Raw genomic sequence first — 57,671 nt, 5'->3', positions numbered from 1 at the left:
TTGCAAATAAAGCCTGGTCAGTTTTCCAATGGAAAATCGGCCAGGCTTTGTTATTGGGTGGTGCCTCAACTGGTGCCGGGCTGACGTAGTTGGAGAACTTAGAGAAATTTTTCCTCGTTAAATGGAAAAATTTCTCTAAGTTCGTTCTGTCAAACACACACCGATGGCTACTGCTGCACACCACCCGAAAATAACGGCCGTTATGCCGGCGGCTTTGCGCAAGAAATGGGCGGCCTGGGGCCGGACCGGGCAGGATGCCTACGCCTTGGTGATGGAAGCCCGCAAGGGCGTACCGGCCGCCACGGCGTTTGAGGTGGCTGAGGCCTACCAGCTGCAGGCCCAGGAGCTGGAAGCCATTTACGAGCTATCCACCAAAACCCTGCGCACCTACTCCCAGGAAAAGAAAAACCTGAGCGCCGCCAGCAGCGAGAAAACCCTGAAAATCATCAGCCTCTACAACCTGGGGGTGGAAGTATTCGGGGAGGCCGCCGCGTTTCTGCGCTGGCTGGATAAACCCGCTCATGGCCTCGACGGGGAGATTCCACTGCGGCTGCTGGAAACCAGTGGGGGCATAGATCTGGTGGCCGAGGAGCTCACGCGCATTGCCTACGGCGACTTATCCTAGAGGTCCAGAGTATGCTGGTGTACCGCATCTGCCTGGCCAAATACGCCGACGACCTGTTTGCCTCCGGCTACCGGGCGCGCTGGAATTATAAGGATCAGTTTGTGATTTACACCGCCGCCAGCCGGGCCCTGGCCTGCCTGGAAAACGTGGTGCACCGCAGTGGAGAAGGCCTCACCGGCCAATTTCGGGTGCTGGTGATTGACGTGCCCGATGACCTGTTGGTGGAAGAGGTACCACTGAGCCAGCTGCCCCGGGACTGGGAGCAGGCCAGCCGCTACGCCGTGTGCCAGCCTCTCGGGGCCGAGTGGTACGCGCGCCGCAGCTCGGCCGTGTTGCGGGTGCCCTCGTCCATTGTGCCCCAGGAATTCAACTACGTGCTGCACAGCCGCCACCCCGATTTCAAGCGCATCCGGATTGTGAGCCGGGAGGAGTTTCGGTTTGATGCACGGATTAAGGCGGATGAAGTAGGGTGAATATGATTCAAAAACTGGGTATAATACTGTTGCTGATAGGCTTAACTTCTGCAAATGGTGTAGCACAATCACCACGGAAAGTAACCCGCTTGCGAATAGTCAAAACGGAGTTTTTGGGCTATCGGGAATATGTTATTACGGATAGCACTATCCGGGTTGAAATACATGATGTAGCAACCACAGATTCGTTGCTGGTAAGAGAAATTACTTCGGTTGAGCGAAATCAATTGTTGGCCCCGCTAGACCAAGTTTACCTATCTGGCCTTAAGAATAGTTACCAAGGGAAAAGCACAGACACAGATATGCCTGGTTATACTTTTATGGTAGTGAAAGGAAGCTTTGCCAAGCAAATCAATTTATACGAGTATCGGCTACGTTGCTTATATGACGTTTCTGTAAGACTGGATGCTTTGCTTCCTGAGGCTTTCCGTCTGAACTACGCAACCTACACAGCTAAGTAGTTCTGTGCCGCATACCGTTCATCTCTCCCAGCAACTCCCGGACCTGACGCTGCCTCAGCTGCTGCAACTGGCCCCCCGCGGCTTTGTGCCGGATACGCGCCAGTACCGGGCCGTGACGCCGCTGGAGCTGACTGTGGATACCGGGCAGTTTTCAGCCGGAACAGTAGTAGGAGGAATGACCGGGCCGGAAGTGGAAGTGAGTCAAACCAAAACCGGCCTGACGCTGAGCTGCACCTGCACGGCCGGCACGAACGACGAGCTGTGCGAAAACCAGGCCCTGACGCTGCTGGCCCTGCTGCACCGGCCGGAGCTGCGGGCGTTTTTCGACGGGGAGCTGCGCGGGCAGAAGCTGCGCGCTGTGGCCCGGGAATACGGCCTGGAACAGGCTCCCGACCTGGACGCGCACTTTCAACTGACATTTGCCAACGGGGCCACGGTCGTAATGCCGCGCCGGGCGGATCTGCTGCCCGTGACGCCGGCTTCCAAGCAGGAGCTGATGCGGCAGCTGCTGCCCGCGAAGCCGGAGCCGGTGGTGCCGGGAGCAAATGGGCAACGGCTGCTGGTGCTGGCCCGGCACCGCTACTACAGCCACCTTACGCTGCACCTGGTGGAGGCCAGCCTTACGGCGGCGGGCAAACCCAAGAACCCGCTGACGCTGCTGAACCCCCTGGACGGTATCTGGCAGCTGACCAACCCGGCGGAGCTGAAGTTCTACACCGGCCTGGCCCGCTTCCAGCACAACTACGACGAGGACCGCACTCCGGCGGCCGTGGAGGCCCTGCGTGCCGTGGTGCAGAACCCGTTTCGGCTGCCCGTTTTTTCGTACCGCGGCTCCCAGGGCGACAAGCTCACGGCCGCGGCACTGGTGCCGGTGCGCCTGCACAGCGCCCGCCTGCAGCTGCGTCTGCAGGTAACTCAGGAAGACGAATTCTACCAGATAACCGGCCAGCTGCTGCTCCACGACCAGGCCCTGGATCTGGAGCAGCTTACCCTGCACTACGACTACTTCGTAGCCCTGCACGATGATCTGTACCTGCTGGATGATCTGGACCTGTGGCGGGTGGTGGAGTTTTTCCGGCAGCGCAACAACGCCTTGCTGATTCACCAGTCGCAGTTTGCGGAGTTCCGGGAGGATGTGCTGACCAACCTGGAAAACCGCTTGCAGATTCACTACGCCTACCTGCGCCCGGCCACCCGGCAACAGCTAGCGGCTGCGGGCTTCGACGAGGCACCCGAGCCGGTGCTCTACCTCTCCGATGCCGGCCCCCACGTGGAGCTGCTGCCGGTGATGCGCTACGGGGAGCGGGAGGTGTCGGTGCTGAGCAAGCAGCAGCTCCAGGCCACCGACGCCCTAGGCCGGGCCTTCACCGTAAGTCGTAATGCCCTGGCTGAAGACCGGTTGGTGGCGGCCGTGCTGCGCCCCTGGCCGGAACTGGCCGGGCAGCAAACCCCCGATTCCTTTTACCTGGCCCGGCACGAGTTGCTGGACGCCGACCGAGTGCTGCCCGCCCTGGAACACTGGCGGCAGGAGGGCATCCGGGTGCTGGGCTTCCGGCAGCTCAAGGACAACCGGCTTAACCCGCACCCGGCCCGGGTGTCGGTGCAGGTGAGCAGTGAAACCAACTGGTTTGATACCCGGCTGGCGGTGCGGTTTGGCAAGCAGCACGCTACACTACCGCAACTCAGCCAGGCCCTGCGCAACCGCCGCCGCTACGTAGTGCTGGATGATGGTAGCCACGGCGTGCTGCCCCAGCAGTGGCTGGAGAAGTTTGCCCGCTACTTTGCCGCCGCCGAGCTCATCGACGGCCAGCTGCGCACCCCACATAGCCAGTTTGCGACGGTAGAGGAGCTGTACGCCGAGGATGAGCTGCTGCCCTCGGCCCGGCAGCGGCTAACCGAAACCCGCGCCGCCCTGGCCGATTTCACTGGTATTGCGCCCGTGGCGGTACCTGCCGGCCTGCAGGTCACCCTGCGCGACTACCAGCGGGAGGGCCTCAACTGGCTGAATTTCCTGGATACGTTCGGCTTCGGGGGCTGCCTGGCCGACGACATGGGCCTGGGCAAGACGCTGCAGGTGCTGGCCTTCGTGCTGCACCTGCGCGCGGGCGGCCGCACCGGACCCAGCCTGGTGGTGGTGCCCACGTCCCTGGTGTTCAACTGGCAGGCCGAAGCCGCCCGCTTCGCGCCGGGCCTGCGGGTGCTGACCTGGCACGGCGCGGGCCGCCAGCGCACCCAGCCGGATTTCGCCGACTACGATTTGGTGCTGACTACCTACGGCACGCTGGTGTCGGATTTGCGCCGACTGAAGGTCCAGGAGTTCGAGTACGTGTTTCTGGATGAGGCTCAGGCCATCAAGAACCCGGCTTCGTTGCGCTACCGGGCCGCTTGCCAGCTGCGGAGCCGGGGGCGGGTGGTGCTCACGGGCACGCCGCTGGAGAATAATACCTACGATATTTTCGCTCTGCTCTCGTTTGCCTGCCCGGGGCTGCTGGGCACGCTGCGGCAGTTTCGGGCGCAGTATGCCACGCGCATTGATAAGTTTGGGGATGAGCAGAAGGCCCGGGAGCTGCAGCAGAAAATCCGGCCCTTCGTGCTGCGCCGCACCAAGGCCCAGGTAGCCACCGAGTTGCCGGAAAAGACGGAAATGGTGCTCTACTGCGAGATGCCGCCCGAGCAGCGCCGCGTGTATGAGGCCTGCCGCCAGGATTTCCGGAATCTGCTGCTGGGCCAGCGCGAAGATGTAATGGCCCGCAACCACGCCTCGGTGCTGCGGGGCCTTACGCGCCTGCGCCAAATCTGCGACTCGCCCGCTTTGCTGCCCGATCTGGAGGATTACGGTTCCACCTCGGCCAAGCTGGCCGTGCTGCTGGAGGAAATTCAGAACCACGCCCCGGAGCACAAAATCCTGGTGTTTTCGCAGTTTGTGGGCATGTTGAACCTGGTGCGGCCCATGCTGGATGCCCACGATATTCCCTACGAGTACCTCACCGGCCAAACCCGGCAGCGCGGGGCCGCCGTGCAGGCATTCCAGGAGCGGCCCGAGGTGCGTGTGTTCCTTATCAGCCTGAAAGCCGGCGGTACCGGCCTCAACCTCACCGGCGCCGACTACGTGTACCTGCTGGACCCCTGGTGGAACCCCGCCGTAGAAAACCAGGCCATCGACCGGGCCTACCGCATCGGCCAGACCAAGCCCGTAGTGGCCGTGCGCCTCATCTGCCCCGATACGGTAGAGGAGAAAATCCAGCACTTGCAGCAGTCCAAGCGGGAGCTGGCCCAGGGTCTGATCCGCACCGACGCGGCCCTGCTCAAATCCCTCACGCCCCAGGAATTGCTGGCGCTGGTGGGTGAGGAGGTGGGAGGATGAGAACAACAGCCCGTCATTCCGAGCGAAGTCGGGGAATCTCGCGTGCTGAGGTTGGATTAGCACCACAACTTCAGCACGCGAGATTCCTCGGCTTCGCTCGGAATGACGTTCAAAAGGTCATTTCCCCGCAAAAATCCGCAGCTTTATACACTCATAACCTGCCCGCCATGTTCCAGACCTCGCCCGATATGCAAGTCGTTGATATTATCCAGATGTCGCCCAAGGAGGTGTTCATCGTTGGGTATCTGGCCGGGGAGGTGAAACCGGGGGCCTGGGAGCTGCGGCGCAACGGTGAGGCCGTGGCTACGGTGCAAGCCACCGGTGAGGTGCAGGTGGAGGCTGGCCGCAAGGGCAAGTTGGCCCCGCCCCGGGTAATCAGCTGCCAGGGCCAGGTAGATAAAAAGCAGTTCGATTTCACCCAGGATGAGGTGACGCTGGCGCCGCTTCCTCATAGGGATAATACGACCTCTCAGGCTGGCTCCTAACGGACAGTACCCTACCAGATACCGCCTTGTTCCGTCCTGTTCCGTTTCTCGCCGTATTTAGCAGGGGAAGGCGTAGTGTTTCGTGGTGTTCGACAGAAGCAGCGAAAGCCAGGCGAATAGTGAGGTTTGGGCTCACCGCAGCAGCTTGTAGTGAATAGGGGTGGGCCGGGCACCAGTGAGCTGCACGTAGTAAAGGCCGGTGCTCAGGGGGAGCTTGGTAAGATCCAGCTCGGCCTGGGTGGCGCCCACGGGTACGGGTAGCAGCCCCCGGCTCAGTACCCGGCCCAGCGGCGACACCAGCGCGTACGTGAGCGTGGCGCGTAGGGCCGGCGGAAACGTGAGGGTGTAACGGCCATTAGGCGAGGGGTTGGGGTAGATGGCAGAAGCCGGAGCTAGCAGGCTAGCCGTGGATGCCGCCAGCGGCCGGGCCGCCGGCGTACCGGAGGCCTGCCAGACTTCCAGGCCGGAGAGGTTGCAGGTGCCGCCCGAGGTGGTGAGCTGCAGCTGGCCGGTGGAAACTGTAACATCAAAGGGCCCGAGCTTGCGCCAGGTGCCGGCCGGGCCGCTGTTGTAATTGGTCTGCACGGTCTGCCCGTTCAGGGCCAGGCTGAAGATTTCCGCATTGTTGTCCTCCCACACGTAGGCCCACACCCGGTACGAACCAGCTGGTACACTGCTCATGGTGGCGGACAAGCTGGTCAGGCTGTAGGCCGAGCTACGGATCATGCTGGTGCGGGCCGCATCGGTGGCCGGCAGCAGGGGCACGTTGCTGTTGGAAAAGAACGTGCCGTTGGTGGTGAAGTTCGGGGCCGGTGTGCCGCTCCAGGCGTTGCCGTCCAGCGTCAGGGCCCCGCCGCCCAGATTCACGGCCCGGTAGAAGGCGTAGGTGCCAGTCGGGGGGGGGGGGCCTTGAGGATTCACCGTGATGCTCACCAAGTCAGCAGTGCTGCTGGCCCCAGCGTTGTCTTTCACGACGAGGCTGAACACATAGGAGCCGGCCACCAGCCCGCTCACCGTCGGGCCCGCAACGGTGGTGGAGCTGAATGCCGCCGTAGTGGGCCCGCTGGTCTGGCTCCAGGTGTAGCTGCTGATGGTACCATCAGGGTCGGTACCGGAGCCGGCCAGCGTGGCGGAACTGGTCGGTAGCGTGATGGTCTGGTCGGGGCCGGCGTTGGCCGTGGGCAGCTGGTTGGTGGGCGGCGGTGGGGGCGTACCGGAGGCCTGCCAGACTTCCAGGCCGGAGAGGTTGCAGGTGCCGCCCGAGGTGGTGAGCTGCAGCTGGCCGGTGGAAACTGTAACATCAAAGGGCCCGAGCTTGCGCCAGGTGCCGGCCGGGCCGCTGTTGTAGGTGGTCTGCACGGTCTGCCCGTTCAGGGCCAGGCTGAAGATTTCCGCGTTGTTGTCCTCCCACACGTAGGCCCACACCCGGTACTGGCCGTTGGGTACACTGCTCATGGTGGCGGACAAGCTGGTCAGGCTGTAGGCCGAGCTACGGATCATGCTGGTGCGCGTAGCATCGGTGGCCGGCAGCAGGGGCACGTTATTGTTGGAGAAGAACGTGCCGTTGGTGGTGAAGTTAGCCGCCGGCGTGCCGCTCCAGGCGTTGCCGTCCAGCGTCAGCGCCCCGCCGCCCAGATTCACGGCCCGGTAGAAGGTGTAAGCGGGGGCGGTGCTGCAATCCGGGTTCAGGCGGATTTCCTGGGTAGTAGCTAGGCCGGCGGCGTCCGTCACGGTCAATACCACGCGGTAGTAATACGTTTCGGCTCCGCAGCCCAGTGGGGAAGTTGTCAGGCTCCCGGTGGCCGTAGATTGTGTCGGCTCGGGGTGTTCGTGGTCGGCGTGGTGCAGGTAGCACTGCCACAGGTAGCTAAGCTGGCTGGAGGTGTGCTCCTGGTCGGTTACGGAGGCTGTGAGGGCAAACGTGGTGGCAGTCACAATAGAGTACAGCGCGTTGTTGGCGGGGCTGGTAATGGTAACCTGGGGCGGGGTGTTATTGGCCGAGATGAGCAAGGTAGCCTGACTACTGAGGCCCTGGTTGTCGGTTACCGTCAGCCGCACCGAGTAGGCCGCCGGAGCCGGGCCGGGGGCCGTGAAGGTGTGCGTGGGGTTAGCCGCAGTGCTGCTGGTACCGTCGCCGAAGTCCCAGGCGTAGCTTAGCGGTTGGCCCTCGGGGTCGGTGGAGGCACTGCCCGTAAACTGTACCGCCAGCGGACTGGCCCCGTATTTCTTATCTGACGACGCTACGGCGACGGGCGGCTGATTGGCCGCGTTGTAAGTGATTTTGCGAATCTCGTTGGGGAAGTTTGCATAATAAAGCCCCGGCTGCGAGGGATGGACTGCCAGCCCCACGGCAATGGCTCCGCTGGGAACAAAGTCGCGCACCACCGAGGGCACATTGCCGGCATCCACCGTCAGGCTACGCAGCCAGCCCCCCGAGTAGTCGCCGAAAAAGTAGGTGTTGCGGTAGGAAGCCGGAAAATCGGCGTGCGGATAAAACACCCCGCCCACGCTGGCACTGCCCCCAAACTGTGGCCCCGCTACCGGCGAGCCGGCCGCCCCCAGGTTGGCTACCGTGGCCGTACTCCCGCTAAAGGTGCCCGTGCGCGACGGCCCGGTGCCGTGCTTCCAGTCAATGAGCGGACGGGTGTGCACGAAGGTGGGTACCGAAGCCGCAATGGCCTGTCCCCCGCAGGGGTTCAGGAAGGTAGCCATGCCGCTAGGCGTGGCCTGGGCAATCAAATCCTGAAAATAGTAGTACTGCTGGGTGCAGCCATTTACGCCGTACTGCGGGTTGGGCTGGTAAAAATTGTAGCGCTTCTGGGCCACGAAGGCACTATTGGCTTCCAGACCCTCAAACAACGGCCACCCCATATTCTGGCCCGGCCGGCTCACCACGTCCACTTCCTCCCAGGTAAAAAAGCCCACGTCGCCGATATAGAGCGTGCCGGGGTTGCCGGCCGCCGCCGAGGTGCTGCCGGTGCCGGGGCGCAGCGTCATCCGGAAAGGGTTGCGGAAGCCCAGGGCCCATACCTTGGAGCGCGGGGCCTGCGGGTCGGCAGCGTTGTAGAAGGGGTTACTGGGCACGCCCGCGCCGGTTTCGGGGTCCAGGCGCAGAATCTTACCGTTGAGGCAGTCCACCATCTGCGCCCGGAACGCCCCCACGTTTTCCTTGCTGGTGATGATGCCATCGGCCAGGGCCTGGGTATAGTAGGTGCCGGGGTTGCTGCCGAAGTCGGCATCAGCCCCGTTGGCCCCGTCGCCGGTAGCCACCAGCAGCGTTCCGTCCGTCCCGAACACGAGGCTGCCCGTTACGTGGCTGCGCTCCAGTGAAGGTACCCCAGTGGCTTTGGTGGCCCCCAGCAGTACCCGGCGGCTGGCCGGGTTCACCGAGTACACGCCCCCGCTCAGGGTGGCCGTGTAGCGCGTGAGCCGGCCAATGGTGGCGCTGAAATAGTCGTTGGTGGCGGGGTTGTAGGCTGCCGTACCGTAGTTGAGCAGGTGGTGGCGGTCCACCAGGTAAAAGAGGTAGAAGTAGCCGTTGGTTTCAAACTGCGGGTGCAGCGCCAGCCCCAGCAGGCCGTGGTCGTGCCAGGCTCCTACTTCCTCGCTGATATCGAGCAGCAGGCGGCGCTGCCCGTTCTGCACCGTCCAGACCTTGCCGGGCCGCTCCCACACAAACATGTGCGAGCCGGAGGCCGTGAACGTCAGGCCCACGGCCTCATTCCACTGGTCCGAAACCAGGGTAGAGGTAAACCCGGTGGGGGGAGTCTGGGCTGGCAGTGCCAGCGGGCAGAGTAGTGTAAACAGTAGCCAGGTGAGGATACGGTAACGCATAGCCGAAAAGGGTTAAAATGAAACATGCCGCCTCCCGGCCAACTGCCGGGCAGGCAGCGGAACACAAATACCAGGAAACGAAGTGGAGTAGCAGGAAACGGCCCGTAGTCCGGGCGCAGCGGCCAGCCATGCAAAGCCCGCCGGCCGCCAGGGCCAATAGTTAAAAAAGAAATGACCGGACGCGGGACTATTCGCCGCCCGATGTACCCAATGCCCCCGGCATTGCACCGCAACCTGCCCAGCGGGCAGCATCATCTCTATACATCAGCCTGGCATCCGGCCAGGCCATCCAACGAGCCTACATCAGAACAGAACGGCGGTAGTAGCTGTGTAATTTACGGTAATTTTTAAATAAAATATATACTTTATTTAATACATAAAGATGTGATGCTTGCATTATTCAGTATGGGTTGTGTCTGAAAAGTTGTTGATAACCCGCAGAACGTCATGCTGAACCCATCGAAAGTATTTCTTCCGCTTCGCCTGAGCCATTCAACGAAGCGGGAGAGATGCTTCGACGAGCTCCGTACGACCATTGCGGAGTCTTCAGACACAGCTTAACCTACATAATCAGTTGCCGGAAAACACGCCATTCCTTGCTTGTAAGGATTCTTGCGTGCTGCTGTCAAGTTCGGCAGAGTATTACCAGCACACGGGAAACTTCGCGTTGCAACTGTAAGCCGCCTCACCCGGCACTGCCGCTTTTGAGGCTAGGGTTGATTCAGACAGAATGGCTAATACCGTTCCTCGTCTTTAACCGAACTCAAATCAATCAAATACTCGCAGGCTCGGCGGAATCCATCCTGTTCCTCTGGGCTTCGGCGCGCTACCTGATGGTAGCCGCTGGCCGAATGAGTTTCCAGCAGCCAATACGCACCATCAAGCTTCCCGGGACGCGGCTGGCAAGGACACATTTTGGGAAACTCAGTTTGAGCCAGCAGTTCCTGCAGATGCTCCCACTGCTCTGGTGTCACCGGTACAGTTGTTTCTTCCGCCTTTACCTGCGCTGCCCGGCGCTTGCCTTCCGCTACTTCGCGTTGAAACTGCGGGTCAGCCATTGTTTCCTTGTAATACTTCCAAGCCTGAGCCCGTCTCCGAGCCGAAGCAGTTGCAGGTAAGCTGTTGGGATGTAAAACGGTCAGGGTATGAAAACCAGGATGCTTGTCTAAAAGCTGCGTGTGAAGAGTTGAGCCAGCAGCATCATGACGCAACGTAAGCAGCACAGGCCGGTGGAAAGAACGTTCCCAGAGAAAACGCACAATATCAGCCCCCAGGTAATAGTTGGAGAGAACAGGTGCCTCAAAATAGGTGAGCGTGTAGGAGGCACCTTCTAAAGCACCCGCGCAGTTGGCAAAACGGATGTCCGTATTCCAAACAACAGAAGGCCGTTTGCTCTTCGGAAGGTAAGCAGGGTGCAGCGAATCTGCCGCCGGGAAGTAAAACGTGCTGGAATCCCGCGGCTGGCCCCTGGCATCCGAAATGGCCGGGTTTTGCGGGTAAGAATGAGCTGAATCGTAGGGCGAGGAGCAGGCACCCAATAGCAGCGGGAGTAGTACAAGGATACGGCGCATAGATGGAAGGATAGGTGATAAACCAGTCAGCCGCAAGGTAGCCAACGGCCCTACTCCACACCAAACCCACCTTACTGCGCGTTAAAACCCGCAGAAAGGCCCATTCCGGGGCAACCCCGCCCGAACTTTTCGCTACTTTTGGCTACCCCCGTTGCGGCTTCCCGCCGCGGCTCCTCTTCCGCGTAACGCTTTCTGATGAAACTATTCCCCCGCCTGGCGCTGGCCGCCTCCCTTTCCGCTGCCGCCCCTCTGGCAGCTTCGGCCCAGCAAACGCAGGTGTTCACCTCCGATGAACGCCACTTCCAGGAAGGCCTCGAACTCTTTGACCGTGGCAAGTACGGCGCGGCCCAGCAGGCCTTCCAACGCTACCTCGACCTCACCCAGCGCCGCACCGGCGAGCTGGCCCCCGGCCGCACCCAGGATGCCGAGTACTACTACGCCGTAGCCGGCCTCTACCTGTTCCACCCGGACGCCGAGGACCGCATCCTGGCCTTCGCCACCCAGAACCCGGCCCACCCCAAAGCCGCCCAGGCCTATTTCGAGCTGGGCAAGTTCTACTTCGATAAGAAGGACTACGTGCGGGCCATCGACTACCTGCAGAAGGTAGGCCCCGATAACCTTACCGACGACCAGCGGGCTGAATCCGAATTCAAGCTCGGTTACGCCTACTTCGCCCAAAAGGAGTTCGACAAGGCCAAGCTGCAGTTCGACCGCAACAAAGCCGGCAACCACCAGTACCGCTTCGCCAGCTCCTACTACGCCGGTTACCTGGCCTACCGCGCCGGCGACTACGCCGGGGCCCGCAAGGACCTGGCCGTGGCCGAGCAGAACGACGCCTACAAGCCCGTGGTGCCGGCCGTTATGAGCCAAATCTACTACAAGGAAGGCGACTACGACGGGCTGATTGCCTACGCCACGCCGGCCCTGCAGCAAACCCCGCCGCCCCAGAGCGCCGACGAAATTCAGCTGCTGGTGGGCGACGCCTACTACCAGAAGGAGGACTTCAAACAGGCCGCCGAGTACTTCGACAAGTACGCCGCCGGCCGCAAGAAAATTGAGCCCGAGGTGCAGTACAAAATCGGGTACGCCAACTTCAAGCAGGGCGACTTCAAAGGGGCCATCGGCAACCTGAAGGGCGTGGCCGCCCGCCGCGACTCGCTGGGCCAGAACGCGGCTTACCACTTGGGGCTGAGCTATCTGAAAACCAACCAGAAGCCGCTGGCCCTGAACTCGTTTGACGCGGCCCGTAAGCTCGCCTTCGATAAGGTGATTACCGAAAACGCCACGCTGAAGTACGCCCAGGTGAGCTACGAGCTGGGCAACACCCAGGAAGTCATCAACGCCCTGCGCGACTTTGGCAAGCGCTACCCCCGCTCCAAGAACCGCGCCGCCGCCGACGACATCCTGAGCCAGAGCTTCCTCAACTCCTCCGACTACGCCCAGGCCCTCAACTACCTCGACAACCTCGACGACCGGAGCCAGAAGCTCAACGCCACCTATCAGCGCGTGGCCTACCTGCAGGCGGCCACCCTCTACAACGACAACCGCTACCAGGACGCCCTGCCGGTGCTGGATAAGAGCCTGAAATACCCCGAAGACGAGGCCCTGCGCGCCGCCGCCCAGGTGCTGAAGGGCGAAATCTACAGCATCGGGCAGCAGTACCAGCCCGCCATTACGGCCTACACCGCCGCCGCCCGCACGGCCCGCAGCGGCTCGGCCTCCGAAACCGACTTCGACCAGAAGGCCCGCTACGGCCTGGGCTACGCCTACTACAACACCAAGCAGTACGACCGGGCCCGGCAGCAGTTCCAGGCCTGGCTGCAGGACCCCGTGGCCAAGCCCGCCGACGCGAACTACTACGACGTGACCCTGCGCCTGGGCGACACCTACTACATCGGCAAGCAATACCAACAGGCCCTGGAGCAGTACAACAAAGTCATTCAGGCCAACGCCGCCGACAAGGACTACGCCTACTACCAGAAAAGCGTGGTATTGGGCTTATTGGGCAAGCGGGAGGAAGCCGGCGCCACGCTGAGCACCCTGCTCAAAACCTCGCCCAACTCGCGCTACGCCGACGACGCGGTGTACCAGCAGGCCCAGCTCGATTACGAGGCCGGCTCCTTCCAGCCCGCCGTGGACGGCTTCACCAAGCTCATCAACAACCGCCCCAACTCGGCCCTGATTCCGCAGGCGTTGCAGAAGCGCGGCGTGGCCTACCAGAACCTGGACCAGCACGACAAGGCCGCCGAGGACTTCAAGCGGGTGCTCACCCAGTTTCCCCGCACCAAGGCCGCCAGCAGCGCCATCTACAGCCTGCAGGAAAGCCTGAGCGCCCAGGGCAAGACGGAGGAATTTGACCAGTACCTGGCCCAGTTCAAGCAGCAGAACCCCGACAGCAAGGCCACCGAAAGCGTGGAGTTTGAGGCTGCCAAGTCGCTGTACCTGGCCGAGAAATACGCCCAGGCCATTCCGCGCCTGGAAGGCTACCTGCAACAGTACCCCAGCACCACCCTGGCCGCCGACGGCCGCTACTTCCTGGCCGACTCCTACCTGCGCACCGGCCGCAAAACCGACGCGCTGCCCCGCCTGAAAGCGGTGGTGGAGGAAGGCAAAAGCGAGTTCGTGAACCGGGCCGTGGGCCGGGTGGCCGACCTGGAGTTTGAAAACAAGAACTACACCGAGGCCGCCAAGTACTACGGCCGCCTGCGCGAAGTGTCGCAGAACAAGCGCGAGGTGGCCAACGCCGGCATCGGGCTGATGAAGAGCTACTACGAGGCCGGCGACCTGGAAGGTACCCGCCGGGTCGCCCAGGAGCTACAGGCTCAGGGCGGCGCTTCGCTGAACGCCACCAACCTGGCGCTGCTGTACCTGGGCAAGGCCAGCTACAAAGCCGGCAGCCTGGAGCAGGCCATCGGGGAGCTGACCACGGCCGCCGCCACTGCCAAGGATGAAAGCGGGGCCGAGGCGCAGTACCTCATTGCCAGCGCCCTTTACCAGCAGAAGAAGTACCCCGAAGCCCTGGACGCGGCCTACAAAAGCAATTCCGACTTCGCCAACTACGACCTGTGGCTGGGCCGCGCCTTCCTGCTGATTTCCGACATCTACGTAGCCCAGAACGAAATCTTCCAGGCCCGGGCTACGCTCAATTCCATCATCGACAACAAATTTCCGGTAGCCGAAATTGTGGCCGGAGCCAAAGAGCGCCTCGCCGCCCTGCCCGCCGACCCCGCCGCGCCGGCCCCGGCCCCGCCCAAAACCACGCCCAAGTCGGCCCCGACCACCCCACCCAAATCAACCACCAAACCCGGTACTACCACCAAGCCCACCGGCAAAACGACTCCGGGCAAAACGCCGGTGCGCAACTCCCTGGCCCCCTCGGAGGTGCAACCCGCCGACACGACAACCAACCCCGGGCCCACGCCAGTTGAGAACTAACGGCGCAACATCAAGCAGCTGTAAGCACTGCTTGATGTTGCACGTAGTAATTGGTTGATAATAAGAAATAAATCCTGAGTAGTAGGGGAGAAGTGACAAGCTTCTAACGGGCCTGAATCCTGACTTTCCTACTCACTTGAGTTTCCCAGATAGAATGACACATTCGTCGAAACTGCTGGCCGCTGCGGCCCTGCTGACTGCCACCGCCCACGGTACCGATGCCTGGGCGCAGAAGACGCGCGGCAAGATTGAGGATGCCGAAATTGAGATTGTGAAGGAGCGGGTGAACGAGCTGCCCGAGGCCACCCGCAATTTTGAGAAGGTAAAAATTGAGGCTCCTGCCAAATCCACGGAGCCCGTCAATTATTCCTTTTCCGATTTCCGCCTCCCTGCTGATAAGCTCAACCCCTCGGTGCGGGTGCTTACCATCCGGCAGGAGGAGTTGGCCCCGCTTACCGGCAACTACCTCAAGGCGGCCCTGGGCAACTACGGTACCGCCTACGGTCGGGCCTACCTGCACAACACCCGCTCCGAAGCTGGCAGCTACGGCCTCGATTTCAAACACCTCTCGTCCTCGCGCGGGGCTGTTGACAAGCAGAACTCCCGCCAGAGCCAGACCAGCCTGGGCCTGAACGGCGAAACCTACCAGGGCCCGCTGGTGCTGGGTGCTAAAATTGATGTGGGACGGGAGCGGTACAACTTCTACGGCTACAACCGTAATGTGCCTCAACTACCCAAGGAAGACAGCATCAAGCAGGTATTCAAGCGCGCCGCCATCAAGGTGTACGCCCGCAACCGGGCCAAAGACGCCGCTTTTCAGTACGACTTCGGCCTGGGCTTTAACTATTGGTCAGACTTCTACAACGCCCGGGAAAGCAACGTGTACGCTACCCTGCGCTCGGGCTACACGCTGGGCGAAACCAGCCGGGTGAGCGTCAACGGCGACGTGTCGTTTATCTCCCACAAGGACTCGCTCACTGTGAGCCGGCCCTTCGTGCAGGTTACGCCCGCTTACGAGCTGACCCTGGACCGGCTGGCCCTGTCGGTAGGAGCCACGCTGGGCTACACCGGCGACACCATCGGCAACGCCCGGCAGTTCAACGCCTACCCGGCCATCCGGGCGGCTTACACTGTAACGGAGGATAAATTCGTGGCCTACGCGGGCCTGGGCGGCGCCATCCAGCGCGTGACGCTCTACGACCTGACCACCGAAAACCCCTGGCTGGCCCCCAACGTGCGCGTGGCCGACACCCGCCGCGGGCCCACGCTCTACTTCGGCTTCCAAGCCACGCCGGCCCGGGCCCTGGAAGTAAATGCCCGCGTGACGCTCAGCAACGACCGGAACCTGTACTTCTACAACAACTCCCGCCGCGACTCCAGCAAGTTTGATCTGGTGTACGATAAGAAAGCCACCCAGCTGGTAAACGTGCACGGCGAAATCATTTACAACGCCGCCGAGCAGTTCCGCCTGGGCTTTAAGGCCGACTACAACGGCTACAACGTGAAGACGCTGGCCGAAGCTTTCCACCGCCCGGCCTTCCAGTCGGTGCTTTTTGGGTCGTATAATTTCTACGACAAGCTGCTGGTGGGCGGCGAGCTGTACACCTACAGCTCCAGCTACGGCACGGGCCTGCTGCGCCCCACCGGCGCGGGCCTGCCGTACCGCGAATCCGTGCGCCCCACCGACAGTGTAATCGACCTGAATCTGCGGGCTGATTACCGCATTATGGAAAATCTGTCCATCTTTGCTTTGGGCAACAACCTCATTGGCCGCAAGTACGAGCGGTTCCTGAACTACCCGGTGAAGGGAATTAACGTGCTGGCCGGTGTCACCTATGACTTTTAATCTGGCGCTGATGTAATGCGGCACTACCTGACTAACCTTCTGTCATCCTGAGCGAAGCGCAGGACATTACCCCGGTAGAACAGCTGTAGCAATGCGGCTTTCCCACTGGGCAAGGTCCTGCGCTTCGCTCAGCATGACTGGGGGTTGCTTTCGTTTCCGTCCGGCGTTTTCTTCTTACCAGTACCCGCAACCGAATGCTTTCTGACCATATCCGCACCTTGCTCCGGAACCATGACTGCGTCATTATTCCTGATTTTGGGGGCCTGATTGCTGACTATGCGCCCGCCCAGATTCATCCGGTGCGGCATACGCTGGCACCTCCGGCCAAGCGTGTGGCGTTTAACCAGTCGCTTACCCGCAACGATGGGCTACTGGTAGATGCCTTGAGCGCCCAGCTCAACATCAGCACGGCCCAGGCCCGGCAGCTGGTGCGCGAGGCCGTGCTGCGGATGGAGCAGGAACTGGAAAGCGGCCTCCGGACCGAGCTAAGTGGGGTGGGCGTATTCCGCCGTGCCCCCGGCCGGGGGCTGGAATTTGAATATACCGGCGCGCAAAATCTGTTGAATGCCAGCTTCGGCCTGCCCGAGCTGGTGTCGCGGCCGGTACGCGCCACCGATGCCCTGCTGGCCCGGGAGCGGCCCTCCGCAGCACCTATGCTGGCCGCCTCCCGCTCCAAAAAAGTGGCGCGTGCTTTTCGCGCAGTAAGCACAGTGGCAATTGCCGGGCTGGTGCTGTCGGCCAATTACTTTTTTGCCGACATGTTCGGCTATCTGCCCGAGCAGCTGCGCCTGCCGATTACGTCCGGGGCAGCTGCCGCCGCGGCCACTGCGCCGGTTGCTGCGCCGGTGCTAAGCCAGCAGGCGGCACTGGGCAATCCTGCTTCGGAACTGGCTGCCACGCCTACGCCCCGTGTTGCAACGCCAGCCAAGGCGGTGGCGGAAGTGACCAAAACGCCCGCTACCCAGCCCGTGGTGGTAGCCCGTCCGGCAGTAGTGGCCACCGTGGTAGCCAAACCGGCTGCTAAGCCCGCAGTGCAAACCGTGAAAAGCAAAGCTGCTGCCAAGCCGGCCCCTAAAGCGCCGGGCTGGGAAAAAGCAGCGGCCACCAATGCAACCAACGGGGCCGCTTCCTCGACAATTAAAAGCCGTACGGGTCGTTACTTCATCGTGGCAGGCTCCTACACCAGCCTCGCCAACGCCGAAAAAGGCCGCCAGGCGCTGGTGCGGCTGGGCCATCCGGCCCGCGTGATTCTGCCCGCGCCCGGCAGCCGCCAGTATATGCTCTCGGTAGCTGACTACCCGGACCGGGCTTCGGCTGACCGGCAGGCCAGTATCCTGCGCAAGCGCATGGGCGACCTGTGGATCAAAAATTACTAGTCTCCCACTTGACTTACTTGTACGCATTGGTGAAAAGCTAGAACGCTCAGGGTTACCTACTTAGGGCCTTGGTGTTTTAGCTTTTCTTTTGCTTTATCCTTTCTCTCCCGCATGACGCACCTGCTTTCCTTGCTGCTGCAACTTCAGGTTGGCGACGCGGCACCCGCCGCTACGCCTGCCGCCGCTGCCGACTCCGCGGCTACGGCCGCCAACGCCGCTGCCGCCGCCGCCCCCGGCCTCTCGCTCATCGACCTGATTCTGGCCGGAGGCTGGATTATGGTGCCGCTGTTTCTGCTCTCCTTCGTTTCTATTTACATCATCCTGGAGCGCTACATCACCATCCGTAAGGCGGGGGCCGTGCCCGAGTCGTTTATGCCCGGCATCCGGAACCTGATGGTGAAAGGGGACCTGCAGGGGGCCAAAATGCTCTGCGCCCAAAACTCCACGCCCCTGGCCCGCATGATTGAGAAAGGTATCCGCCGGATTGGCCTGCCGCTTAAGGAAATCGAAACCAGCGTGGAAAACGTGGGCAAAATTGAAATTGCCCGCCTCGAGAAGAATATCAACGTGCTGGGCATTATTGCGGGCGTGGCCCCCATGCTCGGCTTCGTGGGTACCATCATCGGGGTTATCAAAATCTTCTACGCCATCAGCTCCACCGGCGACTTTGGCATTGCCCAGATTTCGGGTGGTCTGTACACGAAGATGGTGACCTCCGCGGCCGGCCTCATCGTGGGTATCATTGCCCACGTAGGCTACCACTGGCTCAGCATCATGGTGGAGCGCATGGTTTTTCGCATGGAAAACTCGGCCATCGAATTCATGGACATTCTTCAGGACAACTAGAGGTGAAATGGTGAAAGGTGAAGTTGTGAATTGACTACTAACTCATTTTACGCTTTTCTCTTTCACAACTTCACCTTTCACAATTTCACCGCATGGACCTCAGCCGGCGTCGTAAGCTTTCCTCCCACGTCGAGACGGGCTCGATGAACGACATCATGTTCTTTTTGATGCTGTTCTTCCTGATTGTGTCGACGATGGTGAACCCCAACATCATCAAGCTCATGCTGCCCAGCGCCAAAAGCAGCAAGCAGATGATGAAGCAGCCCATTACCGTGTCGGTGGATGCCAGCGGGGCGTATTTTATTGACCGCCAGCCCACCAGCGCCCAGCAGCTGGAGGGGGAATTGCAGCGCCGCATTCAGGGCCTGGAGAGCCCTACGGCCGTGCTGCGCGTAGATGCTTCCCTGAACGTGCAGAAGCTGGTGGACATCCTCGAAATCGGCAACCGCCTCAAGATTAAGATGGTGATGGCCACGCAGGCTCAGCAGGGGAAGTAGCGCAGTCATTGGACGTAAATGATAGCCCGTCATTCCGAGCGAAGGCGGAGCCGGAGCCGAGGAATCTCGCTCGTTAGTAATCTGATTACTTTGGCAACGTCAGCACGCGAGATTCCTCGGCTCCGGCTCCGCCTTCGCTCGGAATGACGTTCAGCAACCAACGAAAATCAACCATGGAATACCGGGAAGAACATCGGCGGGAGGCCCTGATTGGCACCGTGGTCCTGCACGCGGCCCTGGCGGCGCTGTTCATCTTCACCGTCTTCAAAGGCCCCGATCCGCCGCTGGAAGCCCTGGGTGGCGACGGGGTGGAACTAAACTACGGCGTGGACGAAGTCGGCTCGGGCGACATCCAGAGCCAGGCCCCGGCCAACGAGTCGCAGAACCGGGAGGACAGCCGCCCGCCCGCTGCCCAGCCCGACCCCACGCCCCCGCAGCCCACCGCCCAGCCCGACCCGACCCCACCCAGCGAGGCCCGGGTGGTGACCAGTGAGGCCGAGGAAAGCCCCGTAACGGCCCCTCCCGTTGAAAAACCCGCTCCGCCGCGCGAGGAAGTGAAGCCCGAACCACCCCGTCCCAAAGTGGACCAGCGGGCCGTGTTCACGCCCCGCGCTAACCGCGCCGAGGGCGGGGGCAACGGCGTGAACGGCACCAGCAACGCGCCCACCGGCAACAACAACGGCGACAACCCCGGTACCTTGGGCGACAAGGGCGACCCGCGCGGCACCTACGGCGGCACGGCCTACTCCGGCGAGCCGGGCAGCGGCGGCCGCGGCACCAGCCCCGGCAGCGGGGGGCTGGAAATGGCCGGCTGGGCCATCGTCAGCAAGCCCAGTGTGGCCGCGCTGGACAACAACTCGGGCTCCGTCCGCTTCAAAATCAAGATCAACGCTGATGGGGAAGTCGAGTCCGTGACGAAGGTATCCGGCACGGTATCGGCGGCCCAGGAACGGGCTTGCCGGGACGAGTTGCTGAAGCTGGAATTCCGCCGGACCAGCTCGGCGGAGGGTGGGGCTACCGGCTTCTACACCTTCCGCTTCACGGTGCGCTAGGGCGCGGCCAGGCCCATAGTGTGAAGCGCCGCTCCGGCAACGGGGTGGCGCTTTTGCGTTGCCAGGACTGCCGGGGAGTGGTGGAGTCGGCTACCTTTGCAGTCCACCCGCGTGTTTTCCCCGATGACTTACCAGCAAACCCTCGACTTTCTGTATCAGCAGCTGCCCATGTTCCAGCGGGTGGGCGAGGCGGGGTACAAGCCGGGGCTGGAACGCACCGAGGCGCTGGCCGCGGCCATGGGCAACCCCGAGCGGCGGCTGCGCTGCGTGCACGTGGCCGGCACTAACGGCAAAGGCAGCTCCAGTAACCTGCTGGCCGCCATTCTGCAGGCTGCCGGCTACAAGGTAGGCCTCTACACTTCGCCCCACCTCAAGGAATTCACGGAACGCATTAAAGTAAACGGCCAGGACCTGAACCCCGACTACTTGGTGCAGTGGGTAGCGCGCTGGCGGGGGCTGTTTGATGAGGTGCAGCCCTCGTTTTTTGAAATGTGCGTGGCCTTGTGTTTTGCCTATTTTGCCGAGCAGCAGGTGGACGTGGCTGTGGTGGAAGTGGGCCTGGGCGGGCGGCTTGACTCCACCAACATCATCCGGCCGCTGGTGTCGCTCATCACCAACATCAGCCTCGACCACCAGAACCTGCTGGGCGAAACGCTGCCGCTCATTGCGGCCGAAAAAGCCGGCATCATCAAGCCTGGCGTGCCCGCCATCATCAGCCAGACCCAGCTCGAGGTAGCCGACGTGTTCCGCCAAAAAGCCGCCGCCGAAGCAGCCCAGCTGCAGTTTGCCGACGAGCAGTTCCGGGTAGAGCTGACCCAGGAACCGGCCCCCGACGAGCCTACCCAGCGCCTTCAGGTGCTGCGCAACGAAGCGCCGTACCTTACTGACCTAGAGCTGGCCCTCGTGGGCGACTACCAGCGCCTGAACCTGCCTGGCGTACTGGCCGTGGTGGAGGAGTTGCGCGAACAGGGCTTTGCCATTCCGGAAGCGGCCGTGCGGGAGGGCCTGCGGGAAGTGCGGCAGTTAACTGGTTTTAAGGGCCGCTGGACCATTTTGGGGCGGCAGCCGCTGGTCGTGTGTGATACGGGCCACAACGAGGCGGGTATCCGCTTCATTACCGGGCAGCTGGCCCGGCTGCCGTACCGGCGCCTGCACATGGTGCTGGGCATGGTGAACGACAAGGACGTGAGCAAGATGCTGGCCCTGCTGCCCCGGGAGGCCACCTACTACTTCTGCCAGGCCAGCATTCCGCGGGCGTTGCCGGCCGACGAGCTGGCAGGGCGGGCCGCCGCATTGGGCCTGCGGGGCCGCGCGTATGGCCCGGTGCCGGCCGCCGTGGCCGCCGCCCGCGCCGCTGCCGCCCCGGATGATGTGGTCTTCATCGGGGGCAGTACCTTTGTGGTAGCGGAAATCGAGGAGCTGTAAAGTCGTTTTTCGTTTTTGGTTATTCGTTTTTCGTGGGCTGCAAGGCGCATCCACGGTTTACAACTACCAAAATCGAATGACGACCAACGAAAAACAAACAACCAAAAACGAATAGAGTGAGTCGAGTAAAACTGAAGCGCTTTGCCGATAATGCCGAACGGCCCGATGTAGTGGAACCCGGCAAGGCCACCTACCAGCAGTTGGGCGGCTGCTGGCAGCAGGCGTTCTTTCACAACCCGCATCCCATTACCCTGGAAGTGGGCTGTGGCAAGGGCGAGTACACTGTGGGCCTGGCCGAGCGGTACCCGGAGCGCAACTTCCTGGGGCTCGATATTAAGGGGGAAAGAATCTGGCGGGGCAGCACCCGGGCCGCGGCCCTGGGCCTGACAAACGTGGGCTTTATCCGCACCCGCGCCCACGACCTGCTCACGCATTTTGCCCCCGGCGAGCTGCATGAAATCTGGATTACCTTTCCTGACCCGCGCCCCCGCGACCGGGACATCAAACGTCGCCTCACCGCCCCGCGCTTCCTGGACTTGTACCAGCAGATTCTGCGCCCCGGCGGCCTGATTCACCTCAAAACCGACAACGAGGACCTGTTCGACTACTCCCTGGAAACCGTGCAGCAGCGCCCCGGTACTACCGTGGTAGCCCACACCAAGGACCTGTACGCCACGCCCGAGCTGCTCCCGCACGCCGAGGATATCCAAACTACCTTCGAGCGCAAATACCGCTCGGTAGGAGTGCCCATCAAGTATCTGCAGTTCCGGGTAAGCTAGGCTGTGCTTCGGCTCGCGTGCAAAGGGTACTGCTCTTTGGTTGCGGCTTGATTACCCGCTGGCGCGAGCCGAAGCACCGCTTCTGGGTACACGTTCTGGCGGTGGCCCGCCCCGCAGTGCGTGGCCTTTCCGTTTTTTACCAGCTGACTATTTATGCGCCCAGTTTCTATCCCCGATACCCTGCCGCTGTTCCCGGAGCTGGACCGCCTGCTGCTGGAGGTGCTGCGCAGCCTTGCCCCCGCTGATTGGCAGCGGCCCACGCTGGCCCCCGGTTGGACGGTGCAGGACGTGGCGCTGCACCTGCTGGATGGTAGCCTGCGCAGCCTCTCTTTGCTGCGGGATGGACACTTTGCCGGACCCGGTCCGGCCAGTGGAGCCTATGCCGATGTGGTGAGCTACCTGAACCACCTCAACCACTCCTGGGTGCAGGCGGGGCAGCGGCTGAGTCCGGTCGTGCTGCTGGGGTTGCTGGAATATAGCGGGCCCCAGTACACGGCCTTCCTGCAGCAGCTGAATCCCACTGCGCCGGCGGCGTTTTCAGTGGCCTGGGCAGGAGAGGAGCACTCCACCAATCATTTCCATATTGCCCGCGAGTACACCGAAAAGTGGCACCACCAGCAGCAGATCCGGCAGGCAGTGGGGCAGGAGGAGGCCTTGCTGCAGCCCAAGCTCTACCGGCCCTTTCTGGAAACCTGCCTGCAGGCCCTGCCGCACCATTACCGGGCGGTGGCGGCCCCCGCGGGTACTGTGGTGCAGGTGCAGCTGACGGGTACCGTGCCCATTACCTGGTTTTTGCACCGCACTTCCGCCGATTGGGAGCTGGGGCAGGGGTATACCGGTCCGGTAACGGGCCGCATTGAGCTGGCTGGGGCCGTGGCCTGGCGGCTGTTTACCAAAAGTCTGCCCCCGGCCGAGGCCGTACAATACCTGCAGCTGTATGGCCCGCCTGCTCTCACGCAGCCCATCTACTCGCTGCTCACGGTTATGGCCTAGCCCAAGCCCGACTGAAAAAAGTTGTACCCCGAACCAGGGCCCCAGCCCGCGTAAGCAGGGTATTGCCCTCCAGCGCAGGCCGAAGTCCAGCTTCAGGGTGCAGGCTCTTGCGGCTTGTGCTACTCCGTCTCTAACTGCTCAAATACGGCCTCCATTTCGTCGAAGTCGCGCAGGCCGGGCTTGATTTCGTCGCCGCCCTGCAGTACGATGCCCGCGGGCCGGACGGTATCGGCCAGCGTCCGCAGGGTATCGGGCGCAAAGCCGGCCCCAAGCCAGATGGTATACGTGCGGGCCTGCTCGGTGAGGCGCAGCATGGCGGCCGCATTGGGCAGGGGGAAGGGCGGGGTGGCCAGCACAAAGCCCTGGTAGTGCGGGGCCTGCTCCCGGAAGCGCAGGTCCACGTCTTCGGGCATCATATCGGGAATCCAGGAGGTCAGCTTGAGGGCCGGAACGGTCAGCTGGGCCAACTCGTCGGCGGGGCGGCGGCGGTGTAGCAGCACCGCCTGCAAGCCACATTGCTGAACCAGGGCGTTGATTTCAGCCACAGGCAGGGTGTCGAACTCGCCAATGAGCTGCACACCGGCCACCCAGCCGCTGAGCTCCTGCATGGCCTCGGGAGTCAGGTAGTCAGCAAAAGCCGGGTCGAGCCGAAACGTAAGCGAATCGGCCCCCATGCCGGCACAGTACCGGGCATCCGACAGGTTATTGATGCCGCGCACCATCACGGGAACTAGCAAAGCCATAAGCAAAACAAATAAGAAGGGTCTGAGGAAAGCAAGCCGGCCTGCCGGCATTGCGCCTGCAATATTCGGGGAAATGAGTTGATAGTTGTCGTCCGCGCAACTCTCTGCGAACCTATACCGGAACAGCCTAACGCAAACCGGCTCTTTGCGAGCAGACGACAGCTGAAGGATGACCGCACCTCCAGCCCAACAACCAGCAACTAACAACTACCAACCGAGTATCTTTGCATATTCGGCCGGAACCTTTCACGCTTCGGGCGCAATTTGATTCACGTATGAATACAACGAAAGGACGGGTGCTCGTCGCCATGAGCGGCGGCATCGACAGCTCCGTGGCAGCCGTAATGCTGCACGAGCAAGGGTATGAGGTGGTCGGGATGACCATGAAAACCTGGGATTACGCCTCGGCGGGCGGCAGCAAGAAGGAAACCGGCTGCTGCTCCCTCGACAGCATCAACGATGCCCGGCAGATTGCCGTGGAACTGGGCTTCCCACACTACATCATCGACATCCGCGACGAATTCGGCGACTTTGTTATCAGCAACTTCACCGAGGAATACCTGGCCGGGCGCACGCCCAACCCCTGCGTGCTTTGTAACACTCACATCAAGTGGGATGCCCTGCTGCGCCGCGCTGACCAGCTGGGCTGCGAGTTCATTGCCACCGGCCACTACGCCCAGGTGCGCCACGAAAATGGCCGCTACGTCATCAGCAAGGGCCTCGATGATAATAAGGACCAAAGCTACGCTCTCTGGGGCGTAACCCAGGAGAGCCTGGCCCGCACGTTGTTCCCGCTGGGCCAGCTGCGCAAAACGGCCATCTACGACTTCGCCCGGGAACGGGGCTTTACCGAGCTGGTGAACAAGCCCGAGAGCTACGAAATCTGCTTTATTCCGGATAACGACTACCGCGGCTTTCTGCGCCGCCGGGTGCCGGGCCTGGAGGAGCGCGTGGCCGGGGGCGAGTTTGTGCTGCGCGACGGCACAGTGGTAGGCAAGCACGAGGGCTACCCGTTTTACACTATCGGGCAGCGCAAGGGGCTGGGTGTGGCGCTGGGCTTTCCGGCCTACGTAACGGCCATTGACCCCGAAACCAACCGGGTGGTGCTCGGCAACTTCGATGATCTGGCCAGCACCCGCACGGTGGTGGGCAAGCTCAATATGGGCAAATACGCTTCCCTGGAAGGCCGCGGCCTGGTGCCCAGCACCACCAAAATCCGCTACAACCACGACGGCTCCCCGGCCTTCCTGGAACAGAAGGGAGACAAAATCTTCGTGTACTTCGAGGAGGCTGTGCACGCCGTGACGCCCGGCCAGGCCGCCGTGTTCTACGACGGGCAGGATGTACTGGGCGGCGGCTGGATTGAGCGCCACACCATCGGCGAAATTCCTGAGCCCTCCGTGGCGGTGGTGGCCGGCTAACTCAGCTTGCCGTGTGTATTTACACAATACAAGGTGGCCCCGACGTTAACCGGGGCCGCCTTGTATTAGCGGAGTAACCCTGCAGATAGGTGGAACGGAGGAGGGTGAGCGTCCGTTTAAAATCTATCAGTTAACGTTCCGCAAACCGTTGCTACTTTCAGACTATTAATTGACCCCGATGAAAAAGAAATATACTGGTTATACCCGACGGGCTGCCCGTTGGCTGCTTTCAGGCACTTTGCTGGCCGCCATGCTGGTTGGCTGTCAGAATGAGACAGAGATACTACCTAATCCGGGCCCCGAATATTACCCCTTGGAGGTGGGTACCTACCGTATTTACGAGGTAGCGGACACCAGTTGGAACAATAATGTGCCGAAGGCGAGTCGCTTTCAATTCCGGGAGCAGGTAGCCGCCGAGCTTAGTCCTGATGCCACGGGACGGCCGGTGTATCAGGTTGTACGCTCCCGCCGGGCCACAGCCACGGATGCCTGGGCAGTTGACTCAATTCTGACCGTAACGGTTGCCCCCCAATACATTGCGGAGCAGCGTAACAACCGAGGCTCGGTAGAGCTGGTGTTTCCGGTGGCGGAGGGCAAGGCGTGGAATACCAATGCTTTCTACTCTCCTGATACTTCCCGGACGGTCAACCGGGAGCCTAATCGTTTTTACACGCAGGTAGATCAGCCATTCAGCATCACGCGGGCTGGCAAAACGTACGCCTACGAATCAACCATTACGACGCTCAACGACGTTAAATTTGATGTTAACATCTTTTACTATACAGTTAAGCGCACCACGTTTGCCAAAAATGTCGGGCCGGTTTATCGGGTTCGGCGGCGACTAATCTATTGCGGAAGCGGCAACTGCACGCCTAATCCTGCTTTCATCTACCAAGGCCAGTCGCGCAGTGAGGTATTGATTGAAAGCGGCAGGTAGGCGCTACCGCCCTTAGCCTCAGCCCGAAGCCCCGCTGGATATAGTAATTTCAGCGGGGCTTCGGGTTTTGTTACCCACCCCGCCACCTGGCAAAACGTGCCGGAGCCTGTGAATTCCCCGGATTCGTTTGTATCTTCCGGCACGTCAATTCGTGCTCCGAATGGTTCTATCCCGTTTTCTGCTTGCTGCTGGTCTGAGCGTACCAGCTTTTGTTGCGCTGGCCGCTGGCCCTGGTCCTCAGCTACCGGCGGGCACTCCCGCCAAAACGGCTGGTACCGTGCGCAAACACTTAGTCTACTTCAAGGACAAAGCCGGTACTCCCTACACGGTTTCTCAGCCCCAGGCGTTTCTCTCGGCCCGGGCCATTCAGCGGCGCCAACGCCAGAACATTGCCGTGCTACCGCGCGACTTGCCGGTGTCGCCGGCGTATGTACAGCAGGTGAAGGCGGTGGCCGGGGCACAGCTCTGGTACACGTCGCGCTGGTTTAACGCCGCCATTGTGGCCTGCGACTCGGCCACGCTCCAGCAGGTGCAGGCCCTGCCCTGCGTACGCTCGGCCCAAACCCTCAACCGCGGGGTAGCGGGTACCCGCAAGCCGAAAGGCGACGATGCCGATGAGCCCTTAGCCCTGGAGCGCGGCACCCGCAGCCAATATGGCAAAGCTTTCACCCAGGCCCAGATGCTGGGCGCAGTGCAAATGCACGATGCCGGTTTCCGGGGCGAAGGCATGCAGATTGCCGTATTCGATGCCGGTTTTCCGGGGGTGAACACGGCGTCCCAGTTTGCTGGTATTTTCCAGGACCAGCGGCTGGCCAGTACCTTTAATGTAGTGGAGAAAACCACGCAGGTATTCCAGCGCGACAGTCATGGTACGCACTGTTTATCCACGATAGGGGGTAACCAGTCGGGCCTGTATATCGGTACGGCCCCCAAAGCTACTTTCCGCCTGTTTATTACGGAGGATATTTTCTCGGAGCATCCGGTAGAGGAAGCAAACTGGCTGATTGCCGCCGAAAAAGCCGACTCGGCCGGAGTAGATATCATCAGCTCCTCACTGGGCTACAGCACCTTTGATTATCCTTCCGTTGACTACACTTACGCCAACATGAACGGCCGTACGGCGCTATCTACGCGGGCGGCCACTGTGGCCGCGCGGGTGGGCATGGTAGTGGTGAGCTCAGCAGGCAACGAAGGCAACAACAACTGGCGCTACATCACCGCCCCGGCCGATGCTGATTCTATTCTGACGGTAGGGGCTACCGATTCTCTATCCGTGGTGGCCGGGTTCAGCTCCCGGGGGCCTACCGCCGATGGCCGCATCAAGCCGAACCTGGCGGCAATGGGTGTGCAAACGGCCATAGTTACGCCTAGCGGGGTGGTGGCCCGGGGCAACGGTACCTCGTATTCCTGCCCGGTGCTGGCCGGAATGGTTGCCGGCTTCTGGCAGGCTAACCCTACGCTCACGGCCCAGCAGGTAATTGGCTTCCTGCAGCGTTCCGGCACCCGTGCCCTCACCCCCAACGACGACATTGGCTACGGCATTCCCAACTTTGTGCGGGCCTATAACCTGGCCAACCCCGGGGCCCCGCTGGCCGCCGCTCCGCCCGCACCCCGCCAGGATTTGCTTATCTACCCCAATCCCAGCAAAGACGATGAGCTGTACTTGCAGCTCGCCGTTGATTTTCAGTCGACGCCCCTGCAGGTGCGCATCTTTGATGCCCGCGGCGCTCTGGTAGCGGAGCAGCGAATTGCTCCCACCTCGGCCGCCGCCGTGCGCCTGCAGCCTGGCGTGCTGACGAAGGGCGTATATACCTGCCGCGTCAGCAATGGCCGCGAGCAACGCACGGTACGATTCGTAAAGCTGTAACGGCCTAGCTCACATCTTTTCACCCAAAAAAAGCAGGCTGCGTCGGCCTGCTTTTTTTGGGTGAAAAGATATTTTACTAAATTATTTAGCTTGGTTTATGAAGGCAAATATTTTTAGTAAATTGGCAATGATTTACCAGTTGCCTATGTTGTCAGGCAGTACCTCACTCTCCCAATTTCATTTCTAACTTTCTCTCCCATGCTTCAAATGATGGTCACCAAGCGCTTGGGTAAGCGCCAGTTTCATTTTACCGTACAAGGTGCCAACTTTCATGAAGTAGTAGCCGAGTACGACCGGCTGAGCTTCCCGGACGTGGCCAAATGCGGCCTCTGCGGCTCCGATAATCTGGATTTGACTGCCCGCGTGGCCCAGGATAAGTTTAAGTACACCTCCCTTAAATGCTTAGACTGCCGCGGCGACGTCACGTTTGGGAAGCGGCAGGACGACGACCAGACGGTATTTCTGCGCAAAACCGAAGACGGCAAGCTCGACTGGCGCGTGTGGGACAAAGAGCCGGCTACCAAGTAGGCAGCGGGTCCCGGCCCGGCCTTGTGTCGGATCAGATAATTTTTTGGAGCCTCTGTACGGGTTCAGGCAGTGCATACGTTCAGGAGCAGGGGCTCCGCAGCGTAGCCAGGGGCCTCCGTACGGAGGCTCCGGCTTTGGTAGGCGGCTGCCCTGCTCGTACTCATCATTTCCAGGCCGGTTTCAGTTATGCGCGGTTATTCAGTTACTTTCGCGCTATGAACTCAACCCGTCGTATGGCGCCGTTGCTGGCGCCCTCGCTTCTTGCCGCCGACTTTGGTAATCTGCAATTTGAAACAGAGCGCCTGGCCGCCTCCGCCGCCGACTGGTTGCACTTCGATGTAATGGACGGCCGGTTTGTACCAAACATCTCGTTCGGGATTCCGGTGCTACAGGCCGTACATCGCCATGCCAAGCAACCCATCGATGTGCACCTGATGATTGAGGAGCCTCAGCACTATCTCAGTGCCTTCCGCGACGCCGGGGCTGCCAACATTACGGTCCATTACGAAGCCTGCCCCCACCTGCACCGGGTTGTGCAGCAAATCAGGCAGCTGGGCTGCCGCGCCGGGGTAGCCCTCAATCCACACACGCCGGTGAGCGTGCTGGAAGACATTGCCCCCGACCTGGATCTGGTACTGATTATGTCGGTGAATCCCGGTTTTGGCGGGCAGGCCTTTATTCCGAACACACTCCGGAAGGTAGCGGCGCTGAAAGAGCTGCTGGTCGATTGTGGCTCGGAGGCGTTAATTGAAATTGACGGGGGCGTAACCCTGGACAATGCCCAGGCCCTGGTGGATGCCGGCGCCGATGCGCTGGTGGCTGGCTCGTTCGTGTTCAGCTCACCCGACCCCGTGGCCACCCTGGCCCAGATGCGGCAGCAGCTGACCGCCTCTGCCGAACAGCAGGATTTTCGTTAACCCACTGCGGATGCCACAATTTTTCCGCGCTCAATCGGCCCTCTGGCTCCGGTTGCTGTTCTCGCCCCGGCCGGTTGCCCTGGCCGTTGTGCTGACTGCTGGCCTCAGCTCGGCCACCGTACGGGCCCAGCAAACTGCCCGGGTGCTGGTAACAGGTACCGTGCGCGACGCGGCTGGGCAGCCGCTGGAGCAGGTAGCCGTGGGGGTGGAGGGTATGCCCGGCGGGAGCAGCACCGACGACCGGGGCCGCTTTGCCCTGAATGTAGTGCGGCCGCTCGGCGGCAAAGCCCCCGTCCTGGTGATCCGGCGGCTGGGCTACCGTACCGAGCGGGTGGTGCTGGACCTGGGTAGCCAGCGGGAATTGGCCCTGACCATGCAGGAAGACAGCCGGGCCCTGGGCAACGTGACGGTTCGGGGGCGCTCCGATGCAACGGATACCCGCGAGCAGGTAAGCATTCTGCAGCTGGAGCCACGAACGGCCAAGGAAATTCCCTCTCCGTTCGGCGACTTTTCGGCCGTACTGAAAACCCTGCCGGGTGTAGCCAGCACCAACGAGCTGACCAGTACCTATTCGGTGCGGGGCGGTAACTACGAAGAAAACCTGGTGTACGTAAATGGGTTTGAGGTGTACCGCCCGTTTCTGGTAACGGCGGCAGCGCAGGAAGGCCTCAGCTTCATCAACCCCGACCTGGTGAGCAGGGTAGAGTTTTCCACTGGGGGCTGGCAGCCGAAATATGGGGACAAGCTTTCCTCGGTGCTCAATATCGAGTACAAGCAGCCCCTGCAATTTGAGGGTTCGGCTACGGCCAGCCTGGTAGGCGGAACGGTGCACGCCGGGGCGGCTTCGGCCAATAAGCGGGTAAGCTACCTGGCCGGGGTGCGCTACAAAAATGCCACCTACGTGTTCAACTCTCTGCAGCAGCAGCAAGGGCGCTACAACCCCACATTCTACGATGGGCAAAGCCTGATTACCGTGAATCTGGGTCCTAAGGATAACCTGGAGCGTACCTCGCTGGGCGTGTTCACGACCCTATCCCATAACGACTTTCGCTTTAATCCGGAAAGTGGTCAGAGCACATTCAGTACGGCCACCAATCAGCTTTCCCGCCTCTACATTGGCTACGCTGGCCAGGAGCGGATGCAGTATGATATGTATCAGGGCGGGCTCAACCTGCGCCACAACGTGGGGCGCAACCTGCGGCTGGAGTTGCTGGCGGGGCTGCTGTACTCGCGCGAGTTTGAGTACCGCGACGTAGAGGCCGCCTACAGCATTGCCGAAATCAACCGGGACCAGAATTCCCCCGATTTTGGCTCCGATATCAACCGCCGGGGCATTGGCTCCCGGTTCCAGCACTCGCGCAACAACCTCACGGCGCGGATTGGCACCCTAGAAACCCGCGGCACCTGGACGCCCGGGGAGCGAAGCACCGTGCGCTGGGGTGCGAAAGTAGGCCGGGAGCGAATTCAGGATGCGCTGAACGAGTACAGCTTCACGGATTCTGCCGATTTTGTGCCCGACTCCCGCCGGACCCGGCTACTCTCGGAGTTGAACCTGGAAAGTACCCGCACCCAGGGCTACCTGCAGCATACCCTCCGCTTCGACTCGCTGCGTACCCTCACGTACGGGGCTCGCATGAGTTACTGGACCGTAAACGGACAAGTTACCTGGAGTCCGCGGGTGCAATATGCTTTCACCAGCGCCCGCAACCCCCGCATATCGTGGAAGGCTGCCGCGGGCGTGTACCATCAGCCGCCCTTCTACCGGGAGCTGCGTTACCAGACCGGGGCTCCACAAAGCCAGGAGGGCGCCCTGAACCTGAACCTGCGGGCCCAACGCTCCCTGCACGTAATTGTGGGCAATGAGCTGCGCTTTACCCAGTGGGGGCGCCCGTTTCGTTTTACCAGCGAGGCCTACTACAAATACCTCACCGATGTGGTACCCTATGACATCGACAACGTGCGGCTGCGCTATTCCGCCAAAAACGAAGCCCGGGCCTATGCCGCCGGCCTCGATGCCCGGGTAAGCGGGGAATTTATTCCCGGTACCGAGTCGTGGTTTAGTCTGGGGGTACTGACTACCCGCGAAAACCTCGCTGCTGACTCGCTCAACATCTTCGATGAAAACGGCAATGTTACCGGCCGTACGCCCAAAGGCTACATCCGCCGGCCCTCCGACCAACGGCTGAATCTGGGAGTGTTCCTGCAGGATAATCTGCCCGGCAATCCTTCGGTGAAGGGCTACGTGAATCTGGTATTTGGCACAGGCCTGCCATTCAGCCCGCCCGATGCACCCGATCTGCGTGGTACCAGCAAGCTCACCCGCTCCTACAAGCGCGCCGATTTGGGTTTCACTAAGGTACTCAGCCTGCGTACTGCGGTGGAGCAGGCCAACGGACCGGCGGTACAGCTACAATCCCTCTGGATGAGCCTGGAAGTGCTGAATGTACTGGGGGCTGATAACCTGGCTGGCTATAACTACATCCAGGATCTGAACGGTCGCCTGTATTCGGTGCCAAACTTCCTGTCGCGCCGCCTGGTGAACCTGCGCGTTATTGCCCGTTTCTAAGCCGCAGCAGATGACTTCGTTTTGCTGCTGGTAATGCGGCGGAATGTAGTTTCCAGTCGAATCATCAATAGGCCTTAGCCTGCCACTCGGTAAGGGCAATGCGCATGTTGGGCAGCTGCGACTTAAAGGCGGCATCTTCTTTGTCTCCCAATTTAATAGCCTTGCGAGCATACACAATAGCCGTCCCGAAATCCTGCTGCTGAGCCAGCAAACGGGCTTTAATCCAGTTGTTGGAAGCGGTATCCTGTAGCTTCAGCGACTCGTTGATCCAGGTGAGGGCGCGCTCTGGCTGAATGTTGTTTTGGACCAGATAATCGGCCGCCTGGGCCAGCAGCTGCCAGTCGTTGGGCTGTTGCTCCAGCACCTGCTCGATGCCGGCCAGCACCTGTTTATGCACCTCCGTTTCAATGGGCAGGGTGAGGGTGCGCTTTTCCCAGGTCAGGTTTAAGTGAGCTCCCGTAGGTTTCACATCCGAAAACCAGTACAGCAGATTCTCGTGAAACGCGGTCGTTTCGGGCATTACCGGCACCCGAATTATATCGTCGCGCTGGTCGTACCCTTCGGCACCCCAGTGCGTGGTAACGCGGTTCAGAATCAACTCCCAATCCCGATCCTGGTGGGGCACTACGTAGAAGGAATACTGCCCGGCCGGAACTAGCTGTTCGCGTAGGAGCACGGGCGTTGAGAAGCGGATGAGTGTGTTTTCGTTGGCTCCGGCCCGCCATACCTGTTCGTAGGGGACCAGTGTGCCCCACACGTTGCGGCCCCGTACGGCCGGGGCATGGTATTCAACCGTAGCCTCAGTCAGGCCAAATGTTTGGGAAACCACAGCCCGTGGGCTTGCCTGGGGCAAGGGCAACTGTAGTGTGGGGGCCAGAGTGCCAGCAGCCGGAGCAACCGGTTGAACAGGAACCGAAGTGGTAGCAGGCAAGTTACCCGGCGCGGCTGGGGAAGAGGTAGCCGGAACAGGTGGGTTGGATGGGGCGGGAGTAACCGGAGCCGCAGAGCTGGGTGCCCCGGTCTGGGCTTGCGCCAGGATGGCCCAACCGCTGAGGCATAACCCAATACCCAAGCGGGCAGCCAGCAAGCGGATAGAATACATAGGCAATGGCAATAGGAATGAGCAAAACAACGGCCGGCACTACTCCGGAAGTCAGGTCATCCGTAACAATAGTGCCAGAAAATCGGTAACAGGAAGCAGAAACCACAAAGGTCCGGCTTTCAGGTAAAATTTTGATGAAAAAGTTTTCATCCTGCCAGTCTCCCCGTACATTTGCCTCGCTACTCTCCAGCCCCGTATGGATTTCTCCGCGCTGATATTCACCTCTACGAGCCTCCCGGCCGCTTTTGCGGGCCGCCAGGCTGAGGTACGCGCGTCTGAGACCCAGCATCATCACCATCACGGGCATCATTCCTCTTTCTAGAGGAATGTACGCATCATATTGACCCCGTTGGGCGAGCTGCAACCAGCTCCCCGGTCCCCAAAACATGGTGACCCAGCCGCAATATGGCCTTTTCCAACGCCAGGGTCCACTTCCCCGTTTCCCCAAGACTTAGTTTTGAATTACGATTACGTTCTGGCTAAAATGGCCAATTCATAACTCCTAATTCATAATTCCTAATTCAAAGAATATGCTCCGTCTGGCCATCCAGAAATCGGGCCGCTTAAGCGAAGATTCCCTGAACCTGATTCGGGAATGCGGCATTAGCTTCCTCTCGGCTTCCTACAAGCTCAAAACCGAAGCCACCAACTTTCCCCTCGAAATCCTCTACCTGCGCGACGACGACATTCCCGGCTACGTGCAGGATGGCGTGGCCGACCTGGGCATTGTGGGACAGAACGTGCTGGTAGAAGCCGGCTTTCCCACCCTGGAAGTAGAAGGCCTGGGCTTCAGCAAGTGCCGCCTGAGCCTGGCCGTGCCCCGCGCCGCAACTTACAATTCCATTGAGGATTTGCAGGGCGTGAACATTGCCACCTCGTACCCCCAGATTCTGGGCCAGTACCTCACGGAGCGCGGGGTGAAAGCCAATCTGCACACCATCAGCGGCTCGGTGGAAATTGCCCCCAGCATCGGGCTGGCCGAAGCCATCTGCGACATTGTGAGCAGCGGCTCCACGCTGCTCGGCAACGGCCTGCGCGAGGTGGAAACCGTGTTCCGCTCGGAAGCTGTGCTCATTGCCAACCAGAGCCTGAGCGCCGAAAAGCGGGAGCTGTTGGAGCAGCTGCAGTTCCGGATGCAGGCCGTGCGCCGCGCCCGCCGCAACAAGTACATCCTGCTCAACGCCCCCGTGGCCTCGCTGGATGCGGTAAAGTCCCTGCTGCCCGGCATCAAGTCGCCCACCGTGACGCCCCTGGCCGAGGAAGGCTGGGTGTCGGTGCAGTCGGTGGTGAACGAGGACGATTTCTGGCACATCACCAGCCAGCTCAAAGCCGTCGGCGCCGAAGGCATCCTGGTACTCCCAATTGAGAAAATGATTTCCTGATTAGTGCTCAGTTGTTAGTGCTTAGTGCCTAGTAAATGGGTTTTGAAATACTAAGCACTAACAACTAAGCACCAAGCACTATTCCAGATGAACATCTTCCAATATCCATCCCAGCCGGAGTGGGCGGCGCTGCAGCAGCGGGCGGCCCAGCAGCAGGCCCAGAACGTGGAGCAGCGCGTGCAGCAGATTTTCGAGGACGTGCGCCAGCGCGGCGACGCGGCCCTGCTCGACTACGCCCGGCAGTTCGACGGGGCCGACCTCGCGGGCGGTTTGCGCGTGGGGCACGAGGAGCTGGCTGCCGCCGCGGCCCAGGTGCCTTCGGAGCTGCAAACGGCCATCCGGCAGGCGCACGCCAATATTCTGCGCTTCCACAAAGCGCAAATCCCGCAGGAGGAGCGGGTAGAAACCATGCCGGGCGTGACGTGCTGGCGGCGGGCGGTGCCCGTGCAGCGCGTGGGCCTCTACATTCCGGGCGGCACCGCGCCGCTGTTCAGCACCCTACTGATGCTAGGCGTACCGGCCCGCCTGGCCGGCTGCCCCGAAATCGTGCTGTGCACCCCGCCCCAGAAGGACGGCTCGGTGAACCCCATCATCCTGTTCACGGCGCAGCTGCTGGGCATTACTACCATCGTGAAAGCCGGTGGGGCCCAGGCCGTGGCCGCCCTGAGCGGCGGTACCGACTCGGTGCCGGCCGTGGACAAGATTTTCGGGCCCGGTAACCGCTACGTGACGGCCGCCAAGCAGTTGGCCACCCGTTACGGCGTGGCCATTGATATGCCGGCCGGCCCCTCGGAAGTATTGGTTATTGCCGACGAATCGGCCACGCCGGCCTTCGTGGCCGCCGACCTGCTCAGCCAGGCCGAGCACGGCCCCGACTCGCAGGTTATCCTGCTGTCCGACTCCCTATCGATGCTGGAGCAAACCAAAACCGAGGTGGAGCGCCAGCTACGGGAGCTGCCCCGGGCTGAGGTGGCCGCCCAAGCCCTCACCGAAAGCCGCGCCATTCTGCTGCGCACGCCGGAGGAAATGCTGTACTTCTCGAACCAATACGCGCCCGAGCACCTGATTCTGGCCGTAAAAAATCCAGAGCAGCTTGCCGAAGGCGTGACCAACGCCGGCTCCGTGTTCCTGGGCCACCTCACCCCGGAAGCCGTGGGCGACTATGCCTCGGGCACTAACCACACGCTGCCCACCAACGGCTACGCCCGCAACTACAGCGGCGTGTCGCTGGATTCGTTCCTGAAGAAAATCACCTTCCAGCGCCTCACGCCTGAAGGCCTGCTAAACGTGGGTCCCGTAGTAGAAACCATGGCCGAAGCCGAAGGCCTCCGTGCCCACGCCCGCGCCGTAACCCTCCGCCTGGAAGCACTGGCCGGCGGGGAGGAATAAGTATAGGATAACAGTAGAACGTCATGCTAAGCTTGTCGAAGCATCTCTACCGGAGGTACTCCTATTGCATTGCAACGAAGCGGTAGAGATGCTTCGACAAGCTCAGCATGACACTTTACAAAATCCGTGAAATCCGAATAATCCGTTTAAATCCGTGATTCATGTTCAACCTCGATAGCCTCGTACGCCCCAACCTGCGGGATATGAAGCCCTACTCGTCGGCCCGCGACGAATTTCAGGGCGAGGCCCAGGTCATGCTCGACGCCAACGAGAACAGCCTCGGCAGCGCCGGCCCCGACCAGTTCAACCGCTACCCCGACCCGCTGCAGCGCGCTGTGAAGCAGGAGCTGGCCCAACTTAAAGGCGTGCGCCCCGAGCAGATTTTCCTCGGCAACGGCTCCGATGAAGCCATCGACCTGCTGGTGCGCCTCACCTGCGTGCCTGGCCAGGATAGCCTGCTGATCCTGCCCCCCACCTACGGCATGTACGAGGTGGCCGCCAACCTGAATGATGTGCGCGTAGAGCGCCTGCAACTGACGCCCAATTTCCAGCTCTCGCCCGAAATCGTGGCCGGCGTGCTGGCTTCGGATGCCAAAATCGTGTGGCTCTGCTCGCCCAACAACCCCACCGGCAACTTACTCCACGCGGAATACATGGAGGAAATTCTGCGCGGTTTCCGCGGGCTGGTAGTGGTAGATGAGGCCTACGCCGATTTCGCTGCCGCCCCCAGCTGGACCACCCGCCTGGCCGAATTCCCTAACTTGGTGGTGTTGCAAACCTTCTCTAAAGCCTGGGGCTTGGCCGGTCTGCGCCTGGGTATGGCTTTTGCCTCGCCGGAAATCATCGGCTACCTCAACAAAATCAAGCCGCCTTACAACGTGTCGGAAGCCACGCAGCGTTTCGCCCTGCAGGCCCTGCGCGACGCTGACCGGTTTGAGGCGCTGCGTGAGCAGTTGCTCCAGGGCCGCGACTGGCTGCAGGAGCGCCTGCCCGCGCTGCCCATCGTGACAGAGGTGTTTCCCTCGGATGCCAACTTCCTGCTGGTTCGTTTCCACCCCGATGCCACGGCTGTGTATGATTTCCTTGTAGCCCGGGGCATCATTGTGCGCAACCGCACCACCCAGCCCGGCTGCGCCGGCACGCTCCGCCTCACCGTGGGCACCCCCGCCGAGAACGAGCTGCTGCTCCAGGCCTTACGGGAGTTTGTGTAACACCAAGCTCCAGCTTGGTGACGGTAAGAACATTCACCAGTTGGAACTTGCCACTGTAATTGTTCAACGACCTGCCAAGCTGGAGCTTGGCATTACAACCCATGAAAAAAGTACTCTTCATTGACCGCGACGGGACCATCCTCATCGAGCCGCCGACGGATTTCCAGGTGGACGCGCTGACGCGGGAAAAATTTCAGTTTGTGCCCGGGGCCATCACCGGCCTCTCGCGCATTGCCCGCGAGCTTGATTACGAGCTGGTACTGGTGAGCAACCAGGATGGCCTCGGCACCGAGAGCTTCCCAGAAGATACCTTCTGGCCGGCCCACACGATGATGCTCGACGTGCTGCGCTCGGAAGGAGTGGAGTTCGTGCGTGAGCACATCGACCGGAGCTTTCCTCACGAGAACCTGCCCACCCGCAAGCCCGGCACCGGCATGCTCACTCAGTACCTGGGCGAGGGCAGCGGCTATGACCTCAAAAATTCCTTTGTCATCGGCGACCGGCTGACCGACGTGGAGCTGGCTCAGAACCTGGGCTGCCAGTCCATCCTGCTGAAGCCGGAAGGGGAGGCAGACGAGCGCGCCGCGCTGACCACCATGAGCTGGGAAAAAATATACCAGTTTCTGCGGCTGCCTGCCCGCACCGCCGTGGTACAACGCGACACGAACGAAACCAAAATCAGCATCGAGCTGAACCTCGACGGCAACGGCCGCCCCGAGATGCACACCGGTCTGGGCTTCTTCGACCACATGCTCGACCAGCTCAGCAAGCACTCGGGCGTGGACATGAAAATCACCGTGCAGGGCGACCTGCACATCGACGAGCACCACACCATCGAGGACACGGCTATTGCCCTGGGTGAAGCTTTCACCCAGGCCCTGGGCGACAAGCGCGGCCTGGCCCGCTACGGTTTCCTGCTGCCCATGGACGACGTGCTGGCTCAGGCCGCCATCGACTTCTCGGGACGCCCCTGGATTGTGTGGGATGCCGAGTTTAAGCGCGAAAAAGTAGGGGATATGCCCTGTGAAATGTTTTACCATTTCTTCAAGAGCTTCTCCGACGCCGCCCGCTGCAACCTCAACATCAAAGCCGAGGGCCAGAACGAGCATCACAAGATTGAAGCCATTTTCAAGGCTGTAGCCAAGTCCATCAAAATGGCTCTGGTGCGCGACGCCGGCCGCATGGAAATCCCCAGCACGAAAGGCATTTTGTAGCTTATCCATTTGTTTAAACAAATGGATAAAGAGTTGGTTTTGCGTGATTTGTACGCATAACTGTCATCCTGGCTGAAGCGAAGATCCTTACACCTTGCACCGATTCGTGCTACCGTAACAAGGCTCTGGGTTCCAGCCAGGATGACGATTTATAAGCAGAACTCATTTAAACATCTGTTTAAACAAAAGGGTAAACGACGTCCTTCACTCTATATGTTCAAATGAAAATAGCCATCATTGATTACAAAGGCGGCAACGTGCAGTCGGTGCTGTTTGCGCTGGAACGGCTGGGTGTGCAGGCCACGCTCACGGCCGACCACGACGTGATTCGCCGTGCTGATAAGGTGCTGTTCCCGGGCGAGGGCGAGGCTGCCTCCGCCATGCGGGAGCTGCGGGCCCAGGGCTTGCACGAACTGCTGCCCACGCTCACGCAGCCGTTCCTGGGCATCTGCCTGGGCATGCAGCTGCTGGGCCGCCACACTCAGGAGGGCGGCGGCACCGAGCTGCTCGGGATTCTCCCGTTCGACGTGGTGCGGTTCCCAGCCACGCCGGAGTATAAAGTGCCGCACATGGGCTGGAACAACCTGCAGGCGTTGCGCGGTCCGCTGTTCGAAGGCTTGAGCGCCGAAGACTACGTGTACTTCGTGCACAGCTACTATGCCCCGGTGGGTGAGTACACCATTGCCGAGGCCGCGTATCCCGCGCCGTTCAGCGCCGCCGTGCAGCACGAGAACTTCTACGCCGTGCAGTTCCACACCGAAAAGAGCGGCCCCGTTGGCACCCGCATCCTGGAAAACTTTCTCAAGCTGTAAGCCCTGTCTGTCATCCTGAGCGGAGCGAAGGACCTTATTACGTTGTAACGATTAGTTCTGGTGTGATAGGGCCCTTCGCTCCGCTCAGGATGACAGGTGACTGTCCTTAAACCTAACATGGAAATCATTCCCGCTATTGACCTCATCAACGGCCAGTGCGTGCGCCTGACGGAGGGCGATTTTGCCCAGCAGACCACCTACGATGCCGACCCGCTGGCCGTGGCCCAACGCTTCGAGGCCGCCGGCGTGAAGCGCCTGCACCTGGTGGACCTCGACGGCGCCCGCGCCAAGCGCCCCGTGAACCTGCCTGTACTGGAGCGTATTGCCCGCCACACCAGCCTGCACATCGACTTCGGGGGTGGGCTGCAGAGCGAGGACGCCGTGCGCCAGGCCTTCGACGCCGGTGCCCGGCAGATTACCGCCGGCAGCATTGCCGTGCGCGAGCCTGAAACCGTGAACGGCTGGCTTCATACGTTCGGGGCCGACCGTATCATCATTGGGGCTGATTACCGCGACAACCACATTTCCATCAACGCCTGGGCCGAGCAGAGCGAGCGGACCCTGCGCGAGTTTGTGGAAGGCTACCTGGCCAGCGGAGCCACCACCTTCATCTGCACCGACGTGAGCAAGGACGGCAAGCTCCAGGGCCCGTCGCTAGCTACGTACACTGAGCTGCGCGAGCAACTGCCCGCCGCCCGCCTCATTGCCAGCGGCGGCGTAACCACCCTAGCCGACGTGGAGGCCCTGGCCGCCGTGGGCATGCACGGGGCTATCATCGGCAAAGCCATCTACGAAGGTACCATCACGCTGGAGCAGCTGCAGCCCTGGCTATGATTTCGTTTATAGTTGTCAGTTGTTTGTTGCTTGTCCACTCTCGATGTAGTCAGCCGGCAATCAACCATACAATCACTGACAACTGATAACGAACAACTGACAACTAAAAACCAAGCATGCTAACCAAACGAATCATACCCTGCCTCGACGTGAAGGACGGGCGCACCGTGAAAGGGGTGCGCTTCGAGGGCCTGCGCGACGCGGGCGACCCGGTGGCCCTGGCCGCCCGCTACGCCCGCGAGGGGGCCGACGAACTGGTGTTCCTCGATATCACCGCCACCAACCAGAAGCGCGCCACGCTGGTAGCTCTGGTGCGCGACGTGGCCCGGGAGCTGGACATTCCGTTCACCGTGGGCGGCGGCATCGGCACCGTATCCGATGTGGAAGCCCTGCTGATGAACGGAGCCGACAAAGTGAGCATCAACTCGGCCGCTCTGGCGCGCCCCGAGCTGATTGACGAGCTGGCCGCCCGCTTCGGCTCCCAGTGCATTGTGGTGGCCGCCGATGCCCGTTACCACGACGCCGACGGCTGGCAGATCTATACCCGGGCCGGCACCCACAACACCGGCCGCGACGCGGTGCAGTGGTGCCGGGAAGCCGCCGAGCGGGGCGCAGGCGAAATCCTGCTGACTTCCATGAGCAACGACGGCACCAAGGACGGCTTCGCGCTGGACATCACCGGGGCCGTGAGCCGGGCTGTATCGGTGCCGGTGGTGGCCAGTGGGGGGGCGGGTTCCAAACAGGACTTCACGAACGTGTTCCAGCAGGCCCACGCCGACGCCGGCCTTGCCGCCAGCATCTTCCACTTCGGCGAAATCGGCATCCGCGAGCTGAAAGAACATCTGCGCCAGGACGGCATTGCCGTACGGCTGTAATTTTAGTTGTCAGTTGGTAGTTGTCCGTTGTCAGTGTATTGACTGCTTGAACCTGTACTAACAACTGACAACTACCAACTAACAACCAGAACCAATGGATTTTGCCAAAATGCCCGATGGGCTGATTCCGGTGATTGTGCAGGATGCCCACACGGGGCAGGTGCTGATGCTGGGCTACCAGAATGAGGAAGCGCAGCGTGTCACCCGCCAGACGGGCCGCGTGACGTTCTTCTCCCGCTCCAAGCAGCGCCTCTGGACCAAGGGCGAAACGTCCGGTAACTACCTCACTGTGGTGAGTGAGCACGAGGACTGCGACCAGGACGCCCTGCTCATCCTGGCCCGCCCCGACGGCCCCACCTGCCACCGGGGTACCACCAGCTGCTTCGAGCAGCCCCAACAGACGCGCTACCCGGCCCCGGCCGTTAGCTTCGTGGCGGAACTGGAGCGCCTGGTGCAGCGCCGCCACCAGCACCCCGACGAAGACCCCAAGTCATACACCGCCTCCTTGTTCCGCAAGGGTATGCCCATAATCGCCCAGAAAGTGGGAGAGGAGGCCGTGGAAACCGTCATCGACGCGGTGGGCGGTAACCTGGAAGGCCTCAAAGGCGAGGCCGCTGACCTGCTCTATCATTTGTTGGTACTGCTGACAGCTTCTGGTTTGTCCCTGGAGGACGTGGTGGGTGTGCTCAAGCAGCGCCACACTACCATTTCCGGCGGGGTGCGGCGGGAGTAGCGGCTGTTACTTTCCTTGTAGATACACGCAAAACGCTGCCAGTGCCTTATCAGGTGCGGGCAGCGTTCTTCCATTTCTTCAACCGAGGGAATGCTTGCCTATGCATTTGGGTTTAAGGCTGCTTGTCATCCAAAAAAGCAGGTAGGCGAATGCCATCAATGAACCTTGAAATCCTAGAAGCCATAACAAGGCAATAAGCATAAGTATAGCAAGCAGCCACACTATTATACGTTCCATATTTCCAGCGGCCTGCGGGCCATATCCCTGATCAATAATCTTACCCCTCCTGACTTTGACTTTAAAGATCTATAACCTGATAGAGTAGCTGTTGAACCCATCTGTTCGGCCGCTTTTGCGTATGGGCTGATACCGTGCCCAAAACCTTGCGTACCTTGCGCCCCGTTTTACCCCTCTGTTTCTATGCCTGCTGCTCCCGACCGCGCCGCTTATCTCGCCTCCCAAAGTCTGACGGTACTGGTACCCGTGTATAATGAAGAAGAAAGTCTGGGGCAGTTTGTGGTGGAGATGGATAAGTTCCTGGCCCAAACGCCCGTGCCGACCACCGTACTGTTCGTGAACGACGGCTCCACCGACGGTTCCCTGGCCATTCTGCGTGAGGTGTGCCGCCTGAAGCCTCAGTACGAGTTCATCAGCCTGAGCCAGAACCGGGGCCTGAGCACCGCCGTGAAAGCCGGCATCGACCACGCCCGCACCACGCTCATTGGCTACATCGACTCCGACATCCAGACGACCCCGCTTGATTTCCTGACCTTCTTCGAGTTCTTTCCGGAGTTCGACATGGTGAACGGCATCCGGGCCAAGCGTCAGGATACGTTTGTCAAGAAGATGTCGTCGCTGGTAGCCAACACCGTGCGTCGCACACTCATCAACGACGGAATTCAGGACACGGGCTGCCCGCTCAAAATTATCAAAACTGAGTACGCCCGCCGGATTCCGCTGTTCCACGGAATGCACCGCTTTTTGGGGGCGCTGGTGCAGCTGCAGGGTGGTAAGGTAAAGCAGCTGCCGGTGCGTCACTTCCCGCGGTTTGCGGGCACGGCCAAGTACAACCTCTGGAACCGGGCCTGGAAGCCGCTGGTAGATACCTTCGGGTTCCGCTGGATCCGGAGCCGCTGGAAGAACTACGAAATCGGGGAGGCCCACCGCCAGGACGCCGGTGTGGCTGCCGCCCAGTAACCCCGAGGCGCTATGACGACGCAAACCGTTGCCCTGGGCATTGGGCTGGTGTCGCAGCTGCTGTTTTCCAGCCGCATTGTGCTGCAGTGGATTCAGAGCGAGCGGGCCAAGCGGGTACTGGTACCCACCTTGTTCTGGCAAATCAGCCTGGTGTCTTCGTTTCTGATGATTGTGTACGGCATCCTGCGCCACGACCCCGTCATCCTGGGGGCGCAGCTCATCAGCTACGCCATCTACATCCGCAACCTACAGCTGCTTAAGGAGTGGGGCAAGCTGAATCCCTGGTTCCGGGCCGGGGCCTACGTGTTTCCGGTAGCTATGCTGGCGTGGTTTGTAACTGGCAACCAGCACTTCAGTCTGCGGGCTATGCTGGGCAGCCGGATTCCGGCGGGTTTGCTGGCGCTGGGGGCCGTAGGACAGGTGATTTTCCTGCTCCGCTTCGTGTATCAGTGGATTTATTCCGAGCGAAAAGGGGAATCCTCTCTGCCTCTGAGTTTCTGGGTGATTAGCTTCGTGGGCTCGGTGTTGATTCTGGTGTATGCATTTCTGCGCTGGGATGCGGTACTCATTATCGGCAATGTGTTCGGGACGGTAGTGTACGCCCGCAACATTGTGCTGCTGCGCCGGGAGCAGCGGGGTGGGGCAGCCGCTGAGTCAGCTGCCGGAGCAAATCAATAGGGTAGGATAACCCTGATCAGCTGCCCGCGTGTGGAGGGGCTTAACGTGCAGTGCCTTGCTGTGTGGCCTGTGGCGGGCAGATAAACGTTTACTCTCCGGATCAGCTGTCACACCGGCCGGCTACGTAGCTGGCGTATACGCAACTTTGTTTAACCACTCAACAAATTCGGCCAGCCCCTCGGCCAGACTGGTCTGGGGGGCGTAGCCGAGTAGGCGCCGGGCCTTGCTGATGTCAGCGTAGGTTATGTCTACGTCGCCGGCCTGCATGGGCTGAAATGCCAGCTCTGGCTCCACGCCCACGGCCGTCCCTACGGCCGCAATCAGGTCCAGCAGGGATATGGGTTGGCTGTTACCCAGGTTAAGCGTTTCGTATACTCCCGAGTGCTCCAGCAGGTACTGTACGCCCCGGGCAATGCCATCCACCGTATCCGAAACAAAGGTATAGTCACGGGCCGTGGTGCCGTTGCCGAAAACGGGGATGGGCTGCCCGTCCTGCAACAAGCGCACGAACTTATGGATGGCCAGATCGGGGCGCTGCCGGGGGCCGTATACGGTAAAAAACCGGGCATTCAGCACATCCAGCCCGTACAGGTGATGATAGGTGTAGGTGAGTTGCTCGCCGCTCAGTTTGGAAGCCGCGTACGGGGAGATGCACGTGGCCAGCAAGTTCATGTCTTCCCGAAAGGGGTGCGCCGGGGTGTTGCCGTATACCGAGGAGGAAGAAGCGAAGAACAGCTTCTGAATATCCCGGTGGCGCATCCATTCCAGCAGCGTTGTGGTACCCAGCACGTTATTTTCCAGGTAGCCCATGGGGTCTTTCACTGAGGGACCTACCCCGGCCTTGGCGGCCAGGTGTACTACCACCTCAACCGGATCGGCGGGGAGAGCATCAACCACCGCATCCAGGCCGTGGCGTAGGTCAGCTTCGTGGAAGCTGAACCGGGGGTGGGCCAGGCACAGGGCCAGGTTTTGCTGCTTGTAGGCCCGGTCGTAGAACGGGTCAAAATTATCGAGGCCCACTACGCGGTGCCCGTCGTGAAGCAGCCGCTCAGCCAGATGCGAGCCAATAAAGCCCGCGCAGCCCGTTACCAGAATGGATGCCATGCGTAAGATGCAGGGAGGGGAGAAAAGTGAAATGCCCCCCGAAGGGAGGCCGCAAAGGTAAACGGAATTACCCGGCGCCGGTTATCCTGCGTATAGCCTGCCTACCGGGCCTGCAGGTGTGTTCTTAGCCGGGCTACTTCTTTCGGTCTTATCTGGTTTCGTCAGCTGCCTCGTATATGCATCCGCTGCTCTCTACCCGACTTTGGTCTTGTCTCCTGCTCCTGGGCGGGCTGATGGGGGGAATCGTTCCTTTGGCGTATGCGGCCAGGCCTGCGGGGGCGGAACCCGCCCCCCGTAGCCGCTCCCCCCTGGTTATCGGTCACGCAGGCTCGGGCTTTTTCCGGCCACTGTTCAACCCGCTTCCGCCCAGCAGCCTACGCAGTATTGCCCGGGCCTTGCACCGTGGAGCCGATGGGGTGGAAGTGGATATCCGCCTCAGCCAGGATAGCATTCCGGTGCTTTACCACGATAATACCCTGGAATCCATGACCACAGGGCAGGGGTGTGTGAGCCAGACGCCGGCAGCCTCCCTTCGTCAGCTCCGGTACCGTGGCGGCTGGCCCTACGACTGGTTTCAGCACGAAAAGCTGGTGACCTTTGAAACCCTGCTCCGGTATTTAAGCCAGCAGCCCCGGTTTCCTTACCTCCACCTGGATTTGCACGAAGATGATGCCTGTAACGGGGGGGATGTGGCTCGTAGCCGGGCGCTGGCCCGGCGTCTGCAGGAATTGCTGGTCCGCTACCGGGTGCCTGCCGGGCGGGTGCTGATTCTGACCAACCGGGCCAGTACCCTAACATATCTGGGGCAACTGTTGCCTGCCGTCTCGCTGGGATTTGAAATGAACAACGAGTTTGCCACCGACCTGGCCACGCTGCGTGAGCTGCCCGGAGTGGGGGTAGCCGTCATGCACAAAGACAAAATTACGCCTGAGCGCTCCGCTCAGCTGCACGCTATGGGTCGGGAGGTGGTGGTATTCGGCGGCCGTTCGCTCCGGGCCGTTAGCCGCGTTGTGGCCACTCAGCCCGATGCCTATCAGGTGGATAACATCCGTCACCTGCAGGCCGCGTTGCGGCGCTAGGTGCTGTATGGTGCTGTATTGGGTACGCCGCGTGTAGTTTAGCCCATCATATCCCCAACACAGCCCAAACAGACGAGACCCGGGCCCATGCCAGGTTGTTTGTTAGACTCTTACCTTCTTGTATGTTACTACCACAACTGGTGGCGTCCCGGTGGGGGCGTTTAGCCGTCGTGCTGCTGGTGTGTGCCAGCAGCTTCTTTGTTCATGCTGATGCGCCGGCGGTCAGTCTGATGGAGGCCCGGAACTTTGTGGCCGCCCGGGAGATGGTGGCCGGGGGCTCCTGGCTGATTCCAACCATGAACGGAGAGCTGCGCTTGGCTAAGCCCCCGCTGCCCACCTGGGCCGTGGCCACTCTGCAACAACTTACTGGTCCTACCACCCAGCTAGGTCTTCTGCGTCTGCCGGCGGCGTTGGCTGCCACCCTGTTGGTCCTTTTTTTCTGGGGGCTGGCCCTGGAGCTTACCCGCACCCAGGCCGCCGAAGTCTCTGCGCCGGGCCGAACAGCCTGGTTGGCGGCGTTGGTGCTGGCCAGTAGCCTGCTGGTCATTACCACCGGACGGGAAGGACAGTGGGATATTTTTGCCAACAGCCTGATGGTAGGAGGGGTATGGCTGCTGGTACGGGGCTGGCAGCGCCCACAAGGCTTTGGCTCATGTATAGGAGCTGGCGTGCTCATGGGGCTAGCCATCCTGAGTAAGGGGCCTGTGCCCGTGTACGGGGTCTTGCTGCCGTTTCTGGGGGCTTATCTGATCAGGCAGCCCCATAACCGCCAACTGGTGGCCCGGCGCGCCAAGGCTACGGCGGCTGCCGCACTGCTGGCGCTAGGCATCGGCGGCAGTTGGCCGGTCTACATCTGGATGCACGTAGCCCCCGTAGCCCGGCAGGTAGCACATACCGAAATGTCGTCCTGGGCCGACCGCCATGTCCAACCCTTCTGGTACTACTGGTCCTTCTTTGCCTTTACCGGACTGTGGGCTTTGGTCGCCTTAGCATCGTTGGTTGTGCCGTATGCCCGTCCTCGCCTACGCGCCTTCATCCCGTATCTACTGATCTTTGCCTGGGTAATGGGGGGGCTGCTGCTGCTGAGTATCGTGCCCGAAAAGAAAGAGCGTTATATGCTGCCGTTGATGCCGCCGCTGGCTTTGCTGGTAGCCGGACTTCTGCGCTATTGGGAAGCGAAGCCAACCACCTCTCTCTCATCACCCGACGGGTGGTTGCTGCGGGGGTGGGGGTGGCTATTGGCCACTCTGTGCGTTGCCCTGCCCGTAGCAGTACTCCTGGTACACCTACCGGGGTTTGAGCCCAGCGGACTACGCTTTTTGAGCGTAAGCATCGTATTTGTGGCCCTGGCGGTGGGGGTAGTACTGCAACTGTTGCGGGGGGTACGGCCGGGGGGACTTATCGTAGCAACGTTGCTGATAACGAGTGCTGTGCTAGTGCTGTTAATGCCTGTTTACCCGGCCTGGGAATCCCGCCACGCCACAGCTGGGCTGCGTCATATGGAAGAGGTAGCAGACCGTCCGGCGTTTGCTCAGGTCCGGCAATGGCGCAGCCTGGATACCTTACACGTAAAGCAGGTCTGGCTGGCTGGTAGGGCAGTGCCGGTTTGGCATCCTACCAGTGCTGCGCTGCAGCAGCTAAAAGCTCCGGTAGTCGTTGTGGCGGGCTCTGCAATACACAAGAAGTTGCCGCCAGAATGGGCCCGTTGGGTCCGCATCAGCCAGCAAGATAGTTTTTGGCTTGGCCGAGATACAAAATCCGGCTACTGGTTGATAAGTCGATTAGATCCAATTTGATAATTAGCAGCATAGCTGATAATGATTTGTATTTCAAGTAATTAACTAAAACCCAGCTTAACATAATATATCAATGACATAGGATAGATTAAGATAACAAAAAGAGTCCGTCATTACCACGGCAGGAGAGTACCGTGGTAATGACGGACTCTTTTTGTTGGTAAGGCATCAATCAGATGGTTAAGCGTCGCCGTATCTGCCTTAACAGAACTTCTACTACGTCCAGGTCTTCCGCTTCCTGAATAGTAAGGTGGGTATCAATTCCTGGCCCTTGGATGCGGATTGAGAAAGGAACCTCTGTTTCCGGTGCTGCTTCCCGGTTTCCACCGTTAGCGCTACTTGGTATAGGAGCAACCGAGGGACGTAGTGAATTCACTGGTGCTGAATTGGTAGCAGAGCCTGCAATGTGGTTGGAATTGCTGCCCGCGGTTGTGCCCTGCGGTATAAAGACAGCCTCAGGACCCTGATGATAGGAAAGTTCCTCTGCTCCAAGCGAAGAATCATCTTCCTCCAGATCATCGGTATCTAAACCAAACAGGTTAGAAATAGCATCCTGAGTACGCGGGGGGGCTGGTACGGTTGGTATATAAGTACCCTGTGAAGATATACTTGACGCGGTTGGCGGTGGAACAGAAGCAGGTGTTGATGCTGCGGGTGTCACTGCTGGGCTAGATATTATCGAATTGCCCCGGAACAAATTTGGTGGCATCTCTCCAGGGCTCAGCTCCTTTCTGGGAGTCTGTTGGGCTGCCAGCTGGTCAATGTCGGCAATGAAATTGTTTTCATCCAGAATCCCGGCCATACGTGCTCCGTCAATAAATGCTTTGGCTACTCCCTGGGCATTGATTTCTTCTACGCCAAATTCACGGATTAGCATTACATCAAACATATGGACCGGCAGTTCACGGTTCCGGAACTTACGGCATATCTGATTGAACATAGGAGGGTGCAGAAAGGCCTCACGATGGTAAATCCGCTCTTCCTGTTTGTCGTAGGCATGCTTAATGCGGCGGAACAGGTTTGTAGTTGTCAGGAACTCTCGTTTACTGGTGAGCAGACCGAACTTGACGGCCGACCCAATAATTGCTTTAAAAGAGCCACTTACTTTTCGGTTGAGCTTGCGAGCAGCTGTTTCAATGGCGCATTTACCTCCGGTATCATCAACTACTTCAGCTACTTCCCAAGCACCTTGGTAAGAGGTCCGAGGGTAGTCTATGGTCTTCGGCATAAACGGGTTGTTAGGTGTAGATGGCTAGTGTAAATATACGATATAGGTAAGCATGAAAACAAGTATAAGAGCATATAATAGTAGTACAAAGTATTAAAAAGTTCAACTATTATATACCTTTTGTACTTAAATATACTTTTTAAGACATTAATATGCTATGACTTTAAATATTATATAATAATACCCTCTATCGTAGGGGGCCTGGGGTGATAGGGGGGTGGTTGACCCGTCGATTAGTCTATTTTAATTAGCTACAGGCTTATATCCTCTTGTATTTGATTGCTAGCTCCTCATTTAACCTGCGTCTGATAGACCCACTGCTATGACTGTTATTTCGTCAATCATTCAATCCTAGTATTCTTAATCAATGGGATTTATCATAATCCATCGATTAAGTAAACCAGCGCACCGATATTCACTGTAGATGAGAAGGGTAGGAGCTTCCTTCAACCTTGTCATTACCAAACAACATATTCCCAACCTATGACCCTGACGCATCTCAATTAACAACTACGCTGTTATCAGTTAGCTTTCTGATGCAATCCAAACCGACTGTTTCATTCCCGTTCAAGCTCACTATCTACTATGCTCGGTTACTTGCTTCTCATAATGCAACCTGAGGCAAAAACTGATGCTACCTAAGCTACTTCTGAAATCTCAGGTGTGGACTAGTTGACGTTGACGAAATCAAACAAGGAATTGTCTGTGACAGCTTAAACTGTACTTGGCAAAGTTTGTGCACCGGCAAGATTTCGGAATTATATTTCGCTTACTTTTTATAAGTTATTGTCAGGCCAAGCTTCCGGATTCCATATATCCTATTAGCAACTGATGGCTTAACATATAAGTATTAGAGTTACTAAACCTTGAATACAACGTCAAATTCTTCAGATTTGCCTGGAACAAATGCCGCCGTACAAATCATTAGTACCCTCCATCAGTAGTTATTTTGGTTGGCACAACACGACCTATCAGCCAAATAGTAGATACACTGACAAACGCCAGAAAAACATATCCTCTGATTAATCTGCTCGTATATATTTATGTCTTATAATTTATATTATGTTAAGTAATGTATTCAAAAAACAGCCAGATCATATGACCCGGCTGCTTTTACTAACTCCCCCACTATATGGGAAGCATTGTTGCTTTCTATTTTTTTAGTCCTTCAAGCTTGGCATTCATTCGCTCTGAATCAGCAGTGCGACCTACGCGCAGATACGCTTTTTGCAAAGACGATATCGTTGACCGATCATCGGGTTGAATCTGCAGTGCTTTTTCAAAGTACGGAATCGATTCTTGGAAGAATTTCTTTCCGTCCGCCTCATACTTCTTGCCACTCTTCTGATACTCCGCCAGGCTCATTTTACTGGCCTTAGTGAATAGATCAGCACCTTTATTATAATTATACACGCCCAGGTTGAAGTTAGCGTCGAAGTTGCTCGGATCTACTTCTACTGCTTTCCGGTACGCTTCCAGTGCTTTAGCAGGCTGCTTGTCCTGGTCCAGAATCGACCCTTTTACTGCGTATAGATTGGAATTGGTGGGGTCAGCGGCAATGGCGCGGTCAATTTTATCGAGAGCTTCTTTACCGCGGCCGGCACTGATGTACATGTTCAGCTCCTCCAGCATAAAGCCCTTGTTGGTTGGGTAGGCAGCCAGCGCATCCTGTACCGCTTTCATAGCGGCATCATTGTCTTTTTCCTGGCGGGCAATCTGAAGCAGACGGCCGTACATCTGGGGCGACTTATAGCCGATACCCTGAAGCTTGCTGTACATCTCTTTGGCACCCGCAAAGTCCTGGTTAGCCTCAGAAGCATAGGCCGCATACAGATACGCTGTGGAGTCCTGCGGACGAATCTGCTGGGCCATCTTATACGATTCAATTGCCTTAGCGAAGTCTTTGCCATTGTAGCTTTCTACGCCGGCGTTCAGGGCTAGCCCATACAGGCCGTCCAGCTTGGCCGTGGCCATTTTGCCGTACTCACTGTCTTTCCCTTCCAGGCTAACTGCCTTGGAATAAGATTCAAAAGCGGTTTTAGTTCCCTCACCGGCAGGCAACGCCTTCCCGTAAATGGGACTAGCCACCATGCCTTCGTAGATTTCACCGCGCGTATACCAGGTTTTGGCTTTACCCTGAGTTTTCTCATTCGTAATAGCCTTATCTATTTCGGTACGAGCCTTATCCAGCGTGCCCTGGCGCTGGTAAAGAATAGCATTGGTAACAGCCGAGTTCTGGGCGGATGCCGTGTGGAGTGCGGCAGCGGCCACGAGAGTCAACAGAGTCTTCTTCATGGGAGTTTTACTGAAGAATGTACAGGTAAAGTGAAAGGAATTGCAAGACAAACGGCAGAACCCGTTTCCGAGTTCTGCCGTCGCAAGTTAATTAGCGCTGATTAAATCCGGGTCCGTAAGGTCGGTCAGGTCTGTATCCGGGGAAGCCGCCGGACCTTCGCCTTGCGGGGACCCGTTCGGGTCCGACGCCGTAAACAGGTCCGTATCCGCGTCTGCTTCCTTCTCTTCCGCCGCCACCTTAGCCACCGAAGATATTTCGTCGCCGGAACTGATTTTCAGCAGCCGCACGCCCTGGGTAGCCCGGCCGATGCTACGCAACTCACTCATGCGCAGGCGGATGGTGATGCCGGACTTGTTGATAATCATCAGGTCGTCGGCGTCGCTGACGGATTTGATGGTTACCAACTGGCCGGTTTTGTCGGTGAGCTTCATGGCCCGCACGCCTTTACCGCCGCGGTTGGTGATGCGGTACTCCTCCAGCGGGCTGCGCTTGCCGTAGCCGTTTTCGGAAACTACCAGCAACTCATCCTGACTGTCTTTATCAATGCACACCATACCCACTACCCGGTCGTCGGCCATTTCCTCAGACAAGGTGATACCACGCACCCCGGCGGCCGTGCGGCCCATGGAGCGCACTTTCTCCTCGGGGAAGCGCACGGCCCGACCGGAACGCAAAGCCAACACCACCTCCGAGTTGCCGTTGAGCAGCTGCACGTCGAGCAGCCGGTCGCCCTCGTTGATGGTAATGGCGTTGATGCCGGCGGTACGGGGGCGCGAGTAGGCCTCCAGCGGCGTTTTCTTCACGGTGCCCTGCTCGGTGCAGAACATCAGGAAGGTGTTGTCGAGGTAGTCCGGGTCGCGGAGGCCGCGTACGTTCAGCACCGAGCGCACGTTGTCTTCGCGTGGAATTTCGATGAGGTTCTGAATGGGCCGGCCCTTGGTGTTCTTCCCTCCTTCCGGCACTTCGTACACTTTCAGCCAGAACACACGGCCGGCCTCGGTGAAGAACAGCAGGTACTCGTGGGTGGTGGCCACAAACAGGTGCTCCGTAAAGTCATCCTGCTTGGAAGCCGCCCCGCGGGCCCCTACTCCTCCCCGACCCTGTGCCCGGTACTCATCCAGCGCGGTGCGCTTGATGTAGCCCTCACGGGAGATGGTAATCACCATGCTCTCGTCGGCAATCATGTCCTCCATGGAGAAGTCGCCGCCGGCGTACTCGATGCTGGTGCGGCGGGCGTCGCCGTAGCGGTCCTTGATGTCGATGAGCTCCTGGCGGATGATGTCGCGCTGCATCTCATCGGAGGCCAGCACGGCTTTCAGGTGGTCAATGAGCTGCATCAGCTCGTTATACTCCTGCATCAGCTTGTCGCGCTCCAGGCCGGTGAGGCGCTGGAGGCGCATATCCAGAATGGCGCGAGCCTGCACCTCACTCAGCGAGAACCGCTCGATGAGCTGGGCGCGGGCCACGTCCCCGTCGCGGGAGGCGCGGATCAGGGCAATTACCTCATCCAGGTGGTCCAGGGCAATGAGCAGGCCTTCCAGGATGTGGGCGCGCTTCTGGGCTTCGGCCAGCTCGTAGCGGGTGCGGCGCACCACCACGTCGGCCCGGTGGTCCACGAAGTGGTGGATCAGATCCTTGAGGTTGAGCGTCATGGGCCGGCCTTTCACCAGGGCCACGTTGTTCACGCCGAAGGACGACTGCAGTTGGGTGTACTTGAACAGGTTGTTCAGCACCACCGTGGGCATGGCGTCGCGCTTCAGGTCATACACGATGCGCATCCCGTCCCGGTCTGACTCGTCGCGCAGGTCGGCAATGCCCTCGATTTTTTTCTCGTTGATGAGGCCGGCCGTCTTCTCAATCATCGAGGCCTTGTTCACCATGTAGGGAATTTCGGTCACGACAATCTGCTCCTTGCCGGAAGCGGTGGTTTCGAAGTGGGCTTTGGCTCGCATTACCACCCGGCCCCGGCCGGTTTCGAAGGCCTGCTTTACGCCCTCGTACCCGTAGATGATACCGCCGGTGGGGAAATCAGGAGCCGTTACGTGCTCCATCAGCTCGGCAATGGTGATGTCGGGGTTGGCCAGGTAGGCTACGATGCCGTCCACCACTTCGGTGAGGTTATGGGGAGCCATGTTGGTGGCCATACCCACGGCAATACCGGTAGTGCCGTTTACCAGCAGGTTCGGGAATTTAGCCGGCATCACCGACGGCTCCTCCAGGGAGTCGTCGAAGTTGGGTTGGAAATCCACGGTTTCCTTGTCCAGGTCACCCAGCATTTCGTCGGCCAGGCGCTTGAGGCGGGCTTCGGTATAGCGCATAGCGGCCGGCGAGTCGCCGTCGATGCTGCCGAAGTTCCCCTGCCCGTCCACCAGCGGGTAGCGCAGGCTCCAGTCCTGGGCCATGCGCACCATGGTGTCGTACACCGAGGAGTCGCCGTGGGGGTGGTACTTACCGAGCACCTCCCCCACGATACGGGCACTCTTCTTATAGGATTTGTTGTAGGATACGCCCAGCTCGGACATACCGTAGAGTACGCGCCGGTGCACGGGTTTGAGGCCGTCGCGCACATCGGGCAGAGCCCGGGAGATGATAACCGACATCGAATAATCGATGTAGGCCCCACGCATCTCATCTTCAATGTTTATCGGAATGATCTTTTCGCCTTCCGCCATAGGGAGCATGTAGTCGGCTGTAGCGCCCCATAAAGAGGAGCTTCACAGCCCGTGAGAGTGAACTTTATGAAGTCTGCAAGATAGGCAAAAAAACCCGCTTTACCTAGGTAAAAACCCAATTTAGGGGCTACTTCAGGGTCTTGCTCCGGTCGTTGTTATGCTTGCCGGTTTCCTGCTTGTGCACCTTGATTTTCTCGCCGATGGCCGGGTTCTGCTTCTTGAACCAGGGCTGACCCCGAAACTTATTGCCGCCGTGCAAATGCACCTTGCGGGTGTGGCAGGATTCGATGGGACAGGTGCGGCAGGAAGCGGCCAGCGCGAGGACCAGCACGGGCAGCCAAAACCGGGAGAACGGGAAAGAAAAACGCATGGGGTAAAGATAGGAATTAGGATCGGGCCACATCCTGCCCCTCCCACTCGCGCAGAAACTGCTGCAGGAACTGCTCCATAAAGGCGTGCCGCTCCTCTGCCACCCGACGGGCGGCGGGCGTGTTGAGCCGCTCGCGCAGGTGCAGCAGCTTCTCGTAGAAATGGTTAATGGTGGGGGCCGTGTTCTGCTTGTAGCTCTCGAAGGTAGCGTGCTCCACCGGCGGCACGGCAGGGTCGTGTAGGGGGCGACCTTTGTGCCCTCCGTAGGCGAAGGCCCGGGCTACGCCAATAGCCCCAATGGCATCGAGGCGGTCGGCGTCCTGCACCAGCTCGCCTTCGATAGAGCTCATGGGCGTAGCTACCCCGAGGCCCTTGAAGCTGATTTCGCGGATGATGGCCTCCACGCGGGCAATAACCGCCTCGGGGGCCTGCTGGCTTTCCAGCCACTGCCGGGCTGCCCGGGGGCCCGCTTCCTCGTCGCCGTCGTGGAATTTCCAGTCGGCCACGTCATGGAGCAGAGCGCCCAGCTCCGTAACCAGCGCATCGGCCCCGGGCGTGTTGTGGGCCAGGGCCCGCGCCACCTGCCACACCCGCCGGATGTGGGCCCAGTCGTGGCCGGAACCTTCGTGCAGGAATTTCTCGCGGATGAACTCGGCAGTACGAGTAATAAGAGGTTGTTCGGAAACAGAAGACATGCGGGCAGAATTGTTTCAGGCAAAGATATTGTCTTCCGGGCCTTGGCACCCACTTGCCGAAAGCGCAAGCAGGGCGGGAATTATTACAGCCGGTTTCGTCGTTGCTGCGTATATTGCCGTCAAATGACGAGCAAAAGTTATTCAAATGACAGTTCTTCGTAAAACAGCAGTGGCCAGCATGGTGGACCTGATGGGTGGTCCGGCCGTTATTCCGCAGCTGGTGCGCAACGAGATGGACCTGCTGGGCGTGGCCATTGAGGGCCTCTCGGTGCGGGCCATACGGGTACTGCAGCAGCATCTGGGGTTTTCCAACAAAGAAATGAGCGTGGTACTGGGCGTATCGGAAAGCACCCTGGCCCGGCGCGAACAAAGCCGTAAACCTCTCACCCTGGACGAAGGCGAAAAAGCCATTCAGCTTTCGGCCGTGCTGGCCAAGGGCATGGAGGTGTTTGAGGATGAGGAAGACCTGCACTTCTGGCTGAACTCCCCGGTGCCGGCCCTGGGCGGCCGCAAGCCCAAACACCTGCTCCATTCCGTTATCGGCCGCAACCAGGTGCAGGATGTGCTCGGCCGGATTGAGCACGGGCATTTTTCGTAGGCATTTTCTTAGGCTATTAGCTGGTAGCTGTTGGCTGTTGGCTTTTCCATCAGGCACGATGCTATCAGCTAATAGCTACCAGCCAATAGCTAACAGCTCACTAAAAACATGCTGCTATACCGGCTGGGCAAGGCGCCTTACATTTCGGATACCTCCGGGCAGGGAGGCTTATACTACGGAGGGCGCTGGCACAAGATAGGCCACCAGATTCTGTACACGGCCGAGCATCTGTCGTTGGCGAAGCTGGAGGTATTGGCCAACTCGCCGGTACTGCCGCGCAATTACTTCGCCCTTACCCTGGAAATTCCCGACGGCCTGCCACTATTGCAAATTGATGCTGCCGACCTGCCCGCCAACTGGCAGCAGGTACCCTACCCGGCTGAGCTGGCCGAAATCGGGCAGGCCTGGCTGGAAGAGGGCCGGTACTGGCTGATGCGGGTGCCCTCGGCCCACGCGCCGTCGGAGTGGAATTACCTGTTCAACCCACTGCATCCCGACCACATCCGGCTGCTACGCACCATCAGCCTGGAGCCCCACCCCTTCGATACCCGCCTGAAATAAGCTCCCGGCAAGTCCAGCCATCCGGAGCCCAGGGCTTGACAACGCAATTGGATATACCCGGTTTTTTTCCGAAATTATCCGGGCAAGCCCTACCCGGGCTGCCTTGCCCCGTATTCCTTTCAGTGCCTATGCCCTAAACCTGTACTGCCAGCTTTTTCCGTCACTTCTTACCACTGCCTCATATGAACTGGTTAAGAAGCATGGTGCGGTCTGCCGTCTGTATTCTCCTGCTCACTGGCTGCGCGTTGTCCGTGGAAGCTCATCCCGGAAAACATAGTGAGGAGGCTGTTTCGGCCGCTGTGTTAACGGCCCGGGCCTCGCTGCGGAGTTTATTGGATACCCGCAAGCTGGGCCCGGCGGCCACGTACCAGGCGCTGGGCCTGACGGGTGGGGCCGTAGCGCACACATTTTACGCGCGGCACGATTTTACCACCCACTGGGTGGAAGACGCCGGCTGGAACTCACAGGCCCGGCAGGCACTGGCAGTGCTGGGCCGGGCCGCCGAAGTGGGCCTGGACCGAAATTGCTACGCCTGGGCCGATTTACAAAGTTTGCCGGATTCTCTGCGGTTAAATGAAGCTAGCGGCCGCGGACAACAGCTGGCCCTTTCTGAGCTGCGCCTTACGGATGCACTGCTGCAATATCTGCTGCACCTGCAACGAGGCCGTCTGCAGCCAAACACCCTTATGCAGGCGCCCACCGATAGTGTTACGGCCGTGCGGGTGGCTGAGCAGCTCTATGAAGCCTTGCAAGCGCCCGACCTATCCGCCGCCCTGCTGCGCCATCAGCCCCTGGGGCGGGGGTACCGACTGCTGCAGAAAGCCTGGGCCAGCGCGTTGCACGCCTCGGCTGCTGACTCCTTGCGCCTGATGCAGGACACCACCGCCGGATTCCGCCGGGTAGCCTTAAACCTGGAGCGCCTGCGCTGGGAACCCGCCGCCGACTCGGAGTATGCTATTGTCAATATCCCGGCCTACCGTCTGCAGCTGATCCGCAACGGACAGGTGCTGCGCACCCATAAGGTGATTGTGGGCAAGCCCGACATGCCTACTCCGGTGCTCAGCAGCCGCATTGCAGTGTTTGTGGTGGCCCCGGAGTGGCGGGTTCCCTACAGCATTGCAGTACGGGAGTTTCTGCCGGAACTACAGCGCGACCCGAGCTACCTCTACGACAACCACTACCGCCTCTACGATGGCCGGGGCAAGCTCATCAACCCCTGGCGCGTGAATTGGCAGAAGATGACTCCGGAGAAATTCGCCTATGCTATCCGGCAACGGGCCGGCACGTTCAATGCCCTGGGCAACGTGGTATTTTACTTTCCCAATCAGCAAACCGTATTTCTGCACGATACGCCCGCCCGCAGCGCTTTTACCCGCCCCGACCGGGCCCTGAGCCACGGCTGCGTGCGGGTAGAAAAACCGCTGGCCCTGGCCGAGTATCTGCTCCGGCGTGAGAGCCGGGCCCCGGAGCTGACAAGTATGTTCCAGGGCGTACGAACCCACGAAAAGCAGCGCTTCGATCTGCAACGCAGTCTTCCAATTTATCTGCGGTACTATACCTGCGAAACCGATAAGGGCAAGCTGGTTTTTCTGCCGGACATTTACCACCAGGACGCGGCCCTGGCCCTGGCATTATTTGCGCAATAACCTGGGGGGGGGAGCAGCTATATTATTAACTGGGTGGTGGTCTAAGCTGTGGTGCATCGTCGGTTGTGCTCGTCAATGACGAGTTGAATGCGCACGTGGTGCATGGCCAAGCAGCGACTGAACGAGCAGGTCTTGCGCACCAGCACGGCGCACCGTTGG

45 protein-coding genes are annotated in these 57,671 nt (G+C 60.0%); 35 read left to right on the top strand and 10 right to left on the bottom strand.

What is annotated here, in order from left to right; genetic code table 11:
* Positions 1-163: 163 nt before the first annotated feature.
* The 5 genes from parS (EI290_RS17520) (at position 164) to EI290_RS17500 (ending at position 5,408) form a co-directional block, all read left to right on the top strand.
* On the top strand, positions 164-625 hold the full coding sequence (gene parS, locus EI290_RS17520) for a type II RES/Xre toxin-antitoxin system antitoxin (RefSeq protein WP_246008988.1): 462 nt from the start codon (positions 164-166) through the stop codon (positions 623-625).
* An 11-nt stretch (positions 626-636) separates the two neighbouring features.
* Positions 637-1,098 carry an RES family NAD+ phosphorylase gene (locus tag EI290_RS17515; protein WP_125432967.1) on the top strand — a complete coding sequence of 154 codons (462 nt, stop codon included), beginning with the start codon at positions 637-639 and terminating at the stop codon, positions 1,096-1,098.
* A 2-nt stretch (positions 1,099-1,100) separates the two neighbouring features.
* Entirely contained in the window at positions 1,101-1,559 is a 459-nt protein-coding gene (locus tag EI290_RS17510; RefSeq protein WP_125432966.1) for a hypothetical protein, read from the top strand.
* Between the two features lie 4 nt (positions 1,560-1,563).
* Complete coding sequence (locus EI290_RS17505; RefSeq protein WP_125432965.1) at positions 1,564-4,923, top strand: DEAD/DEAH box helicase; 3,360 nt, start codon at positions 1,564-1,566, stop codon at positions 4,921-4,923.
* A gap of 167 nt (positions 4,924-5,090) precedes the next feature.
* A complete protein-coding gene (locus EI290_RS17500; RefSeq protein ID WP_125432964.1) occupies positions 5,091-5,408 on the top strand; it encodes a hypothetical protein in 318 nt (105 codons plus the stop codon).
* A gap of 132 nt (positions 5,409-5,540) precedes the next feature.
* Here the strand turns inward: EI290_RS17500 and EI290_RS17495 are convergent, their stop codons facing one another.
* Positions 5,541-9,242: a PKD domain-containing protein gene (locus tag EI290_RS17495; protein WP_125432963.1), complete on the bottom strand. Its 3,702-nt coding sequence runs from the start codon at positions 9,240-9,242 to the stop codon at positions 5,541-5,543.
* Positions 9,243-9,976: 734 nt separating this feature from the next.
* Positions 9,977-10,813, bottom strand: coding sequence for a hypothetical protein (locus tag EI290_RS17490; protein WP_125432962.1), 837 nt, complete (start codon positions 10,811-10,813; stop codon positions 9,977-9,979).
* A gap of 195 nt (positions 10,814-11,008) precedes the next feature.
* Between EI290_RS17490 and EI290_RS17485 the strand changes: the two genes are divergently transcribed.
* From EI290_RS17485 to EI290_RS17445, 9 genes are all read left to right on the top strand, one after another.
* Positions 11,009-14,248, top strand: a complete 3,240-nt coding sequence (locus tag EI290_RS17485) for a tetratricopeptide repeat protein (protein WP_246008987.1) — start codon at positions 11,009-11,011, stop codon at positions 14,246-14,248.
* A gap of 154 nt (positions 14,249-14,402) precedes the next feature.
* Positions 14,403-16,094, top strand: coding sequence for a TonB-dependent receptor (locus EI290_RS17480; RefSeq protein WP_125432961.1), 1,692 nt, complete (start codon positions 14,403-14,405; stop codon positions 16,092-16,094).
* 194 nt (positions 16,095-16,288) lie between these two features.
* Complete coding sequence (locus EI290_RS17475) at positions 16,289-17,470, top strand: HU domain-containing protein (protein WP_125432960.1); 1,182 nt, start codon at positions 16,289-16,291, stop codon at positions 17,468-17,470.
* Positions 17,471-17,581: 111 nt separating this feature from the next.
* Entirely contained in the window at positions 17,582-18,316 is a 735-nt protein-coding gene (locus tag EI290_RS17470; protein WP_125432959.1) for a MotA/TolQ/ExbB proton channel family protein, read from the top strand.
* Between the two features lie 92 nt (positions 18,317-18,408).
* Positions 18,409-18,813, top strand: coding sequence for an ExbD/TolR family protein (locus EI290_RS17465; protein ID WP_125432958.1), 405 nt, complete (start codon positions 18,409-18,411; stop codon positions 18,811-18,813).
* Between the two features lie 173 nt (positions 18,814-18,986).
* Positions 18,987-19,865, top strand: coding sequence for a hypothetical protein (locus EI290_RS17460; protein ID WP_125432957.1), 879 nt, complete (start codon positions 18,987-18,989; stop codon positions 19,863-19,865).
* Positions 19,866-19,988: 123 nt separating this feature from the next.
* On the top strand, positions 19,989-21,290 hold the full coding sequence (locus EI290_RS17455; protein WP_125432956.1) for a bifunctional folylpolyglutamate synthase/dihydrofolate synthase: 1,302 nt from the start codon (positions 19,989-19,991) through the stop codon (positions 21,288-21,290).
* A gap of 116 nt (positions 21,291-21,406) precedes the next feature.
* Positions 21,407-22,069 carry a tRNA (guanosine(46)-N7)-methyltransferase TrmB gene (trmB, locus tag EI290_RS17450; protein ID WP_125432955.1) on the top strand — a complete coding sequence of 221 codons (663 nt, stop codon included), beginning with the start codon at positions 21,407-21,409 and terminating at the stop codon, positions 22,067-22,069.
* Positions 22,070-22,222: 153 nt separating this feature from the next.
* Complete coding sequence (locus EI290_RS17445) at positions 22,223-23,062, top strand: maleylpyruvate isomerase N-terminal domain-containing protein (RefSeq protein WP_125432954.1); 840 nt, start codon at positions 22,223-22,225, stop codon at positions 23,060-23,062.
* 119 nt (positions 23,063-23,181) lie between these two features.
* Here the strand turns inward: EI290_RS17445 and EI290_RS17440 are convergent, their stop codons facing one another.
* Positions 23,182-23,805, bottom strand: a complete 624-nt coding sequence (locus tag EI290_RS17440) for a beta/alpha barrel domain-containing protein (RefSeq protein ID WP_185817059.1) — start codon at positions 23,803-23,805, stop codon at positions 23,182-23,184.
* 275 nt (positions 23,806-24,080) lie between these two features.
* Between EI290_RS17440 and mnmA the strand changes: the two genes are divergently transcribed.
* The 6 genes from mnmA to EI290_RS17410 all read left to right on the top strand — a co-directional run bounded on the left by mnmA (position 24,081) and on the right by EI290_RS17410 (position 32,041).
* Complete coding sequence (gene mnmA, locus EI290_RS17435) at positions 24,081-25,226, top strand: tRNA 2-thiouridine(34) synthase MnmA (protein ID WP_125432952.1); 1,146 nt, start codon at positions 24,081-24,083, stop codon at positions 25,224-25,226.
* Positions 25,227-25,404: 178 nt separating this feature from the next.
* Positions 25,405-26,163 (top strand): hypothetical protein, encoded by a 759-nt coding sequence (locus EI290_RS17430; protein WP_125432951.1) that lies wholly within the window; start codon positions 25,405-25,407, stop codon positions 26,161-26,163.
* A 160-nt stretch (positions 26,164-26,323) separates the two neighbouring features.
* Positions 26,324-28,030, top strand: coding sequence for a S8 family serine peptidase (locus tag EI290_RS17425; protein ID WP_125432950.1), 1,707 nt, complete (start codon positions 26,324-26,326; stop codon positions 28,028-28,030).
* A 198-nt stretch (positions 28,031-28,228) separates the two neighbouring features.
* Positions 28,229-28,558 carry a hypothetical protein gene (locus EI290_RS17420; RefSeq protein ID WP_125432949.1) on the top strand — a complete coding sequence of 110 codons (330 nt, stop codon included), beginning with the start codon at positions 28,229-28,231 and terminating at the stop codon, positions 28,556-28,558.
* A gap of 215 nt (positions 28,559-28,773) precedes the next feature.
* Positions 28,774-29,475 carry a ribulose-phosphate 3-epimerase gene (gene rpe / locus EI290_RS17415; protein WP_394343534.1) on the top strand — a complete coding sequence of 234 codons (702 nt, stop codon included), beginning with the start codon at positions 28,774-28,776 and terminating at the stop codon, positions 29,473-29,475.
* 10 nt (positions 29,476-29,485) lie between these two features.
* Positions 29,486-32,041, top strand: a complete 2,556-nt coding sequence (locus EI290_RS17410) for a TonB-dependent receptor (protein WP_125432948.1) — start codon at positions 29,486-29,488, stop codon at positions 32,039-32,041.
* 64 nt (positions 32,042-32,105) lie between these two features.
* On the opposite strand, the gene EI290_RS17405 is transcribed toward EI290_RS17410, so the two are convergent.
* Positions 32,106-33,143 carry a DUF2911 domain-containing protein gene (locus EI290_RS17405; protein ID WP_125432947.1) on the bottom strand — a complete coding sequence of 346 codons (1,038 nt, stop codon included), beginning with the start codon at positions 33,141-33,143 and terminating at the stop codon, positions 32,106-32,108.
* Between the two features lie 530 nt (positions 33,144-33,673).
* On the opposite strand from EI290_RS17405, the gene hisG reads away from it, so the two are divergent.
* The 10 genes from hisG (at position 33,674) to EI290_RS17355 (ending at position 43,468) form a co-directional block, all read left to right on the top strand.
* Positions 33,674-34,525: an ATP phosphoribosyltransferase gene (hisG, locus tag EI290_RS17400; RefSeq protein WP_125432946.1), complete on the top strand. Its 852-nt coding sequence runs from the start codon at positions 33,674-33,676 to the stop codon at positions 34,523-34,525.
* Positions 34,526-34,612: 87 nt separating this feature from the next.
* Entirely contained in the window at positions 34,613-35,914 is a 1,302-nt protein-coding gene (gene hisD / locus EI290_RS17395) for a histidinol dehydrogenase (protein WP_125432945.1), read from the top strand.
* 161 nt (positions 35,915-36,075) lie between these two features.
* Entirely contained in the window at positions 36,076-37,125 is a 1,050-nt protein-coding gene (hisC, locus tag EI290_RS17390) for a histidinol-phosphate transaminase (protein ID WP_125432944.1), read from the top strand.
* Between the two features lie 101 nt (positions 37,126-37,226).
* Positions 37,227-38,339, top strand: a complete 1,113-nt coding sequence (hisB, locus tag EI290_RS17385) for a bifunctional histidinol-phosphatase/imidazoleglycerol-phosphate dehydratase HisB (RefSeq protein WP_125432943.1) — start codon at positions 37,227-37,229, stop codon at positions 38,337-38,339.
* A gap of 221 nt (positions 38,340-38,560) precedes the next feature.
* Positions 38,561-39,151, top strand: coding sequence for an imidazole glycerol phosphate synthase subunit HisH (gene hisH / locus EI290_RS17380; RefSeq protein ID WP_125432942.1), 591 nt, complete (start codon positions 38,561-38,563; stop codon positions 39,149-39,151).
* A gap of 117 nt (positions 39,152-39,268) precedes the next feature.
* On the top strand, positions 39,269-39,985 hold the full coding sequence (gene hisA, locus EI290_RS17375; protein WP_125432941.1) for a 1-(5-phosphoribosyl)-5-[(5-phosphoribosylamino)methylideneamino]imidazole-4-carboxamide isomerase: 717 nt from the start codon (positions 39,269-39,271) through the stop codon (positions 39,983-39,985).
* Positions 39,986-40,101: 116 nt separating this feature from the next.
* Complete coding sequence (gene hisF / locus EI290_RS17370; RefSeq protein ID WP_125432940.1) at positions 40,102-40,860, top strand: imidazole glycerol phosphate synthase subunit HisF; 759 nt, start codon at positions 40,102-40,104, stop codon at positions 40,858-40,860.
* A gap of 94 nt (positions 40,861-40,954) precedes the next feature.
* On the top strand, positions 40,955-41,593 hold the full coding sequence (hisIE, locus tag EI290_RS17365; RefSeq protein WP_125432939.1) for a bifunctional phosphoribosyl-AMP cyclohydrolase/phosphoribosyl-ATP diphosphatase HisIE: 639 nt from the start codon (positions 40,955-40,957) through the stop codon (positions 41,591-41,593).
* 420 nt (positions 41,594-42,013) lie between these two features.
* Positions 42,014-42,790 (top strand): glycosyltransferase, encoded by a 777-nt coding sequence (locus tag EI290_RS17360; RefSeq protein ID WP_125432938.1) that lies wholly within the window; start codon positions 42,014-42,016, stop codon positions 42,788-42,790.
* 12 nt (positions 42,791-42,802) lie between these two features.
* Complete coding sequence (locus EI290_RS17355) at positions 42,803-43,468, top strand: lipid-A-disaccharide synthase N-terminal domain-containing protein (protein ID WP_125432937.1); 666 nt, start codon at positions 42,803-42,805, stop codon at positions 43,466-43,468.
* A gap of 120 nt (positions 43,469-43,588) precedes the next feature.
* Here EI290_RS17355 and EI290_RS17350 read toward each other — a convergent pair whose 3' ends face one another.
* Positions 43,589-44,572 (bottom strand): GDP-mannose 4,6-dehydratase, encoded by a 984-nt coding sequence (locus tag EI290_RS17350; protein WP_125432936.1) that lies wholly within the window; start codon positions 44,570-44,572, stop codon positions 43,589-43,591.
* Positions 44,573-44,805: 233 nt separating this feature from the next.
* Here EI290_RS17350 and EI290_RS17345 point away from each other — a divergent pair, with 233 nt between their 5' ends.
* Both EI290_RS17345 and EI290_RS17340 read left to right on the top strand, forming a co-directional pair.
* The gene (locus tag EI290_RS17345) at positions 44,806-45,651 is read left to right on the top strand and encodes a glycerophosphodiester phosphodiesterase (protein ID WP_185817056.1); all 846 of its coding nucleotides are present in this window, start codon (positions 44,806-44,808) and stop codon (positions 45,649-45,651) included.
* 122 nt (positions 45,652-45,773) lie between these two features.
* On the top strand, positions 45,774-47,447 hold the full coding sequence (locus EI290_RS17340; protein WP_125432934.1) for an ArnT family glycosyltransferase: 1,674 nt from the start codon (positions 45,774-45,776) through the stop codon (positions 47,445-47,447).
* Between the two features lie 172 nt (positions 47,448-47,619).
* On the opposite strand, the gene EI290_RS17335 is transcribed toward EI290_RS17340, so the two are convergent.
* The 5 genes from EI290_RS17335 to EI290_RS17315 all read right to left on the bottom strand — a co-directional run bounded on the left by EI290_RS17335 (position 47,620) and on the right by EI290_RS17315 (position 54,707).
* Positions 47,620-48,675, bottom strand: a complete 1,056-nt coding sequence (locus tag EI290_RS17335; RefSeq protein ID WP_125432933.1) for a hypothetical protein — start codon at positions 48,673-48,675, stop codon at positions 47,620-47,622.
* Between the two features lie 1,152 nt (positions 48,676-49,827).
* Positions 49,828-50,970: a tetratricopeptide repeat protein gene (locus EI290_RS17330; protein ID WP_125432932.1), complete on the bottom strand. Its 1,143-nt coding sequence runs from the start codon at positions 50,968-50,970 to the stop codon at positions 49,828-49,830.
* An 87-nt stretch (positions 50,971-51,057) separates the two neighbouring features.
* Positions 51,058-53,643 (bottom strand): DNA gyrase subunit A, encoded by a 2,586-nt coding sequence (gene gyrA, locus EI290_RS17325; protein ID WP_125433046.1) that lies wholly within the window; start codon positions 53,641-53,643, stop codon positions 51,058-51,060.
* A gap of 127 nt (positions 53,644-53,770) precedes the next feature.
* Entirely contained in the window at positions 53,771-54,013 is a 243-nt protein-coding gene (locus tag EI290_RS17320) for a hypothetical protein (RefSeq protein WP_125432931.1), read from the bottom strand.
* A 16-nt stretch (positions 54,014-54,029) separates the two neighbouring features.
* A complete protein-coding gene (locus tag EI290_RS17315; RefSeq protein WP_125432930.1) occupies positions 54,030-54,707 on the bottom strand; it encodes an HD domain-containing protein in 678 nt (225 codons plus the stop codon).
* Positions 54,708-54,852: 145 nt separating this feature from the next.
* On the opposite strand from EI290_RS17315, the gene parS (EI290_RS17310) reads away from it, so the two are divergent.
* The 3 genes from parS (EI290_RS17310) to EI290_RS17300 all read left to right on the top strand — a co-directional run bounded on the left by parS (EI290_RS17310) (position 54,853) and on the right by EI290_RS17300 (position 57,512).
* Positions 54,853-55,305 carry a type II RES/Xre toxin-antitoxin system antitoxin gene (parS, locus tag EI290_RS17310; protein ID WP_125432929.1) on the top strand — a complete coding sequence of 151 codons (453 nt, stop codon included), beginning with the start codon at positions 54,853-54,855 and terminating at the stop codon, positions 55,303-55,305.
* 108 nt (positions 55,306-55,413) lie between these two features.
* The gene (locus EI290_RS17305; protein ID WP_125432928.1) at positions 55,414-55,866 is read left to right on the top strand and encodes an RES family NAD+ phosphorylase; all 453 of its coding nucleotides are present in this window, start codon (positions 55,414-55,416) and stop codon (positions 55,864-55,866) included.
* 299 nt (positions 55,867-56,165) lie between these two features.
* Entirely contained in the window at positions 56,166-57,512 is a 1,347-nt protein-coding gene (locus EI290_RS17300) for a L,D-transpeptidase family protein (RefSeq protein ID WP_221766276.1), read from the top strand.
* Positions 57,513-57,671: the final 159 nt, after the last annotated feature.

Origin of the sequence: Hymenobacter metallilatus (genome assembly GCF_003944705.1) — a bacterium.
In the GTDB taxonomy this organism is placed as follows: Bacteria; Bacteroidota; Bacteroidia; order Cytophagales; family Hymenobacteraceae; genus Hymenobacter; species Hymenobacter metallilatus.
The sequence above is the reverse complement of the archived record's forward strand: the minus strand, read 5'-3'. Positions and strand labels throughout refer to the sequence as shown.

Bases quoted from the DNA above. Each gene is read 5' to 3' on its own strand.
- EI290_RS17315 (WP_125432930.1), bottom strand. From the start codon at position 54,707: ATGTCTTCTGTTTCCGAACAACCTCTTATTACTCGTACTGCCGAGTTC.
- EI290_RS17330 (WP_125432932.1), bottom strand. From the start codon at position 50,970: ATGAAGAAGACTCTGTTGACTCTCGTGGCCGCTGCCGCACTCCACACG.
- EI290_RS17510 (WP_125432966.1), top strand. From the start codon at position 1,101: ATGATTCAAAAACTGGGTATAATACTGTTGCTGATAGGCTTAACTTCT.
- EI290_RS17335 (WP_125432933.1), bottom strand. From the start codon at position 48,675: ATGCCGAAGACCATAGACTACCCTCGGACCTCTTACCAAGGTGCTTGG.
- EI290_RS17440 (WP_185817059.1), bottom strand. From the start codon at position 23,805: ATGGCTTTGCTAGTTCCCGTGATGGTGCGCGGCATCAATAACCTGTCG.
- EI290_RS17460 (WP_125432957.1), top strand. From the start codon at position 18,987: ATGGAATACCGGGAAGAACATCGGCGGGAGGCCCTGATTGGCACCGTG.
- EI290_RS17320 (WP_125432931.1), bottom strand. From the start codon at position 54,013: ATGCGTTTTTCTTTCCCGTTCTCCCGGTTTTGGCTGCCCGTGCTGGTC.
- hisH (WP_125432942.1), top strand. From the start codon at position 38,561: ATGAAAATAGCCATCATTGATTACAAAGGCGGCAACGTGCAGTCGGTG.
- EI290_RS17360 (WP_125432938.1), top strand. From the start codon at position 42,014: ATGCCTGCTGCTCCCGACCGCGCCGCTTATCTCGCCTCCCAAAGTCTG.
- hisA (WP_125432941.1), top strand. From the start codon at position 39,269: ATGGAAATCATTCCCGCTATTGACCTCATCAACGGCCAGTGCGTGCGC.
- gyrA (WP_125433046.1), bottom strand. From the start codon at position 53,643: ATGGCGGAAGGCGAAAAGATCATTCCGATAAACATTGAAGATGAGATG.
- EI290_RS17495 (WP_125432963.1), bottom strand. From the start codon at position 9,242: ATGCGTTACCGTATCCTCACCTGGCTACTGTTTACACTACTCTGCCCG.
- mnmA (WP_125432952.1), top strand. From the start codon at position 24,081: ATGAATACAACGAAAGGACGGGTGCTCGTCGCCATGAGCGGCGGCATC.
- EI290_RS17420 (WP_125432949.1), top strand. From the start codon at position 28,229: ATGCTTCAAATGATGGTCACCAAGCGCTTGGGTAAGCGCCAGTTTCAT.
- hisIE (WP_125432939.1), top strand. From the start codon at position 40,955: ATGGATTTTGCCAAAATGCCCGATGGGCTGATTCCGGTGATTGTGCAG.
- hisD (WP_125432945.1), top strand. From the start codon at position 34,613: ATGAACATCTTCCAATATCCATCCCAGCCGGAGTGGGCGGCGCTGCAG.
- EI290_RS17350 (WP_125432936.1), bottom strand. From the start codon at position 44,572: ATGGCATCCATTCTGGTAACGGGCTGCGCGGGCTTTATTGGCTCGCAT.
- EI290_RS17430 (WP_125432951.1), top strand. From the start codon at position 25,405: ATGAAAAAGAAATATACTGGTTATACCCGACGGGCTGCCCGTTGGCTG.
- parS (WP_125432929.1), top strand. From the start codon at position 54,853: ATGACAGTTCTTCGTAAAACAGCAGTGGCCAGCATGGTGGACCTGATG.
- hisC (WP_125432944.1), top strand. From the start codon at position 36,076: ATGTTCAACCTCGATAGCCTCGTACGCCCCAACCTGCGGGATATGAAG.
- EI290_RS17455 (WP_125432956.1), top strand. From the start codon at position 19,989: ATGACTTACCAGCAAACCCTCGACTTTCTGTATCAGCAGCTGCCCATG.
- EI290_RS17475 (WP_125432960.1), top strand. From the start codon at position 16,289: ATGCTTTCTGACCATATCCGCACCTTGCTCCGGAACCATGACTGCGTC.
- EI290_RS17490 (WP_125432962.1), bottom strand. From the start codon at position 10,813: ATGCGCCGTATCCTTGTACTACTCCCGCTGCTATTGGGTGCCTGCTCC.
- EI290_RS17480 (WP_125432961.1), top strand. From the start codon at position 14,403: ATGACACATTCGTCGAAACTGCTGGCCGCTGCGGCCCTGCTGACTGCC.
- EI290_RS17515 (WP_125432967.1), top strand. From the start codon at position 637: ATGCTGGTGTACCGCATCTGCCTGGCCAAATACGCCGACGACCTGTTT.
- EI290_RS17485 (WP_246008987.1), top strand. From the start codon at position 11,009: ATGAAACTATTCCCCCGCCTGGCGCTGGCCGCCTCCCTTTCCGCTGCC.
- EI290_RS17340 (WP_125432934.1), top strand. From the start codon at position 45,774: ATGTTACTACCACAACTGGTGGCGTCCCGGTGGGGGCGTTTAGCCGTC.
- EI290_RS17425 (WP_125432950.1), top strand. From the start codon at position 26,324: ATGGTTCTATCCCGTTTTCTGCTTGCTGCTGGTCTGAGCGTACCAGCT.
- hisB (WP_125432943.1), top strand. From the start codon at position 37,227: ATGAAAAAAGTACTCTTCATTGACCGCGACGGGACCATCCTCATCGAG.
- hisF (WP_125432940.1), top strand. From the start codon at position 40,102: ATGCTAACCAAACGAATCATACCCTGCCTCGACGTGAAGGACGGGCGC.
- hisG (WP_125432946.1), top strand. From the start codon at position 33,674: ATGCTCCGTCTGGCCATCCAGAAATCGGGCCGCTTAAGCGAAGATTCC.
- EI290_RS17465 (WP_125432958.1), top strand. From the start codon at position 18,409: ATGGACCTCAGCCGGCGTCGTAAGCTTTCCTCCCACGTCGAGACGGGC.
- EI290_RS17445 (WP_125432954.1), top strand. From the start codon at position 22,223: ATGCGCCCAGTTTCTATCCCCGATACCCTGCCGCTGTTCCCGGAGCTG.
- EI290_RS17470 (WP_125432959.1), top strand. From the start codon at position 17,582: ATGACGCACCTGCTTTCCTTGCTGCTGCAACTTCAGGTTGGCGACGCG.
- EI290_RS17410 (WP_125432948.1), top strand. From the start codon at position 29,486: ATGCCACAATTTTTCCGCGCTCAATCGGCCCTCTGGCTCCGGTTGCTG.
- EI290_RS17305 (WP_125432928.1), top strand. From the start codon at position 55,414: ATGCTGCTATACCGGCTGGGCAAGGCGCCTTACATTTCGGATACCTCC.
- rpe (WP_394343534.1), top strand. From the start codon at position 28,774: ATGAACTCAACCCGTCGTATGGCGCCGTTGCTGGCGCCCTCGCTTCTT.
- parS (WP_246008988.1), top strand. From the start codon at position 164: ATGGCTACTGCTGCACACCACCCGAAAATAACGGCCGTTATGCCGGCG.
- EI290_RS17500 (WP_125432964.1), top strand. From the start codon at position 5,091: ATGTTCCAGACCTCGCCCGATATGCAAGTCGTTGATATTATCCAGATG.
- EI290_RS17405 (WP_125432947.1), bottom strand. From the start codon at position 33,143: ATGTATTCTATCCGCTTGCTGGCTGCCCGCTTGGGTATTGGGTTATGC.
- EI290_RS17345 (WP_185817056.1), top strand. From the start codon at position 44,806: ATGGGGGGAATCGTTCCTTTGGCGTATGCGGCCAGGCCTGCGGGGGCG.
- EI290_RS17355 (WP_125432937.1), top strand. From the start codon at position 42,803: ATGACGACGCAAACCGTTGCCCTGGGCATTGGGCTGGTGTCGCAGCTG.